Consider the following 55,644-nt stretch of genomic DNA (forward strand, 5'->3'; position numbering starts at 1 on the left):
AAGGGTGCCAATCTTGGCTCATCAATTTTCTGACAAATATTTCTCAAATAAACTTCGAGTAATTTCTACCATCAATCAATGAAAATAATTTCGATCGATCAACCAGTAAAAATCCACACAAGTTGTTCTTCATAATCTCTTAATGATCTTCTTACTGATTCGTCACCAGCAAGCTAGGTCGGCTATATTACGCTTTCTTTTCAGAAAGTCAACCAGTAAATCAGATTATTTTTAAACTTATCAAATAAAACCCAACCCAATCAAACTCAACTAAGTTACTGTTTTATCAGAAGTTTTAATCTTCATCACCGCCGATGGATGTGCATTCTACAGGATTCCCAACCCAATACAACCCTTATTTTTAAATAATTCAGCAAAATCATCACGATTGTTTATTTATTCTACAAAAATCGCGCTTTTCTTCATTTCTTGAGCATTAAAGGGACTGAATTGGATAAATGACTTAATCTTTTTTCAGTTTTATTCTGTTCTTGAAAGCGTAAAGGCCGGCAATCTATGTATTCACAATAACCCCCTTCCCCATTTTCGGTTTCTTCATTTATTTTCACTTGATAACTAAAACTTCCTACATAGCCCGCTGCCAGGCCAAATTTAAAATCTCCACGACTTTGACCTTGTACCCAGATACAAGTACCGTCTGCATTTTCATAACACCATTCAAATTCGCGCGGCAAATACATACTTTGCCGATTGGGTGTCGTGACACACGGATAAACACGATGAACTTTAAAATAAACTTTTCGATCGAACATTTGGGTCCGCATGTTTTTTAAATCACGGAGATATATCCGCGACTGAACAATACGATTAAAACCATCCCGAATCTGCGCCAACAACAGTTGCCTGTTTTCACTGAGATTAATAATTTGATAAGTCAGGAAGGCCAAAGGTAGATAAGGAAAGTTAAAACTCCGCGCGTATTCAAAGCTTCCAAGACCATCGATCGTATACTGCTGCGCTTTATAGTTCACCGTTCCCTGACAATGACACAACAAAGACCAGTGATCTGCCAAGGAAAAACGCATTTGGGTAAAATGAGAAATCAGTTGAGTGGTCTGAATATTTAAATCAAAACTGAGTTCCGAGTCAGAACGCTGCAAACGAAAATTTGGAAAACTTCCACTCAATTGCTCCCGATCCAGAAACTGAAACAGACCCGATTTAAAATGACAGTCCTGCTTGACCGAATAATGATGCAATTGCCCCACCATATGCGGACTCGAACTGCAAATCACGGTGGCGGTATCTAAGGCTGTGGTTTCGATTGCACTGGGGTTTGCCAGCATGGGCGCATTGGGTTGCCCGATAATACTCAGAAAGTTTAAATAATAGAGCGGTGCCGGAAGTCCGGGGATCATTAATCCTTGATGAATAATTTTATATTTTGAGGTAGGGCCATGATAGGCGGGATAGCGCGAAACAGTAGGAGTCTGATTCAGCTGTTTCGAACGATCTAAAAAATCTTGAAGAAACCGCATCTCAGACTCCTTATATTTTTATAATGTACTCGATCTTTTTGCCATAAAGGTGGTTACAAAACCAGACAAGGCATAGAGAATAGAAATGACCAGAATGCCAACAGGAATATTATAAGTCATCGCTGCAAAGACGAATACGGCAATTGGTAGGACAAAAAATGGAACCCGTTTACGTTCTACAGTTTTGAATGAATAATATTTGATATTGGAAATCATCAACAAGCCCACCGCAATAATGACCACTGCATTAATGACCTGAAGAGAAGGTTCACGAATATCAAAGATTTCTGGAAAATCCAGACCGACCCAGACCAACGACACAATCATGATGGCAGCCAGAGGACTGGCCACACCGATAAAATAACGTTTGTCGACTACGCCAATCTGTACATTGAAACGTGCCAGACGGAACGCAGCACACGCGGTATAAACAAAACAGGCTGCCAGACCAATACGGCCCAAATCACTCAAGCCCCAGCTATACATCAAAATAGCGGGAGCCACACCAAAAGCCAGCATGTCAGAAAGAGAATCGAACTGTTCGCCGAATGGACTTTGTGCACCAATGGCACGTGCCACACGTCCATCCAACCCATCTAGTAATGCCGCAATAAAGATTGCGTAAATGGCTTGCTGAAAATCACCATTCATACTGGCAATAATCGAGTAGAAACCTGACAACAACGCGGCCGTTGTAATCAGGTTCGGCCATAGATAGATGCCTCGACGCTTAACTTTTTGCCCTTCCTGAGTATGCTCCTCTTCTTCCACCTCAAAGGTGATACCATCAAAAGGCACTTCAGTTGAAGAGTCGCGTTCCGGTTTGCTTATATTTGTCATTCTTGTCGATCCTAGCTATGACCTGATCTTTGAAAAAATTACTCGCCCACTAACCAACGAACTGCAGCGTGACCACCATTTTCACTCATGCGAAGATGCGGGAATAACCACTGTAATGCTTCATCAGCATCTTCAGAAAATTTCCAAGGTGGGTTAATCACCAGCAAACCACAACCGTTCAAACCTACTGGAGTATCATCCGGCCATACACAGACTTCACAAACCAGTTGACGGCGGATACCGGTCTTGAACATTTTCTTCTCGAAGCGTTCAATCATGGCACGGTCTTTAATTGGATACCAAACGGCGAATACACCTGTCGGCCATTTCTTATACGCGGCAACCAGCAGTTCGACCAACTGCGGGAAATCTTTACGCTCCAGCTCATACGGCGGATCGATCATCACCAGACCACGTTTTTCTTTCGGTGGAATAACCGCTAACAGACCTTCGTATGCATCACGTTCATGCAAACCCGCACGCTTGTCAAAAATATTATGACGAAGTTGCTGGAATACATCGCGCTGCATTTCAAAAATGGTCGCTTTATCAATCTCACGCATGCCTTCTAAAGCAAACCACGGTGAACCCGGGTAAGCACCCTTACCAAAGTTTTCACGCATGTTTTCAACAATTTTCAAATATTGCTGTACGCCTTCGGGCGCATTACGCTTGATCGAATCATCCAGCTTAATAAGACGATGAATACCGTTTAAAAACTCACCTGATTTTTGCGCTTCGGCAGTCGATAAATCATATTTACCTGCACCACCATGTGTATCTACATAGCGATAAGGTTTGTCTTTTGCATTCAGTCGAGTCAACAACTGAAGCAATAAAACGTGCTTCATGACATCGGCAAAGTTGCCTGCGTGGTAAGAGTGACGGTAATTCATGTTTCAATTATTCCTAAGATCAATTGCTATTTTAACATGAAAAACTATTTCGTTCAGAAACGATTATTGCACTAAAATAGCGGACCTTTTTTTACCACACTATCGAGAATTGAAAAAATGGAAGCAGTTATCATCCCAGGGGATTGGAATGTTGATCAAATCTTAGATGATTTAGATCAACATGGCTTTAGTATTGTTGACGATGCTTACTCTAGCGAATATCAACATGCAGTGAGTCAAGAATGCTTAAGCCACTTAAACGAATTTCGTAATGCAGCCATTCAAAATGGTGTCGTTAACAACATCCGTAGTGATCATATTCTTTGGTTACAACCTGAATTTCAAATTTCCCACCGACACATTCAAACCCTTCAACAATTTTCTCAAATTTTAAACCGCGCGTTTTATTTAGGCATCAAAGATGTCGAAGCGCATTTCGCTTGCTATCACGCGGGTGAGTTCTATGCCCTGCACCGTGACAACCCCCAAAGTAAAAATGGCCGGATGATTTCCAGTGTGTATTATTTACATGACCAATGGCAGAAGGACTGGGGCGGTGAACTGCGCCTGCAGGATAAAGAGGGCCAGTGGCATATTATCCAGCCAAAACCAAACCGAATGGCGCTGTTCCAGAGCGATTTATTACATGAAGTTTTAATCTCTAAACAGCAACGTCTATCTATTACCGCCTGGCTAAGAAGTGATACCTCACTGCTCTAAGACGCGCTGCCGCTTTAAATTTTAATTTTTAACCTCATATAGCCATTATTGAGAAATGAGGATTGCGTTGATGCGATTAACAACCAAACAGATTATTCAACGTCTGGGTGAAACTGACCAATTGTATTTAAAAGGCAATACGCCGGAATTAACGCTTGAACGCGCTGATCTTCGTTTACAGCTGGTGACTTTAAGTGAACTGCGTCAGGAACAGCGACATTTCCTGCAAGAAGCTGTAGTGTTGCTGGAACAAGGACGGGTAGAATTTGAAGAAATGCCGCTGCGCATGTATATCAACCTATCTTTGCATCTGGCCAAGGCCTATATGATGTTCTTTGAATTGACCAAAGAGCACCATTTCGCCCTGATTACCCAGCAAATTCTAAAACCAATGGCGAGTTATGAACATGGCGATATTTATTTCTTCCTGGCCTATGCCAGCGCCAGTAAAAATGAGCCGGCCCTGACCCGTCACTGGTTAGGTAAATACACTATGACTGCCGAATTTGAGCTGGAATTATTACAGCAGCATCATGCATTTAATGATTATCGTCAGCACGAATGGTTTAACAAAATATTAAAAAGTAAAATGCATTAAGCCAAAGAACAAAAACGCCTCAGATGAGGCGTTTTTTAATGCAAGTTATATCGTCTTATTCTAGATATCAGAAAAGCTCAGGAAAAATGATTAGGCAGGTTGGCGTCTATAGGCGTCCATGTGCAGTTGCTGATTCAGTTCATCGACCCAAATTGCCCAATCATCATCTTGTACCAAATGACTGATCAACAATGAACGTTGAGCTTTATTCCAAAACGGCGCATCGTGCAAGGACAACCCTGCTGGCAGTTGATGGGTGCGTACATACAATTCAATAGCCGCAGGACTATTGGCGAGACCGAGCTGAGAAAACAAGAGCTCTAAGGATGGTTGGTTCTTTGCGAGCATCGCGCCCTCCTTATATCAGATAAATTGTAATTATTTATAGATCTAACTTATAAGATAAGACAAAAAAAACCTAGTCCTTTGACTAGGTTTGTTGTTTCTTTTTGTATGAATGCATTTAAACGCTTTGTTTGTCGCTTTCCACATGTAAAAGCTGATTTAACTTGTCAATAATGACAATCCATTCATCATCTTGGTGCCAATGTTCACGCAGGAAGGCACTTTGTCCCTCACTCCAGAATTCGGCATCTGGCAATGCGACTTCAGATGGCAATTGATGGGTATGGGTAAATTGATTAATTGAGGCTTCATCAGAAGGCAAACCCAATTGTTCAAATAATAATTCTAAAGTTAACTGTTGTTCCGTAAGCATAAATAGACTCCATCGTAGCGTTAAATTATGAGCGTGTTGAGATTCGAATTCTTAGGTTGATTTATGGCTGGGTATGTCACAGGAACCTGAACCCTCTGCCTCAATATGTAATTGTTCATTTAACACATCGACAAAAATGGCCCAGTCATCATCTTTCTTCCAGTGACTGATCAGAAAGTCATGCTGTGATTTACTCCAAAAAGGAGCTTTATGCAGTGGCACATCCATACCAATTTGATGCGTACTAATAAACTCATCAATGGCTTCCGGACTCGAATCCAGACCCAATTGTTCAAAGAAAAGTTCGAAGGTAGCGCGTTGCTCTAACATCTGAACCTCCATCTTTTTATCTATAATCTTGTTTCTACCTTAGATGGCTCATAGCGAAAACTCAGTTGTCTCTCCTTCACAGCTTGTTATTTTTTGTTGATTAAAGTGAGTGATATAAAAAAAGCACCCCAAATGGAGTGCTTTTTCAACTTAATCTGAAAAGATCAAATTATTTAAGCATGTCAGCAATTGCTGCGCGCTCTTCTTCAAGTTCATTCAACGTGAAGTTGATACGCTCTTGACTGAATTCGTCGATTTCTAGACCTTGAACGATTTTGTATTCACCGTTTTCAGTCGTTACAGGGAAACCGAACATTACGCCTTCAGGAATACCGTAAGAACCGTCAGAAGGAATACCCATAGTTACCCATTCGCCGTTTGTACCAAGAGCCCAATCGCGCATATGGTCGATTGCAGCGTTAGCAGCAGAAGCAGCAGAAGACAAACCACGTGCTTCGATAATCGCAGCACCACGTTTACCAACAGTCGGAAGGAATGTATTTGCATTCCATTCTTGGTCGTTAATCATGTCTTTAACGCTTTCGCCGTTAATTGTTGCAAAACGGTAGTCGGCATACATGGTTGGAGAGTGGTTACCCCAAACTGTAAGATTTTTGATGTCTTTAACCGCTTTACCAGTTTTAGCAGCAATTTGAGATGCAGCACGGTTGTGGTCAAGACGTAACATTGCAGTGAAGTTTTTCGCTGGAAGATCTGGAGCAGATTTCATTGCGATGTAAGCATTCGTGTTTGCAGGGTTACCAACAACTAGAACTTTAACGTCACGGCTTGCAACTTCGTTCAATGCTTGACCTTGACCGATGAAGATTTCACCGTTCACTTTAAGCAGGTCAGCACGTTCCATACCTGGACCACGTGGACGTGAACCAACTAATAACGCATAGTCAGCATCTTTAAATGCAACTTTAGGATCATCAGTACCGATCATGTCTTCTAGTAATGGGAATGCACAATCTTGAAGCTCCATCATTACGCCTTTAAGCGCTTGTTGAGCTTTCTCAAAAGGAACTTCGAGCAATTGCAAAATCACTGGTTGATCTTTACCTAGCATTTCGCCGCTTGCGATACGGAATAATAGGCTGTAACCAATTTGACCTGCAGCGCCAGTAACGGCAACACGAACTGCTTGCTTCATCTAATTATCTCCAATTGAGGATATTCAATGCGATTAAATAGTTAGTATTTAATCTAATAATCGTAAACGCGAAAGATTGTACTCCAATCCTTTGCCAGATGCATATAAAAGAGGACGGATTTCACCTAAAGTCTGATAGGAAATATAAATTAAATCGGCAAAAAAGCTCAGTATGTTCCTTTTATTGTGACAGTTTTTGGGCATGTATTAATAATGTTGGCAGGACAGGATTTGTAATTGCCATTGGGGCGATAACAGACCTTGATCGAGGTAAGCACGCTAGCTGACTGAGTCTGCTGGCAGTTGAATCGCAAGGCATTGCCCGGTAATTGCGGATTAATTTTCAGGAATTTGGCTCGCAATGTATCGACAGAAATCGTGATATTTTCCTGTTCCGTCAGTTCCGCAGGCACTTTGAGACGATCTGCATAATTGATAATCGTCCGGAAATACTGACTGGCATTCATCGGCACGCAGCCACCGATATTGCGCCATAAAATTGTCCGGGTATTGTCATCCGGCATGATCCTGGCCACTACCTTGGACTGCAGTGGTGACAGTTTCGCAGAGCTATTGGTCGTACAATTTTGTGATGTGGTCTGAGGATATAAGCCGGAGATATTCAGCGAATAACCTTCCAGACATTTTCGTTTCTTGGCATATTCAGGGTACAGGCTACATAGGGCCGGGACCATTTGTACATCCATGACATAGTCTGTCGGCGCAGCAAACGCTGCCGGACTGCTGGCCAAAAATACAAGCGTAACCGATCCAGCCCAGACTCGACGATCCTTCATTATTTTCATGAATAAATCACCATCCCCCAATAATTTTAATTTTATTGTGTATTACGTAATGGTATCAGTTGCATGCGTTTACCCACTGACTGTGCCCCCTGTCCTAACAAGATACCGTAATGCGTGGCATTGGTCATGACATGTTTCACATAATCTCGGGTTTCAAGTAAAGGAATACTTTCAGTATATTGATCTGCGGCAATCCCCTGAAATTCTGGCTGCCAGCGGCGGGCACGGTTTGGGCCAGCATTATAACCTGCCGTTGCCAGCACCGGACTATCGCTGAGCTGACGCTGAATCGTAGATAAATAGAATGTTCCGTAGCGAATATTGGTATTCATATCGGTAAGTGCCGCCGGGTTATAAGCTTCACCCATTTGACGTGCCACTAGCTTGGCCGTATCCGGCATAATCTGCATCAGACCACCCGCACCGACATGTGAACGTGCCACAGTATTGAAACGGCTTTCTTGACGCATCAAACCGTAGGCCCAAGCCGGATCTATGCCCGCATTACGACTATGGCTGACCACGTAATTCTGATGTGGCATTGGAAAACGATAATTGTAGTTATGTTTGTTCGCGGTACGGTCGGCAGCATAAATGGCGCGATCATGCCAGCCCATGTCCATGGCACGCTTTGCCGCAGCCAGCAACAGGTCATCATCTTTCTTTAGATAAGCCTGACGCACTGCCCAGTTCCATTCACGGTTAATGTAGTTCTCCGGTGCGCTGATATTACGTAGCGTGAAAGCACGGCGGAAATGAATATCCTGTTCCAAACGTTGCAGGGCCTGATTGGATGGCTGCGCTGGATTTGGTGTACTCGCAGTCACCTGCCCCAGCTTGTCGCGTGCCAAAAGATTGTGATAGTCATCTCCGGTCGCCAGCTTACGATAAATACTTTCTGCTGCCTGTTTGGAAGCACGGTCAGCACGTTGTTCGCTGGCACGTGCCAGCCAGTATTGCCAGCGATCTTCCTGCTTCTGGTTGACGCTCATGTTGTCAATCGCACGGATCAGGCTTTCCCATGCACTAAAACGAATTGCCTGACGCGCATAAATCTCGGCTTCTTCCGGGCTAAATGGCAGACCATAGCTGGCATCTAGCGCATTTAACACTTCACGGTTGAAGTTGTTTTTCATCACTGTGGTACCACCGATATAACCGACAGCACGATATAAGGCGCGTTGTACCTGTACTGGTGTACCTTCCGCGGTCCGCTTGACGATAGACAAAGCTGAGTCCAAATCGCTATCGGCCAGACGTCCCAGCGCATAAATCAGATAGGCATGCTCTGCCGCAGTACTTTTAGGCGCAGACCACAAATAATTAGTGGGATTGGCCTGAATCGAATTCAGTTGTGCCAGAGACAGATTTAGACCAATGCCTTGCGCTGTCGCAATGGCCTGACCTGACTGTCCGGCACGAAGTTGTCCCCAGAGTCGCTGCTGACGGTCTTCTGAGGTCATGAGTGGACTGGATAGCATCATCCGGCCTAAACCAGTACAAGAATCAGGCTGGCTATTGGTAGTTAACCAGACTTCTTTAAACTCGGCATAGACCAGTTCATCGCCAGCTTTGGCGCGCACTTGTGCCACTGCACAGGCTTCGGCAGGATCAGCATTGGTTACATAAGGCAATACCGGTTGAGCAGTACTAAAGTCTGCCATTTTTACCTTTTCTTCGACATAGTCTGCTGCCAGCTTTTCAGCCATGGCGGATTGAGGGTAACGCTGGGCAAAACTGATAATCTGACTAACAGGCTGCATGGCAAGATTCTGGTTTAAAATCCAGTATTCCGGATAATAGCCCAAGGCATCATTCTGCATAGACAGACGATATTGCTGTAACAGTTCAGTATTACCTGCATTGGCTGCACGCAAGGCATCATTAAATTGTTCTTCTGCTGCCTGTGTACTCGCTGAACAGATACATGCCACACTTAAAGTAATTAATTTATAGTATTTATACATAGTTTTAGTGTGTTTCAACATCCCTTTGCCTTCTATCATCGATTTTATGCTTTGCCCATGTTGCATATCATAAGAGCTAGTTTGAAGATTATAACCAACTCTATTGTTCAGTTATGTAACCTTATGATTAAGCAATATTAATCTACAGACAATTTTTGCCCATAAATCAATATTTTTCCACAGTTAATTTGGGCTATAAGTTTAAGCGACTTTCCTGCTAAAATATGCGCCTTTCCAAGATTTCAGTCTGTGAATTGAATTTTTATTCACCTGTTTGATGCATCAATCAGGCTGTTCGTTCACTCTTTCAACGTATTACCTTGTAGGAGCCTACATGACGGTTCAAACCTTCATTCCGAATGGTGCCCCAGCTGCCTCAGAAAACACTGTTACCCAGCCAGCGCACACCCCTGTTAGCGATGCTTCAGTCAAGAAACTGTACATCGAAACACAAGGGTGTCAGATGAATGAGTACGACAGTCACCGTATGGCAGACCTGTTAGGCGATTCTCATGGCTATGTGCTGACCACCGATCCTAAAGATGCCGATATTCTACTGATGAATACCTGCTCGATCCGTGAAAAAGCCCAAGAGAAAGTATTCTCCGAGCTAGGCCGCTGGCGTAAGCTTAAAGATAAAAATCCTGATCTGATTATTGGTGTCGGTGGCTGTGTGGCATCTCAGGAAGGCGACAACATCCAGAAACGTGCCAATTATGTCGATATGATTTTTGGTCCACAAACCCTGCACCGTTTGCCGCAAATGCTGGATCAGCATTTTGAGCAGATCGAAAAGCCGAAAAAAGAAAAAATCAAACTGGTGGATATTTCCTTCCCGGACATCGAGAAATTCGACTTTTTACCTGAACCGCGTGTTGAAGGTTATAAAGCTTTTGTCTCGATCATGGAAGGCTGTTCTAAATACTGTTCTTTTTGTGTGGTGCCGTATACGCGTGGTGAAGAAGTATCTCGTCCACTGGATGATGTGCTCGCTGAAATTGCGGGTCTGGCAGAAAAAGGCGTGCGTGAAATTTCACTTTTGGGTCAGAACGTAAACGGTTATCGTGGTGAAACTTTTGAAGGCAATATCTGTACCTTTGCCGATCTGTTACGTTTGGTTGCAGATATTCCGGGCATTGGCCGTATTCGTTATACCACCTCGCATCCACTGGAATTTAATGACGACCTGATACAATGCTATCGTGACCTGCCACAAATGGTTTCACATCTGCATCTGCCGGTACAAAGCGGTTCCAATGATGTGTTGCAAGCGATGAAGCGTAACCACACCATCGATGTCTATATCGAAAAGATTAAAAAGTTACGTGCAGTTCGCCCTGACATGCACCTATCTTCAGACTTTATCATTGGTTTCCCGGGTGAAACAGATGAAAACTTTGAAGAGACTTATCAGTTTATTCAGGATCTGGATTTTGACCATTCTTATAGTTTTATCTATTCAAAACGCCCGGGTACGCCTGCGGCAGAACTGGAAGATACGATTTCTGAAGATGTCAAAAAAGAACGTCTGGCCAAAGTTCAGCAATGGATTAAGCGTTCAAGCATTGACAAGACGGATGCCATGCTCGGGACCATCCAGCGTGTACTGATCGAAAAAGTTTCTGATAAAGATCCGAATATTCTGGTCGGTACGGCGGACAATACCCGTTATGTCAACTTTATTGGTGACCCTGCCTGGGTAGGCCGCTTTGCCGAGATTGAAATTACCGAAATTAAAACTTTGAATTTAGTTTACGGTGAGCTCTTGAATCTTGAGCCTGACGTGGCGTAATGTAGAGCATATAACGCACACTTCATAAGGAACACTCTTGACTGCAGCGATTCGACGTACAGTAGCTTTTCCTGGAATTTCGATGGACCGTATACAAGCCATGTTAGGTGCCTATAACGGCCATTTGAAGCAAATTGAACAACGTTTAGACGTCAAAATCTCCCATCGTGGAGAAAGTTTTATTATTGATGGTGGAATCGATGCCGTTGAGAGAGCCGAAATGCTCTTGCAACGTCTTCATGAAGAATCTGAACATAGTCAGCAGATTAGTGCAGATACTTTACATCTGATGATTCAGGGCAGCCAGACTGACCGTGAACTTCAGCAAGATCTGGACGATCAGGAACATACGGGGCTGGACAATGTCTGGCTGCAAACTCGTAAGGGCCGGATCAATCCGCGTGGTGCCAACCAGAAACGTTATGTACAGCGCATTCTGCAAAGTGATATTTCTTTTGGTATTGGCCCTGCGGGTACAGGTAAAACCTACCTCGCCGTTGCGGCTGCCGTGGACATGCTGGAGCGTAATGAAATTCAGCGGATCTTGCTGGTTCGTCCTGCGGTTGAAGCCGGTGAAAAACTTGGTTTCTTGCCGGGGGATTTAACCCAGAAAATCGATCCGTACTTACGTCCCTTGTATGACGCGCTGTATGAAATGCTCGGCTTTGAAAAAGTGGCCAAACTGATCGAACGCCAGGTGATTGAAGTCGCTCCGCTTGCTTATATGCGTGGCCGTACCCTGAATCATTCTTTCGTGATTCTAGATGAAGCGCAGAACACCACCCCAGAACAGATGAAGATGTTCCTGACCCGTTTAGGTTTTGGCTCACGTGCCGTGATTACGGGCGACGTAACTCAGGTGGATTTACCGCGTGGTCAGCAATCCGGCCTGTCACATGCCTTGCGTGTGATTGATAAAATTCCTGAAATTCATATCACTCGTTTCCATTCGCGTGATGTAGTACGTCATCAACTTGTACAGAAAATTGTTGAAGCCTACGAAGGCTGGGACAGTGAACAGCAGCGTTTAAGTGCTGAAGCACGTGCCGAACGTAAAGCACGTCAGGATGCCTTGATCGCTGAAAATGATGCTGCGGCAGACGCACAGCATTAAGCTTTAAACTTAAGGATTTGTGTTGAAACTTAGTCTTTCCTTACAACAGGACTTTCAGTCACCTGAACTGGTACTGAAACGAGCCTATATTAAAAAAGTTGTAGAAACCACTTTACGTCATATCGGCACTCAAAGTGATTGCGAAATTGGAATTGCCTGTGTTGATAATGACGAAAGTCATAAACTGAATTTGGAATATCGAGGCAAAGACAAACCGACCAATGTCCTGTCTTTCCCAAGTGAACTTCCAGATGAAATGGCGCAGTTTCTGGATGCATTTCCCATTGGTGATCTGGTGATCTGTATTCCTGTAGTACTGGCGGAAGCGCTGGAACAGCAAAAAGTACCATTAACGCATTTCACCCATATGCTGGTACATGGCACTTTACACCTAATGGGCTATGACCATGAAACCTCGGATGAAGATGCTGAAGAAATGGAAGGCATTGAAATCGAGATTCTGGCCAAGCTGGGTTTTGAAAATCCTTATCTAGAACAGAACTAAAATTTCTTCATAAAAAAGCGGGCTAAGGCCTGCTTTTTTTATTGTTTACCCTCACCCCAACCCTCTCCCATAAGGAGAGGGAGTTTTAATACCTATAGCTCAATGATAGTTCTCTCTCCCGTTGGGAGGGAGTTAAAGGGAGGGTTTACAAATGAATAAAATGGTCTAACGCACCTCAAATTCTGCTTCTGCCGGATCAAATCGCCAGGTACGAATCACCCGCAGTTCGGAAATTTCTTTCATTTTACTGTCGAAAGCACCAAATGGTGCTGCCTTACGCACGGAAGCTTTGGCTGCTTCGTCCAGCATGGCATGTCCTGAACTGTCAATCAGTCGAATGGCACGAATTCCGCCATTCTGGTTCAGGATCACCATCAGCCGCACTTCCCCTGCTAGATTCTGTTGTTTTGCTGCTTCCGGATAATAACGGTTACCATAAAATTCCACTTTTTCACGGAACTTTTCCAGATATGCGGCCGAAACATCCTGCTTGGACTGAATACCATCCACAGTCTTAATTTTTTGCTGACGACTGAAATTTTGCTGACGCTGTAAATATTGCGCTTCCAGACTGGCGACCATGGCCGCTTTGGCCTGAAACTGGCTCTGTAATTGCTCCTGCATTTTTTTACGCTGATTTTCTTCCGCCTGCTTTTGCCAACTCAAGGTGGTCATCAGGACTTTTTCTTCAAAACTGAGTTCCTGTTGCTGTTGCAGCATATCTAGACTTTCTTGCAGTTCTTCACCTGCATGTTGCTCCATTAACGGCGATGGCATATCACTCGACATGCGATGAGCTTCTCTAAACTGGCCGGAACCCTGCTGGTCCGTTTGGGCCAGAAAATCAGCATGCTCAATTTTTTCATCAGTCTGGCGCAAGCTGACCGCGATTTCTTTGGTACTGGTATCCCGATCTTGCGGCATACCAAATTCCAGTGTCAGCACGATCAAATGCAGAATGCCTGCGGCAAGCAACGCACTGCTAAACACTGGATCTTTCCACCAAGTTCTGACCAGAGGCATGAGTATCATCGTTTTTTCACATTCGCCTAAACTCAATAATGAGTTCAGCTCCCCAAAAAAGTATTTGAAAGATTAAAAATAAACGGATTCGTCATTTATCTTTTTAAAATGCCAAATCCATCAAATCTTCAACGTTACATAACTAAAACTATAAAAATGGTGCTATTTATTTTGCTAAACTTCAAGCATGAACGCTTGTATTTTTCATACAATTCGACAAGATACATCCCGAGTCAAAAATAAAGTTGCCAGGACGCTTCAGTATGCAAACGCTAATTTCCAATATTTCCAACCGAATCCGCCAAGTGTATCAGAGGGCGGAAGGATTTATTGAAGATGAGCGTGAATTTCCCCTATCGCAAGTATTCCTGAATGCAACTTTTCAGCGCTTTGTCACAGACAATGTCGATGCCTTGAAAGACTTACACGCAGATTTACATGAAGACTGGCTGCGTCTCTACGCAACCCTGGATTATAAAGGCCTGATTGTCACTTTATCGGTTGATTTGAAACTGGTACAGATGGAATTGAATAAAACCACCCAGTTGATCGTTTTCGAGCAAATTAGTGATACCCAGCTGATTGAAGCCAAATATCCAAATATGCTGTATAAACTTGGCGTGCGTTTCGGCTTGTTCTTCTATCAACGTGTCTTCAATAAAGATCCGTTGGGAATGATTCTGGAAAAACTGGGGGTAATTAAAGTCATCGATGACTTGCTCTATCTGGATTTAAATCGCTGGTTAGGCAAAAGCCGATCGGTCATTGATACCTTGGGCAAAGTTCACGTGAATCATGCAGTGCTACGGGAAGCCGAACTGGTGGTGATTGGCAATGTCAATCTGGCCGCCCTGTTTAGAAAACTTTCCCAAGATCAGGAAGAGAACTGGGATGAAGACAAGATGGATGACAACCGGGTCACCCCTATCAAACAGAAAGATCCTTCTTAAATCATGTCAAACGTAGTTTTTGAACAAAAGTTCCATAAAACTACATGAAATATACATTTTTGGCAGAAATATCCCTTCAACTTCCATATTTTGCCCAAATAATAAAGGGTGCAATAAATGATATTTTTTGCCCGTTTAACCAATATAGGAAAATAACTGATGGCGAAGACTGTATTCAAAACTTTAGTGATGACCACGGGTCTGAGCAGCGCGATACTGTTCACTGGTATTTCTAGCCAGGCTTTTGCCATGACTCCTTTTCAGGCCAGTTATCAATTTAGCTATAATGGCAAGAACATGGGTTCTGCAACACGGACTCTAAGTAAATCTGGCAATAACTGGACTTATGTCTTTGCTGCAAAAGCTGGAGGGATTGCCTCTGCAACCGAAACCAGCCGCTTTACTTTTAATAATGGCAAGATCGGCTCAAGCAGTTTCAGTCGCAGTAGTAAAGTATTGGTGCATAACAACACTATGAGTATTAATTTCAATCCTTCCAGCAAAACTATCAGTACCAAGAAAGATGATGAAAAACGTTCTTTTGCCTGGAGAGCAGATGTTCTGGATGAGTTGAATGCGGAATTGCAGATCCGTGAAGATTTAAAAAATTCAGGCCTGAAAGCAAATTACTACATCGCTGATGCTAAAGAAGTTGAAGGCCGCAAGTTTGTCAAACAGGGTTCAGAGACTATAAGTACCAAATACGGATCTTTTAATACCATTAAAGTGGTGATGAAACATAGCAAACCAGGTCGTGAAACCATTTTCTGGCTGGCACCAAAACTTGACTATCTTCCAGTCAAAGTTTCGCATGTCGACAAGAAAACCTCCTATGGTTTACTGTTAACTGACTATAAAGGTGCAAGCAACTAAGTTTTTGGCGAATTTCACTTGATTTTTTCCGGGTGCTTTTTACAATACGCTTTTGCTTGAAAAAGCACCTGCTCTTGAGGATTCTCCCGTGCATGCACTAGAACAGAAAATCTTGGCTGAAGGCATCGTCCTCTCTGAAGAAGTTTTGAAAGTAGACTCTTTCTTAAACCATCAGATTGATCCAGTCATGATGCAACTGATTGGTCAAGAATTTGCGCGTCTGTTTAAGGATGCTGGTATTACCAAAATTATTACGATTGAAGCATCAGGTATTGCACCTGCCGTAATGGCCGGCCTAGAGCTTGGCGTACCGGTGATCTTTGCACGTAAATACCAGTCTCTGACCCTGAAAGATGATTTATATCGTTCTAAAGTCTTTTCATTTACCAAACAAACTGAAAGCACGATCGCGATTTCAAATAAACACATCAGCTCAACCGACAAGGTTTTAGTGATCGATGATTTCTTGGCTAATGGTCAAGCAGCTTTAGGTCTTGCAGACCTGATTCATCAGGCAAATGCAGAAGTAGTCGGTATTGGCATTGTGATTGAAAAATCATTCCAGCCAGGTCGTGATCTGCTGCTTGAAAAAGGCTACCGTGTGGAATCACTGGCACGTGTGAAGTCTTTAGCAAATGGCACAGTTGAATTTGTTCGCGACTAAGCTCGCCAATGAATTTCAAAAGAGCGCTGATGCGCTCTTTTTTTATTGCGTTTTTCTGATGATATAAATTTAAAATATCCAAAACTCGGCTATAGCTCAGCCTAAATTCTTATTTATTCTTCCAGATTTGATCCTAGATAAATGACTTAATCTTAAGCTCCAGACTACTCAATTTCTGAAATAGAGAGTGTCAAACAATAAGTACTTTTTTATCCGATGAATAAACAACAATTTATGTGGATGTTATTATAAAATAAAGAGGCCTAACTATCTGCCAATAGTTAGACCTGTGTTCACCTCGAAAAAAGAGTTTATTTAACAGTCACAGTGATACTACCGCTATTCACAGCACCGATAGCGGTAGTTGTGATGCTGTTGTTAATAGCAGTTTGAGTTCCTTCTGAAATAGCACTGACAGATGCATCAATAGCACCCGCATTATAGGCAATATTCGCTACACTATAATTGCTTAAAGTTTCATTGATTTCCTCACTATAGTCAGTACTCAGTGTCGAACTTATAACTTCCGAGATATCTGAACTATCCGAAACCTCTGATAGCTCCTCTAGAGTTTCAGAATTATTAGTTGCACTGGTTACTGCACTGTAGTCGTAGTTATCCGTGGCATCTGATATGTCTGATACCACCTTATTGTAGCTACCCTGCTCAATACTGATACTACCTGTATTCGCGGCACCAATCGCAGTAGTTTCAATTGTACCTTCAATTGAACTAATGGCCTCTGGTGCTTCTCTTGTAGCTTCTGCAATTGCTTCTAAATCAACGCTTGCATCAACATCACCTGTATTCACTGCAAGATTCAAAGCAGAACCATTTTCAACCTGCTGAGAAATAGAATCCAAGGTAGCTTGCAAGCCTGTATCTAGGGTGACGTCAGTAGGTGTTTCATCTCCTTGGGCATATGCCATACCTGCGCTAGACAGAAAGGCGACGGATAAAGCGATTGTTTTGATCGTGTTTTTCATCGTTGTTCTTCCTACTTTTGTTTTGAAGTACCTCTCGCTAAGTACTCCTTCTTATAATGGGAGCGAGCCCATTTTTAAATATTTTTAATCACGCTGGGTGCTAGACCAGTAATTTTCGACCACCTCAGGATTGGCCTCCCATAGCGTTGTGGTTTTTTCATCTTCTTGTTCTTTATCAGCCTTTTCTTGAGTATCTTTTTCTTCATTCTTTTCATTTGAAGAAGGTGGATGCTGCTTCTTGCTAATATATTTAATCAAGTCCTGTTTGCTCATTTCAGGCTCTGCTTCAGGGTTTTGAATCACCTCGGACTCTTTCTGTTTTGGCGGTTTCGTATCTTTGCTCGGTGAGTTGGTTGACTTATTTTTTTCATTAGATGAGTCTGCCTGGCTTGAGACTGACTCCTGAACAACACTGCTTGAAGCTGTACTATTTTGTCGCTGGTTTTTCTTGTATTTATGCAGAGCGACAGAACTTCGGGTTAAGTTCAATTGACCAAACTCTGGCGGTATCTGCGCACGGCAACTTTCAAATACGGCGGGTGGGACAACCTGACTCAGCAATTCAAAAGTGGCCAGATTCAACATTTGCCGCAAGGCAAAGTTAGTTGCCTCTCGTTCTCCTTTTCCAATCTGAATATTTAAGAGTGTACGACCAGCGAATCTGCCTGCACTTAAGCCATAATCCTGTGCAGCAATTTGCTTCTGCAATGAAACATTGCCCACGACTTTACTGCTGCGGGTATCAGTCAAAGATAAATCCAGACCGACCATAATCCGGGTTTGACTATAATTCGGACCGACACCAGCGATCTGCATGTCAAAACCACCACCCGGAATAAAATCCAGACTGTTAATACTGCCTGTCACATAATAATCAGAAGCCTGGATTTGTCTTGGATCACGAATGCCCCACTTGGCTTCGCTTTCGATAATCCGGGGATCACGCCGGTTCATTAAGCTTACCCCTGCCTGAAACAAGGCAGATTGCACCATATCTCCCGCACCTTGGGTCACCATTTTTCCGCTACCACCATTGGTAACTACATCCTTACCGGTTTGATCCAGAATTGCCCCCACGGAGAAACTCACATCACTACGTAATTGTCCTTTTAGGCAGGATAAAGCCATATCAAAAGGGGTAAAAATATCGGTAATTGGGGGGCCTTGTACCAGGCTAACTGGCTTCTTGTTTGAGGGCGCTAAACCCGTGCAGCCTGTTAAAAAAGAGCTGAAAAGGACAGTGGCACTCACGAAAGATATATTTCTTCTGGTCAAGGAGAAATTCAGCATTGTGATTCTCCTGGTCTGTTACTCAAATTAAGACAGCGCTGAGGATTTTGGTTGGTATTTGAATTGACTGGGGCTTCATTCAGCAATTCACTCGTAATATCGATATTGTTGTCTGTACCCTCTACATTGATATTGTTGGTCGGGGTATTTACCGTGCCGATGGAAGTGGTTGAGGTGCTATGAACGGTGGTTTTACCTAATCCGGAATAATAGTCTGACTCCTTGAGTTCGATCAGATTAGCTTGAACTAGATTCTCATTGGAACGGGCACTGGATGATTTCCAACGCTGAGTCCACTCATCAGAAGTGGCATAAGCGTTACTCAGAAAACATAAACATAATAAACCCAGATTGATAACTAATATTCTCATAATCTTAATATCCTCTGATTTAAGATATTTATTTAATTTTTCATTTAAGTAAGATTAAATTTATCTAAAAAATATTAAATCACATAAAATTATAAAATGTAAAACTAATCCCTATTCACATATTTTTTTGTTTCATTTAAAAATATAAAGTATTGTTTTTAATTAATAAATAGACTTCTTGCGTTAGTCAAATTTTAAGCAGTCGAAAGCTATATTTTATGAGGTTTTAGCCAATTCAAAAATTAGATAAAACTATACTTTCGCAAGAGGTCTAATATTTGTTTATTATTTTTGATTTGTAAGAAATCATTATATAAATTTTTTTTGAATATAAGTTTTATATAAAAAACTTGATTAAGATAATATAATTTTTATATTAGTAATAATCAAAAATTTATCTAATAAAGATTAGAATTATCATGCTTTTTATATTTTAAAAGTCGTAAATTTTTATTTTATTGGAACTTCTATTTAATAATAATAAATGTCACACATTATTTAAAATATAATTAATCAATCACAATGAAAGTTACTTATAAAGAAACGCCAATATTCAGGTGCATTTTGGCTGAAAACTTAAATAGACCCGATAAGAACTTGTTTGCATATTTTTCGATATTCCTTCCTTTTTCATCTCGAATCTAGAAATAGTCTGTTCAAGACGCAATATTTAGAATTTTAGAATAATGAAAGAAGAACATTTCTGATGATCTTGAGATTTGCCATTTTCTTAAGACTGTTTGAGAATTGCTTTAATCAACAGAGAAGGCATATATTTACAGCTGAAATACAATGTTTTAGCGTGAACTCAACTAGAATCAAGTCAATATGCAATGCCCCTGATTCGAGCATTCAGAGCTTATACTGTGTTGTTGTATGTTATGAATAAGTGCTGATCAGGGCACAAATCCTATTCCCGATAAACCTAAAACAAGCACATCTCAATCCTTGATGGAACAATCTATGCAATGTCCTAAATGTGGCTCAGCTGATATCGAACAGCGCGATCATGAACAGAATTTAAAGAAAATTGGCGGCATTCTCATGAGTTCAGCGGGTGCAACTGCAGGGACTGTAGGTGGCGCTGCTTCGGGTGCATCCATTGGCGCTGCGATTGGTACGGTAGCCGGACCTTTAGGTGTGATTGTCGGCGGAACCGTAGGCACTTTTGTCGGTGCAATCAGTGTCGGAATTACCGGCGGTGTGGTCGGTAATTTTCTGGGGAAAAAAGCTGGGGTTTCTGTCGACCGTAATCTGTTTCAGGATTATCAATGTCTGAAATGCAAATACAGATTTAGTCAAAAAGATCAAAAAGATCAAAAAGATCAAAAAGATCAAAAAGATCAAAAAGAAGCCTAATAAAATTCAGGAAATGAAGTTCATCCTTCATTTCCTGTGAGTGTTTTTCAGACTCGATTGAGTTTCAGTACCACTTCACCTAAACGCTTGCCTTGTACTTCACACAGAATTTTTTCATCCTGACTCAAGCCCTGATCATGCCGTGGGCCGCTAACATGACTAGCACCATAAGGTGTACCACCAGTTTTGGTATTCGAGAGTGCCGGTGTTGCATTGCTGAGCCCCATAATCATCATGCCATGATGAAACAACGGCGGCAGCATGGTCAGCAAAGTACTTTCCTGTCCGCCATGCATGGAACCTGATGCCGTAAACACGCAAGCCGGTTTACCGTGTAGCGCTCCATTCAGCCACAGACTCGTGGTCTGATCCCAAAAATATTTCATTTCAGAAGCCATGTTGCCAAAACGGGTCGGTGAACCAAGCGCCAAACCGGCACACTGCGCCAGATCGTCTAGAGTACAGTAAATATCCCCTTCTGCCGGAATACTGGGTTCAGCGACTTTTACCACGCTGGATATATTTGGAACTGTCCTGATTTTTACTGCCACGCCTGCCGCTTCAATTCCATTGGCAATCAAATGCGCCATTTCTTTGGTTGAGCCATATTTGCTGTAATATAAAACAAGGACATAAGGTTGCATCATGGTTCTTATTCATTACTTAAAAAAATAAAACTATACGATACTTTGCAAGTTTTTTGGTTAAGCTGATGATGAAAATTCATGATGATTAAAAAAATTGAGATTGGATGCAGATGATTGTTAAGTATTTAAAGAAATTACCTTTCTATGAAAAACACTGGTTTCAATTTGTTTTATTTGTACTTCGACGCTTTGAAGCAGACCGCTGTCGCGAACAGGCAGGTTCCCTGACCTATACCACCCTGTTTGCGGTGGTGCCTATGCTGACGGTTTTTCTGGTAATTATCTCTTCCATTAAAGCGCTGGAACCTGCGCGGCAGCAATTGCAACAACTGATCTATAGTAATTTTTTACCCAAAACTACAATTGCCTTTGATAAGGCCCTGAATGCCTTTACCGATAAATCCAGCAATCTCACCATCATTGGTATTCTGTTCTTGTTTGTGACGACAGTATTGATGCTCAGCAGTATCGAAACGGTGTTTAACCGCATTTGGCGCGTGACTGAAACGCGGGGCGGAATTATGGGCTTTATGCGTTACTGGACCATCATTTCGCTCGGGCCGATTTTACTCGGCAGTGCATTTGTGATTTCTTCGACCGTGGCATCCATGAGCATTCTCAGCAATAACTTTGCCGGTTATGAGCTTGATGGCGCTTTTGTCCTCTGGGCGATTTCCTTTTCTTTGACTGTACTCGGATTTTTCATTTTGAACTGGACCATCCCGAATCGCAGTGTACCGCTTAAATCTGCCTTTATTGCCGGTCTATTTAGTGCCGTGGTGTTTGAGCTGCTGAAAAATCTGTTTGGCTATATCATGTCAAACTTTACCAGCTATGAGATCGTCTATGGTGCCTTCGCCGCCGTGCCGATTTTCCTGCTCTGGATTTATCTGTCGTGGATTATTGTGTTACTGGGGGTTGAAATCAGCTATGCCCTGACGGCGTTTGAATCTGGGCAGGACAATAAACGCCATCCCATCGTCATGCTGCTGGATCTGTTAGAATTATTTTATAAAAAGCAGAAAACTGGTGAAAGCATCAGTGAAGCCCAAGCACTTGAGGTCTTAGGCCGGGATGAAATTGGACGCTGGCCGAGCTATGTCGCCATGTTTGAAAAGCAGAATTTGATCAAACGTACCGATGAAAATGAATATGTGCTGGTTCGTGATCTGGATCAGGTCAGCTTCTGGAATTTTTATCTGCAATTACCCTATCCACTGCCACGCAAAAACCATCTCACCAATGCCCAGACTGATGACATCTGGATGCAAAATTTCTCACCTAGATTACAGGAAACCGATCAATATCTGGAAGAAAAACTCAATTTTCCATTGTCCGAACTGTTCCGACATAAATAAAAAAATCCTCTCGCTTGAGAGGATTTTTTTTAACTGATAGCGGTAGATTTCCAGCAGACTATAGCGCCTGCAGTCACCAAACCCGTCCCGATCCAAAAACTGAGTTCGGGTCTGACATCCAGAATCAGCATTGACATGACCGAAGAAAGAATCGGCATAAAATAGGTGGCTAAAATCAGCACCTTGATATTGCCGAACTGCATACTCTGATTCCAGTTACTATAGGCGATGCCAATCAGACTACCCACCACTGCAATTCCCAGCCATAGCTTGAATGTAGGCATGATAAAAGGTTCGTTTAATCCTAAATGTAAGAACCATAAGCTAATTACAGCGACCAAAAAGAAAATCGGTACACCATTTTGTCCGCGGCCATAGGTCCTAGTTAGAACGCAGTAGCAAGGCCATAACAAAGCGCCGAGAAAGGCAAAGCCATAGGCCCAAGGATTTTCAGCTAAAGCCTGCATAAACTTCGGCAGATTAGTGATTTCTGGATTGACCACCAGCATCAGTCCCATCACAGCGAGCAGAAAGCCTGGAATCACCCAGAGGCGAGCCTGCAACTGTCGGGCAAAAATCGAAAAAACAATCATCAAGGGTGGCCACAGATAATTGATCATGGCAATCAGCATCACCTGTTCACGATTATCCGACCATGCCACAGCAACCAGAAATAGAATCTCATAAGCCACAAATAAAGCGCCACAACCGAGCAGATAACGCTTGGACATTTGCATGATTTTTGGAAAGCCGGTGAACGCAAAAATCGCCAGACTGCTAAAACTATAAATTAAAGCAATCCCCTGCACTGCACTGGTGGATTCAGTAATCAGTTTCACTACGGCGACCAGACTGGCCCAGATCAGAATAGAAGACAGACCAATCCAGGTCGCTAAATTTACAGACCAGATTTTCATGCTTGCTCTTGAATGCTTTTATTGATATTCGGTTTTTTCAGCCATCCCTGCAAACTCACTAGAATCACACCCAGCATGACCATACAGGTGCCGATAATAAAATTGATTTCGATATGTTCATCCAGAATCAGTACGCCGAACAGCATGCCGAATACAGGGGTCAAAAAGGAAAATACCCCTAGACGCGATGCCAGATAATGCTTCAGCATCCAGAACCAGATCAGATAACTGGCAAAGGAAATCAGCACGGTATGAAAAACCAGACTGGAAATAGACAACACCGTCCATTGAATGGCTGCTTGTCCAGTCAGAACAGCCAGAGGCAATAACAGCATTCCACCTATCAATAATTGATAGAACAAAGTCTGGGTTGCAGGTGCTTCAGCCAGCCGGCTCAGACGTACACTGACTGTGGTGGCTGCCCAGAATACGCCGCCAAGCAAAGCCAGAAAATCTCCCCACAAGGCATCAGTTTGTAAAGTTGATTCTGTCTGTGGACGTAACAGAAAGCTGACTACAATTCCGCTAAAGGCAAGAAATATTCCGCCCCATTGCACAGAAGACAAACGCTCTGCCGGCAATTTCCAGTGTAAACCCAAAGCCACAAAAATCGGCGCGGTATAAAGTAAAACAATCGTATGCGAGGCTGAGGTATAACGCAGTGCCTCACCAATCAGATAGAATTCGGTTGCAAACAACACACCGACTAGTAATCCTGCAGGTAAATAGCGTGCATTCCAGAGTTGACGGCGCACGCTCTGCTGAATCAGGGGATAAACCATCAGCGCAGACAAGGCTGAACGCAAGGCAATTTGCATCAGGGCTGAAATATCATTCGCGGCCCACTTCAGTACCACCTGTTGTAAACCCCACAACATACACAATACAAACATGATGGCAGATGCTTTGGCATCTAATGCCTGACGCTGGCTCACATACGGTCCTGTTGCTCATTTGGAAGGTACACTATAAAAGTGTCAGAAATAAAAGATATACTTCAAAACAGACAAATGATGGTGTTATTCAGGCAATTTCGGTGATGCATAAAAAAATCCAAGCAGATTCAGCTTCGCTCAAGCAACTTCCGACCCATGATCTGATTAAAGCACCTCTGTGGATCAGTTTCAGGGAAGATCCTGCGCAATCTGTTTATCCGCTACATGGCCATGCCTGGGGAGAATTTGTCTATGCTTTTCATGGCGTGATGGAAGTGAATATTAATCATATAAATTATGTGACGCCTTCACCTCACGGCATCTGGCTCCCACCGAATTTAGAGCATCGTGGTCTGAACCGTACCGCAGTTTCTCATGGCACTCTGTATGTGCATGAATCACTTTGTAGCCAACTGCCCACTCAACCGGGCATCCTGCTCAGCGCCCCCTTGGTCACTGCTTTATTTACCCACCTGAAACAACTACATCAGCAAGATCATCCGGGATTCGAGAATTCAGCTGAATATCAGCGTCTGCTACAGGTGCTGCTTGATCAGCTCCAGCAAGCCCAACTGGTCAGCAGTTATCTACCGCATTCAGAACATGCATTGCTGAAACAGATTTTAGATTATTTACATCAGCATCCGGCAGATCAGAGCTCGCTGCAGCAACTGGCCGAACGCGTCAATTTAACCGAGCGGACATTAGCGCGATATAGCCAGAAAGAACTGGGAATGTCACTGCATGAATGGCGGCAACGCCTGAAAGTGATGCAGGCCATGTCTTTATTAAATGCAGCGCATAGTGTCGAGAGCATTGCCTTTGATCTGGGCTATGCCAATGCCTCAGCATTTATCAGCATGTTTAAACGCTGGATGGGAAGCACCCCAGATCAGTTTCGCAAGCGTTATACTGTTAATGATTAAAATTATGCATATGAAAAAGGAGCCAATAGGCCACTGCTGTCCTATAGTTTGCTTTAAATAAAAAAACCTGAGTCCTAACAGTTAAAATATGAGTGCAAACAAACACTTTAACGACTAGGATTCAGGTTTTGTCACATCAGAATACCGTATTTCATGAGCTAATTAAACCTGTTGTGCGACAGGATTTTGAACAACTTGCTAAAGTACACCATGTTGGACAGAAATTTAGAGCGGCTTCCCGGTGGGATCAGTTTATTGCCATATTGATGTCTCAATTCTCTTGTAGGCAAAGTCTGAGAGATATTCAATCCAATTTGGAGTGCCAACAGGAAAAGCTAAGTCATCTCGGAGCAAAGTCTACTCCCCGAAGCACGCTGGCACGAATCAATGAGCAGCAGCCTGCTGCCTTGTATCAACAGCTATTTTACAAGTTGCTTAAATACTATGAACACTCAAAAGTAGCTCATAAATTTCGCTTTAAGAATCCCTTGTATTCCTTGGATGCCAGTCATATTGACCTGTCGCTTTCCTTATGTGAATGGGCCAAAGTTCATGACTCAAAAGCCAGCATGAAACTCAGCATAGGATTGAATCACAGCAATGATATTCCTGAGTTTGTTGCAGTTGAAAATGGCAAAGAAAATGACATGGTACAAGGCCGAGAATTCCAGTTTCCCGCTGGCAGCATTGTGGTCTTTGATAAAGGCTATGTCGATTATCAATGGTATGCGAATCTAAGCGCTCAAAACGTTAGCTTTGTGACACGTTTTAGACCTAAATCGGTGTATCAGGTGATCCAGCAACATCCCGTGCTTGAATCCAAAGGCATTCTAAAAGATGAAACCATTCAGCTAAATAGCGCACATGCCCTAAAAAGAAAAGCCCCCGTATTAAGAAGAATTGAATATAGAGATCAGCAAAGTGGCAAGCACTTTAGCTTTCTCAGCAATAACTTTCATTTAGCCGCCTCCACCATTGCGGCGATTTATAAAGATCGTTGGAAAGTTGAGCTGTTCTTTAAGGCGATTAAGCAGAATCTCAAATTAAAAGCGTTTCTAGGCCGCAGCAGGAACGCAATTCAGACACAAATCTGGATTGCGATGATCGCCTATTTATTGGTGAGTTTCGCTCAACATTTAGGAAAAACAGGTTGGACAGTTCAACGTTTACTCAGAATAATTCAAGTGAATTTGTTTGAAAGAAGAACTTTAAAAGCTTTATTTTCACCCGATAAAATACCCATAAAACAAGAGGAAGCTCAAATGAGCTTCCTCTTGTGAAAAATTGTGGGACAGCAATGGCCAATAGGCTCCTTTGATTCAAAATCCTGGTTATTTCACAAAAGTCGTCCAGACATAATCTTGAGCCTGCCCTTTGAGGGTCATTTTCAGTTGATCGCCTGAATGTAATGCCGCAACGCCTGCCGGTGTACCGGTCATCACCACATCCCCTTCTTCCAAAGTAAAGACCTGACTGATGTCAGCCAGCAAGGTCGCAATATCAAATATCAATAAAGCGGTATCACCTTTTTGACGTAGCTCATCATTGACTTGCAGTGTATAATGCACATCTTTCCAGTCAGTGACTACATCGGCGACAGGCACCCAATCCGACAACAAACAAGAACCATCAAAGGCTTTGGCACGTTCCCAAGACTGGCCTTTTTTCTTGAGATCATCCTGTAAATCACGCAAAGTTAAGTCCAGACCTAAAGTCACCGCACCCACAGCTTCAAGTGATTTCACAGGATCGCTTTCTTTGCTTAAAGTCCGGTCAATGCGCAAGCTGAGTTCACATTCATAATGACAATTGCCCCATTCCGGATTCCACTCAATGCCTGCTTCAAGCGAACTTAAGGCACTCGGTGGCTTGATAAACAATACCGGACGATCAGGGATCGCATTGCCGAGTTCTTTGGCATGATCGGCATAACTGCGACCCACGCAAACGATTTTGGATGGACGTGTGCTCATGATCAAAACTTCCCTTTTATAGATATCTGAATTATTTTTTAAATGTATGCTCGAACATACTCTGTTCAGTGCCGTCCTTAAATGCACGCTTCGGCACAATAACCACGGTACGGTTTTTTAATTCCAGCATATAAGTGAGTTTACCGACAGCAAAATTCTGCACTTCGCTATATGGCACCAACTTACTACGATCATTATTAAAAATTTCCGCATAGTCCTGATACAAATCAATACCCTGTTCGCTTTTACCAAACTGATATTTAACAAACTGACGTTTAAACATCATCGGCAGGAACCAGTAACGCATAATACCTTGCAGGAGCAGAAAGAATGCGCCCAAAGCCACGTAATAACGTCCGACGCCATCAAAACCCATCGAGAAACCCCAGATGATGATCCCGATACTGACCAGAGGCGTCAGAAAACGTGAAATCTGCTTTTTACCAAACGTCGCCAGGGCAAAACCATCCTGAGATTCTTCTAAAGTCAGAAAATAACGGGTCGATAAAGTCGGTGCTGACTCAGTCATAGCATCACATCAAAAATAAAATCTTGCCCAATACTATAGCAAAATATCTACAGCGCTTATGGCCTGTCGCATCAATTACATAACTTTGCTTTGGAAATACGTACATTTGGTTTTAAATAAACAACAATTAAAACAAAAAATAAGCAACAGGATGTTGAATGAAAGGATTAAAGCAATGCATGCTCATCGGTGTTTGTTTGGCAGTTTCTGCTCCAGCACTGGCCAAGATTATTCCCTGGAATGCCGAACTACCGAGCAGTCTGAGTGCTTATCAGGGAAATGCCCAGCAACTGGCAGAATTAACCGGCGAGCGGATTCTGATTTATGCACATCCAACCAGTAAAACCCAGCTTCCCACCTTAAATAGTAATGCAGCCAGCAAGACACAGTTTTATAGTGCGGCTGTGGTATTACCGGTAGCTGAAGCTCAGGTTGAAAAATTGCTACGCCATTATCCGAATTATGTGGGTCTATTTCCGACCTTAAAGTCAGCCAAAGTGCTGGAGCAGCAGGGTTCGATTCAGCAGGTTAGATATCAGGTTCATATCCCGACCCCGATTCCGGTGTTGAACTTTAAAGAAACTGTAGTGATGCAGCATCATCTGGGTGAAAACAGCATCAATACTTTAATTATCGATGCGCCAATTCCCTATGGTGCGGGAAACTTGGAATGGTTTGCACTGGGTCCGCATAAAACGCTGGTGACTGTCACCCAATGGGGCGACCTGAATCAGCCTAAAGGCTTTTTATTCAGTAAAATCCTGAATGCGCTGCCTGAAGCCAAACTCGGCATTCCGCCGAGTACCAATGCATTTCTGCTGGAAGCACTACAACAACGCTTTAAAACCGAGCATACAGCAGCACTAGCAACTCCGATTCCGCAACTGAGATTGAACCCTCAACAGCTACAAAAAATTGCCCAGATCAGCCAAAAATCAGGGCAACCGGTCAGTTTCATTTTGCCGAACTATCTGATCAAAGAAGGAAAATTCTCAGAAAATTTAAGATTTAGCAGCACCTATCAATATTTTCCGAATCCGGTCGAAAAATTGCGGCCGTGGTTAGCAGCTGAAGCAACCCAGCAGCTTTTCCCCCGGCAGATCAAGAAAGTCGAACTGAATCCGGTCAATGCCCAGAATATAGATGCCAACTATAAGGTGTCGGTCGGTTTAGGAGTGATTCAGATTCCATTTAACTTCAAGATGCGTTTTTACCAGCCTGATTCCCTGCAAAACCAGTTTAATGCTAATGGTGGCGACTTGAAGTTTGTGAAAGGTGGCATGCGCTTATTGCCGCAGTCACAAGGTACCTTATTTCAAATTACCAGCAGCATGAAGATTCACGATCAGGCGCCATTCTTATTAAGAGCCATGCGCAGCATGCCCTATCACGATGTTTTACCTGCGGTAGGTGGCAATACCGTTTATGCACTGAAAGTGCAGCAGAAATTAAGATGAGCAGGAAGCAGAGAGTTATTGGTTTTTTATATGAAAAATAGTTAAAAATCACAGACGTAAAAAAACCGCATCACTGTGCGGTTTTTTTCAGAATTCTTATCAAGATTGGTGCGCTCAGAGAGATTCGAACTCCCGACCCCTTAGTTCGTAGCCAAGTGCTCTATCCAGCTGAGCTATGAGCGCGACGTCTTGATGGGGTGCATTATACGAGCTTTTTTAGTCTTGTTAAGTGTTTTTTAATAAAATCACAACTGAATGTACAGTAATTAAACGATGTATCAGAATTTATAGTTTTCTGCTGAAAACTTCTGCGGATTTAGAGCTAAAAGCACTTAATTAATTCAACCAGAAAGCTGGATTTTCCGAAAAATTCCAGCACCACACAATGGGTCAGCCTTAAGTATTCTCAACCAGGTATTCAGCCAGAATAGAATTCAAATATAAAACGACCGTCATCACCCTTGTATGCTTTATCACTCGCCTATTGTTCCAGTCTTTACTGCTCCTACCCTTTGATAATGCGTAAACACAATACCATTTGAGCTGGCCAGGTGATCTATCAATTGAAAAGCGGCAGGTATTGACTCATGGCTAAACAGGCGTTTGCCAACACCCAGAATGATTGGAAAAGTCAGCAGACGAAGTTCGTCCACAAGTTCATATTTGAAAAGCGCCTGTACCACTGTAGCACTGCCATAAACTCGAATATCCCCCTCTCCTGATGCTTTAAGCTTGATGATCTCATCAATGCTTTTCAAAAAAAGGGTATTTTGCCAGTCGGAATGTTCCAGACTGGTAGAAAGAACATATTTATTGACGTCATTGATTCCCGGCCAGTCTTCAGTATGTGTGGGCCAGTAAGATTCAAAAATCTGAAAAGTATTTTTCCCCAAAAGAATATCGGAGGGCTGCATCCATGTTTGCATGATGGCATCAAATGCCGGATCAGGTTCCGCGTTAAAATACGGCGCCACCCAGCCACCATATTGAAAACCACCAGATATATCTTCTTTGGGGCCGCCGGGCGCCTGCATCACGCCATCTAGGGTCAAAAATTCCTGGACAATGATTTTTCTCATCACGACTGCCTTTATTTTTATTCACTCGCCTGAGACTTATTTTTAGCACGTGATGTCTGGTGTTTCTGTAAATTTTAGGCACAAAAAAACCGCAAAATGTGCGGTTAATTGTTCAAGTTGGTGCGCTCAGAGAGATTCGAACTCCCGACCCCTTAGTTCGTAGCCAAGTGCTCTATCCAGCTGAGCTATGAGCGCGTAACTTGTGTGCCTAGGTTGGCGATACGTTTTTCTGCTTAACTTACTTGGTGCGCTCAGAGAGATTCGAACTCCCGACCCCTTAGTTCGTAGCCAAGTGCTCTATCCAGCTGAGCTATGAGCGCGCGACGTAAGTAAGCGTGGCGGTGAGAGAGGGATTCGAACCCTCGATACAGTTACCCGTATGCGTCCTTAGCAGGGACGTGGTTTCAGCCACTCACCCATCTCACCGTAACGTGCGGCCATAATACAAATTTCGGCATGGCACTGCAAGCGCAGCATCAAAAAAAAGTGCATATTTTTGCTCGTTTAAATACTTTTTAAGCAATTCCTCGATTTTTCGTGCATTTTGATGGCAAAAAAACTGCATAAATTTCCAGTTATCGAAAATTAACAGAAAATTGAAAACTTAAATGGATTATTGCAATCATTTACGTGCAGTCTGCGCACACATGTTTTATGCTAAACCTATCTCCTAAGATAAATTTAAAGACATGATGAAAAACTGGGTCGATCCTGAAGCAAAAGCTGAAGCCGAACGTTATGACAACCCTATCCCTAGCCGCACGCTCATTTTAGAAACCATCGAAAAGAACAATGCCCAGTCCCATGCAGACCTGGTCGAACATTTTGAAATTGCAGATCAAAAAAGTATTGATGCCCTAAGCCATCGTTTAATTGCGATGGTGCGTGACGGGCAACTGATGAAAGACGGCTACAAGTTTCAGATTGCCGTCGAGCAACCTGAATCCGAAGCGACGGTTTATATCAATTCCCGGGGGATGGGAACTGCCAACATTTCCGGCCAGGACGACTTATTATTGGCTGAGCGTGAACTGCGCCTGGTCTTTAATGGTGACCGCGTTAAAGTGCGTCAGACTTCGGTAGACCGTAAAGGTAAGGCCTGGGGCTACATTACGGAAGTTGTGCAGCATCGTGTCAAACAGATCATTGGTAAAGTGTCAGAGTATGATGGTGAATACTTTATCCAGCCAGCCAACCCGAATGCACATCAGCCAATTACCCTTGAAAAAGAACTGATTGAACATGCCCAAGTCAATCTGGGTGACTCGATTCGTGTGGCGATTGATACCTATCCGACCCGTGAAGAATTCGCGACTGGGCATATTGTGCAGTCCATGGCAGACAAGGCCGATACTGAAATCATCATTCCACAAACCATTTTAGAATATGGTTTGCCTTATGAATTCCCGGAAGAAGTGGTTAAAGAAGCCGAGAGCTTTAAAGAACCAACGGCCAAAGACCATGAAGGTCGTGTGGATCTGCGTGATTTAGCCTTAGTTACTATTGACGGTGAAGATGCACGTGACTTTGATGATGCCGTTTATGCCGAAAAACGTCCGGGTGGTGGCTATCGTGTGGTCGTGGCCATTGCCGATGTCAGCCATTATGTGCGTCCAGGCAAACCGCTGGATGATGAAGCGCAGGAACGCGGGACGTCAGTCTACTTCCCGCACTTTGTTTTACCGATGCTGCCTGAAGCATTGTCGAATGGCCTGTGTTCGTTAAATCCGAATGTTGACCGCCTATGTATGGTCTGTGATTTAAAACTGTCACGTGCTGGCCGTGTTACCGGTTTTGAGTTCTATCCATCTGTTATGCATTCCAAGGCACGTTTGACCTATGATCAGGTCGCACAGTATCTGGAAGGTGACAGTCAAGCCATTACCGAAGACCGTGAAGTTCGCAAGTCGATCAACACCCTGTTCCAGCTTTATCAAGTTCTTAAAAGTTTACGTGCTGAACGCCATGCCATGGAATTTGAAACCGTCGAAACTTACATGACCTTCGACGAACTGGGCGGAATTAAAGAAATTTTGCCGCGTAGCCGTAATGATGCGCATAAGCTGATTGAAGAATGTATGTTGCTGGCCAACGTGGCAGCCGCAGAATATGCATTGAAAAATGAAATGCCAATGTTGTACCGCGTGCATGAGCCACCTGAGTTCTCACGTATCCAGAAAGTCCGTGACTTCGTCAAGCTGCTGGGTTTGAATTTCCCGGAACAGCCGACTCAGAAAGATTATCAGGCGGTGATTGAAGCGACCAAAGAACGGATTGATGCACCAAGTATTCATGCGGTGTTATTACGCTCCATGATGCAGGCTTACTATGGTGCGAGTAATGCAGGCCATTATGGTCTGGCTTATGAAGCCTATACACATTTCACTTCACCAATTCGCCGTTATCCGGATCTGTTATTGCATCGTGCAATCAAAGCACATTTAAATAACAAGCCATCTCCACTTTCAGGTGGTGCTTTAGATGAAGCTGGTGACCATTTCTCTGCCACAGAACGTCGTGCAGATGAAGCATCACGCTCGGTAACGACCTGGTTGAAATGCCATTATATGCAGCAGCATCTGGGTGAAGAATTTGTCGGCATTATTAGTGCAACGGCAGAATTTGGCCTGTTTGTCACGCTAAAAGACCTGTATGTCGATGGTATGGTGCATGTCAGCCAGCTAGGCGATGACTTCTTTGTCTTTGATCAAAGCAGCCAGAATCTGATCGGCCAGAACCGTGGTCAGGTCTTTGGTCTGGGTGATGAAGTCAAAATCAAGGTTGCCGGTGTCAATCTGGAAGAACGCAAGATCGACTTTGAACTGGTGCAACAACTCAGTCATGCCGGCCGTGCAGTTCGTGCCCGTGCACCGCGCGTGAGCGAGAAAAAACCAGTATCACGTCCAGCAGCAACCGAAGAAGTGTTCGGCAACAATGAACGTGAATCTAAACCCAACCTGAGCACCGATGGAGAACAGCCCATACGACGCAAAAAAGGAAAAGGAAAACCCAGCTCTTACAGTAAAAAGTCTGCTAAACCATCTGCAGGAAAGTCTGAAGCAAAGGTTAAAGATAAAGTAAAGAAAAAGGCCAAGGTCAAAAAGAAAAAGTCGAATGCAAAAGCCAAGACTGAATAATTTTTGACGGTTTAAAAAGAGTGCTACGGCGCTCTTTTTTATTCAATACGAACAGAAGATAATAATTTAGAATAAATTTTATCTACATCTGCTATATGATTCTTGATTTTCTCTTCACAAACATTTTGGTCTAATTTTTCATCTATTTGCTCGATTTTTGCATCAATAATCTTGTTATAAATATCTGTAAATTTTTTAGAAATTAAAATAAATTCTGATTTATCAGAAAGGTTCTCAATAAGAACTAAAATTGCATATACTTGATAGTATGATTCTTTCATTTCATTAAAATCAGATTTTTTCCATTCAGGTTTATGAGATAAATCTAAAGTTTTAGTTGTCCACCCAACTAATTGTTTGTAAGCAAAAATAATTTCATCTCTTTCAACTTTTCTATTTTCTTGTTCTTTCCATTTATCTAATAAAATGTAACCTGCATAACCAATAAATAAGGTAGCTGACCAACTCATCATCGTGGCAAATGCTCCTTTATCTAGATCATTATCATAATAAGATATTGGGACAACAAAATCGAAGATAAACCAATATTACAATATACCAAGTAAGATAAAAGCGACTGCTGCACTAAATAAAAATGTTACTTCTGTTTTTCTTTGCATAATAATTTTTCTCTATTTTCAAATTATAAAGCAAATATTAGTTTCAAAACTTGATTTACTCAATTAAAAGCCCTACATCTAGATTTAACATTGAAAATTAATTTGGCAGACCGACATGACTTTAGAAAAGGCAACTTTGCCTGTTCCACAATTTGATCAGATTACGCTGGCTGAGCTAAAACAAAAAATTGAAAGCTGTATCGCTGAAGGGCAAAAGTTCCTGAATGACCTCACCGAAACGCCTACTACAGTACAGGAGCAGCTGACTACGTTGGAACATGTCGACACGCTTGAAAACAATATGAGTGAGTCTTGGGGCATCTTGTCACATTTAAATGCCGTGATGAACAATGCCGAAACCCGTGATGTCTACCAAGCACTTTTACCGGGTCTTAGCGAATATTATACGCAACTGGGTCAACATACGGCGCTGTATCAGACCTATCAGCATATTTATGATGCGTCGATTTATAGTGAACTGCCGGCAGCGCAGCAAAGCGCCATTAAACTGGCCTTACGTGACTTTAAATTATCTGGGGTGGCGTTAGAGGGTGAAGCGAAAAAACGTTATGCGGAAATTTCGGCACGTCTGTCCCAATTATCTTCCGACTTCTCCAACCATGTACTGGATGCGACTCAGGCCTATTTCAGACCGCTAAATGAAGAGGAGTTAGCGGGTCTATCTACCAGTAATATTGAGCTGTTAAAACAATATGGTCAGCAACGTGAGCTGGATCAACCGGTGGCTACGCTGGATTTCCCGTCTTATCTGGCGATCATGACCCATTCAGAAAATCGCCCTCTGCGTGAAGAACTCTATAAAGCTTATACCACACGTGCGTCAGATCAGGCTGAACAGAGCGAGTTTGACAATACTGCACTGATCGAAGAAATTCTCAGTTTGCGTCTGGAAATGGCAAAACTGCTTGGCTTTAATAATTATGCGGAATTGTCCTTAGCCAGCAAAATGGCACCAAGTGTAGAGGCCGTAGACGAATTCTTGCGTGATCTGGCAGAGCATGCCCGCGCGCCAGCAGAGAAAGAAATTGCAGAACTGAAAGCGATTGCTGCTGAAGATGGCATCCGTGATCTGCAACCGTGGGACAGTGGCTATTATTCTGAAAAGCTGAAAATGCAGCAATTTAATTTGTCACAGGAAGTGCTTAAACCTTACTTCCCTGCACCAAAAATCCTGCAAGGCCTGTTCAGTATTGTGAATCGTCTGTATGGCATTCAAGTCATTGAACGTGAAGCGCCTGTCTGGCATCCAGATGCACGTTATTTTGAACTGGAAGATCAGGGTCAGGTCATTGGCGGTTTCTATTTTGATCTGTATGCACGTCAAGGCAAACGTGGCGGTGCATGGATGAGCGGTTTCCGTTCCCGTATGCAGACCAGTGATGGCTTGCAAAAACCGATTTGTTATATGGTCGGTAACTTTACCCCACCCGTCGGCAATCGCCCTGCACTCTTGACCCATGATGAAGTCATCACCTTGTTCCATGAATTTGGTCATGGCCTGCATCATATGCTGACAGAAGTGGACAATATTGCGGTAGCAGGTACCCATGGCGTGGCTTGGGATGCGGTCGAACTGCCAAGCCAGTTTATGGAATTCTGGGCCTGGGATCAGGAAAGTCTGGATCTGCTCAGCGAGCACATTGAAACTCAAGAATCCTTGCCGGCAGAGTTGCTGAAAGCCCTGCTCGATGCACGTTTCTTCCAGTCTGGCATGCAAACCCTGCGTCAGCTTGAATTTGCCCTGTTTGACCTGAGTATTCACCGAGCCAATCCGGCTTTAAATGCAACACAGGTTCAGGCGACGCTGAATGACATCCGTGAAAAGTATGCGGTCCTACCGACCACCGACTATAACCGTTTCCAGCACAGCTTCAGTCACATTTTTGCCGGTGGTTATGCAGCAGGATATTATTCCTATAAATGGGCCGAAGTTTTGGCCAGTGATGCCTTCGACCGCTTTGAAGATGAAGGTATTTTTAATACCACTACCGGAAAGCAGTTTCGGGAAAATATCCTCGCAGTTGGCGGAAAAGACACAGCACTTGACGCATTTATCAATTTCCGCGGACGCGAGCCAAAAATAGATGCGTTGCTGCGTCATCAAGGTTGGACGAACCCCTCTAAAAACGCTTAAACTAGCTTTTTAAGTTGATCACAAGGTGAGTATGATGACCATTAAACGTCGTTTCATTGCAGGCGCAAAATGTCCAAAATGTCAGGCGTTAGATCGCGTCGTCATGCTGACCTCTGGTGAAGATGAATGGATCGAATGTATTGAATGTGGTTATGAAGAAAATCGTCCCACACATGTTGATCAACCAGAAACACCAGCTGTTCCAGATGAAGTTGGCGTGATTCAGTTTAAACCTCGTTCAGTAAAATAAAAATCAAGGTTCAAGCTATGTCAGTAGAACAAAGAAATAACCCCAAACTTTTAATGGGGATTATGGGGGCTTTAGTTACTGTCGTTGCATTGGTATTGCTATATCAGTGGTTGAATGCCTTTTCCGGTGAAGCGGAACGCATACATCAGGAAGATATCGCGGCTGTTCCGGCAGCAAAACCTGCGGCGAAAACTGAAGAAGATACGGCGGCAGCGAAAGCACCTGAGACGATCGAAGCTAAAGCACTGGTATCAAATCAGCTGTTAGATGCACCAGTGCCGGAGAATGCCAGTTTGGCCAAAGAAGAAGTGGCTAAATTAGATGACATCCAAGTTCAGCTCAATGAACAAAAAGCCACACTGGATGCGCAGCATAGCGATGCCGACCAGTTGATCCAACTGAAAGAGGAACAGATCAAGTTACTTGAAGCACAACTTGCTCAAAGCCAGTAAATCTCGACAGCATTTCAGCTAGAATATCGTCAGATCTTCTAGCTCAGTTGTTTCCATGTCTGCCCCAGCCGCTCCGCATCTGCTTAAAGCCATTCTGTTACTGACCTGCTCTGCTTTTCTCTTTTCAGTCATGGGCGTCTGTATCCGTTATGCCTCAACAACAGTTGATAATGCTACCGTGGTCTTCTTTCGCAATTTTGTTGGGCTGTTTATTTTCCTGCCTTTCATTTTCAATAAAGGCATTGGTTTTTTCAAAACTGAAAAACTATGGATGCACACTTGGCGCGCAGTGGTCGGCCTGACTGCCATGTACGGCTTTTTCTATGCCATTGCTCATTTAAAACTCTCCAATGCCATGGTCTTCACCTACTCTTCCCCGATTTTTATTCCTTTGATTGCCTGGCTATTTCTCAAGGAAAAAATCACCACAAGCATGTTAGCCGCAGCTCTGATTGGTTTCATCGGCGTACTCTGTGTCGCCAAACCAGATTCGGGTCTAATTAACCTGATGTCGGTCATTGGTTTGAGTGCGAGCTTTCTGGCGGCGATGGCCTTTGTCACGGTTCGGGCACTGACTAAAACTGAGTCTCCGGAAAAAATCGTGTTTTATTTCTGCTTTATTGGCACCCTGATTTCAGTGATTCCGATGTTCTGGCTATGGCGACCTTATACCCTGACAGAACTCAGCTACCTGATCACTGCCGGTATTCTGGCCAATTTCAGCCAACTGTTCATGTCAAATGCCTACAAGCTGGCTCCGGCAGGACAAATTGGACCGGTCAACTATGTGGCGATTTTCTTTGCCGGCATGTGGGGCTTTCTGTTCTGGCATGAGGTTCCAGACCTTTATAGCCTGATTGGGCTGGGACTGATTTTCTGTGCGATTCTACTGTGTAGCCCGATTCTACAAAAGCGCCTGAATTCATCCAAGATTTGATCAAGATTCGAAATCAAAGCAATAAAAAAGCACCCGTAGGTGCTTTTTTATTGCTTTTTTCTTATTGATACCAGCCGAACAGTTTAAAGATATAAGGCACATAGGCAATGATCAGCATCGCAGGCAGCAATACTATCACTGGTAAAATCCAGCGTTCATAACGATAGTAAAAAGACAGATGGCGAACTTCCGCATCCGCTTCAGCCACCTCAGCATCGCCAATCGACTGTCTGGCCAGCAGATGATTCAGCGCAACCGGTGGCGTCACATAACCCAGCTCAAAACCAATCAGGGTAATCATCCAGAAATGAACTGGATGAATGCCATATTGGTAAGCCACTGGAGCCACGGTTGCCGAAATCAGAATCACCGCGCCAAATGGATCCATGATCATCCCGACAAAAATCATCAAGCCGACAATCAGTGAAATCACCAAAATAGTACTACTGATATCGGTCGGGAAGGCTTCCATAATTTCAATACGTTCCAGCAAGCCACCGACACTCACCGAGAGTGCCATCAGAATGACCAAGGCACCAATATGGCCCACGGTCTCACTGGTCGAAATATGCATGGACTTCCAGAAACCGACTTGACGTAAAATTTCGGTCGCCTTTGAGCGCTGCACAGCATGATCAACCACCAGTTCTTTGCCTGATTGTTCGCTATGTTCAGCTTCACGATATTCTGCATTGGCCGCAGCACCGGCTGTTGCCAGTTCAGGTGTCGATCTTGAGTTTAAAGTTGCGGTCAAAGTTTCATCCCAATGCCCCACTGCCGGCAACGGCGCAGGTTCATGACGCAACTTGTCGAACAAGACAATCATCAGCAGAATGACTGGCATCATCACCGGTGCGGTAAATTCATTCAGGTCAGTCGACAAGGCATATTTATAGAATAACCAGATCAGAATGAAAATCACGATATATGGAATAATCGCAATGAAGGCGCGACCGGATTGAGGAGCAGCCACAATAGGTGCAGCAATCCGGAATTTGTTTTCTGCAAAGAACAGGGAAATTACCAGGAATAAAGTCGAACTGAGCAGGAAGACATAAATCCCGTAGTGATAGAGTAAGTCGGTGGTCACTTCTTTATTCAGTGATGCCACAACGACAATCAGCAAGCAAGGACGTAAAACCACGCCCAGTGAACCAGACATTGCAGTGGCGGCCAATGCAAACTGACGGCGTCCGCCCGCATTCCAGACTTCCTTGTAAATAATCGCACCTGCGGCAATTACGAAAATCCCTGATGCTCCGGTATAGGCGGTCGGTAATGCAGCTGCCAGCAAGATTAACCAGGTCAGGGTTTCAGGGGCCAGATTCCATGGACGCAGAATATTCAGGAACATGTCCACGACACGGGTCTGTTTCAGCAACATACCGGCCCAGATAAACAAGGCCAGATTTAGGAAAATACTGGAAAACTCTACCAATTGACCGAGGTAAATCCCCTGCCCCATTGGATAGTCCATAAAAAAGGTGAAATTTATTCCGGTAGTAATGGCCATATAGGCATACAGCGGCACACTCAAAAAGGCCAGACCAAAACTGCCACCTTCGCGCGTTGGTTTTGGCTGTTTGATCACCTGATACAGGCTGATCAAGGTGAGTGTGCTGAACAGAATCATCCACAACCAGTAGATGTACTTCATCTCCCCCATCGGCACGCCCGAGTTCAATACGGACTGATATTGGCTATAGGATGAAAATGCCAGGAAAGCATTAGCGACCAGCATGGCGACCGAATAAACTTTAAAGTCGATACGCGTGCTCGGGCTACGTAAGCCAATATGATGGGTTTTTAGAGTGGCACTGATCGCAGCAAAGACCACCATGATGACCAGAAGCAAAGCCCGGTTTTCCGTACCAAACTTGAAGATTCCAAAAAAAGAGGTTTCAAACGTCCGATAAGCCCGAATACTTGGATGAGCTTGCACATGTTGAATGGCTTTATCATAAAACAGGTAGGATTCTTCACAGACCTGCTGTGCCTGTAACACCGCAGCACGGACATCCGCTTCCGAACGCACCCCGAAGAAGTCGGCATATTCATCGGCTGCATCGGCTTTTATCTGCTGCTGAACGCGTTGATCAACATTAATATTGCGTTCACATTGTGGACGCGTCGGCTCAGCCCTTAAAAATGAATATTGCATTCCTGTTGCCGGATCGCCGTAAATACGCTCCCCCATACGCAGCAACTGACCGTGAATCATTTCCCCGGTGCCAATAATCAAAGTGAGCAAAAGTAAAACCAGCACGACGAAGGTCGAGATCCACTCTGTCCATATATAACGCAACAGACCTAATCCTGATCTGTTTTGATGATTATTTTGCATGTGTATTCCTATTTTTATTTTAGCGGCCTGATGCTTGGTCTAGGACGCTGATCTTCCCTTCTGCCTAGAAAATTCCTTTTCAAAGGTCAGGATCTTTATTCTATGTTTTGACTTTGCATGAAAATTGGCACAATAAAAATGACAATTTATATTTTCTTTTTGTATTTTCTGCCAAGTAAATTATTTATCTCTGCACTTTAATTATCCCGAAAATAATTGCTCACAATATAGATCAGCGCCAGAATCACGCCCCAAATCACCCCAAGTAAATGTGCCTCAACCAAAACCGGACTACCGATCAGCTGCGCCGTTCCGACATTGCCAATGGTGTTTTCCCAGACCAGTTTGGCAAAAATCAAAAATAATACCAGCGCCGCAAAGCCGCGTTCCCGCTTATACAGCAAATGTACACAGGCTACGGCGACATAGGCACCATGCAGCACGCCCGACAGGCCAGCATAGGCTTCAATATTGGGTAAGAAAAAATAAAAGCTTAAACTGATCAACGGTGGCAAGATCAGCAAAATGGCACAGAAATGCCAGACGGTAGCGCGTGGAAAAATGAAAGGTAAACAGATAAAGGCGAGAATGTTTAGAAAGTAATGAATCCAGCTCACATGTACCCAGTGCGCTGTCCAGAGTCGCCAGAATTCACCCAGCAGACTCTCTTGCCAGTAGATAAAATGATCCTGAAAAATTTGCAGACATGCAGAGAGAGAGACAAAAGCCGCTAGAAAAATAATTTTTCGTCGAAAATGTTGATCTAGCATCGGCCTGTTGTCCTCCCTGACCATCTAATTTGACTTCATCCCTGAAGCTTCATGCATAGTATCTGCATTACAGATCCGCACTGAACAGATCATCGAGCTCGGAAGAACTGTCGGATTCATCCCAGAAACGTTGCATGCCATCATCGCCACTACGTATACCAGTATTTTCTGTCCAGTAACGATCTGATATGCCACTGACCATAATCGCGGCCATGCTGTCAATCAGCTTGAATTGCGGATTTACCGGTTTTTCCTCCGTACGGGCCTGAGCAAAGGTTTTCAAGGCATCCCGAACTTTGGCATCATCGCCACTGGCCTGAGCCGCTACGGCATACAAGGCATGAGATAAACGTACACCTTTTTGCTCACCAATTTGTGTAGATTGTTTTAATGTTTGGTAAGGGTCAGGCTTGCCTTCCCCTGCGCCTGGCAACAAAGTCCAGATCACCGCACGGGTGGCATTCGGCGCACCCCAGAATTTCGCGTTATCCAGACACACCATGCCACGCTCGACCACGGCAGCAATATCTTTCGGTACATGCACTGCACCACCCGAGTTAATATCATTGGTCATGGCCTGCAAGCCGCTGAGCATACCCAACAGATAAACCGTTTGCTCGATATCACTGTTCATGCGTGGACATTCTTCACCCAGGGCTTTTTGGTATTTCTTTTCATAACGGCTCTGGAACAGTTGATAACCGGTATATTGACGCTGTGCTGCCAGTGCCGCCCAGCGCTTCTGCTCGATTCGGGCATCTTGAGCTTCTGCCACCTGATTGGTTTTTGAAGCACGTAAATAGCGTAACTCGGCTTCCAGCGCTTTTTGCTCGGCACAAATACCGGCAGCCGAATACATCAGCACGGCCACCCGTGTTGGATCCGCCCCCATTTCTTTGGTCGCCATAATGGCCGGCGTTAAAGAATTCCCTGAATTACACACCATTTCAGCATCATCCATCGCTAAAATCGGCGGTACAATATGGTTTTCGGTGAAACCCAGTGCAACATTGGCACCGGTTTTAATGACCTGAGAACACCCCGTCAAAACTGTTGTTGTTATTGCAATGGTCGCCATACCTTGGCATATTTTACGGACGTCTGACATTTTCCTGTCCTCTATAATTGTGATTATGTCCATCTTTCTGCTAAAGATATCAGAAGCATTTTGTGAATAAAAGAGTATTTACTCTAATTTAGACGAGACACTTTGCCATTAAATGGCCGCGCTGCAATTGACTGTATTTAGGAGAATCCCAAATTTTGGGCAAAAAAAAGTAGCATTGCGACGGTTCAGCACATGCTACTTATTAACTGTACAAGCAGAAAAATAATAAACCCTGCTTGATTAAGATGAAAATTTATCCTTCAACACTGTCCCGAGTCGTCCGATCACCAGCGTTAAAACAATCGCTACGATCAGAAACATCCATACTGGAAATTCCATTAAGGTCTCCCGTAGTTGCTGTTGGTGAGTTAAATGTACAGGCTAAAAATAAAACATAGGGAATAAATTGTCAGACAATTCCTCTAAGTTATGGATTAACCGTAATTTTTGTCTGACAATAAAAATAGGAAGTTGATCTAAATATTCGTTTTATGTGCATTTTAATTAAATTATTAAAATGCGCTTGTCTTACAACTAAATTAATTTAGTCAATAATTTTAAGGATTTCCATTGTTTGAGTGGCAATTGATCGCACCAGATCAGCAAAGGTCGCGCCTTAGCGTGTTGAAAATACACCACGATATATGCCTGATGATCAATCACGTGACTAATACAAACCCGACGAGTAGGCCGTGCTTTGGCAGTCAATGACCATTCACGTCCATCCAGATATTCAAACTGCTCAATCTGTGGTGTCTTGCGGTAAAACAGCTGATAAATCACCAAGCCTATGACAGCGCACACTGCCCAAAGTGCAATCGGTAATAACTGATACAATAGATACATCAGCAGTGCAAAAATAAAAAGCTGAAACGCCAATGCACAGAGACTGCGTTTCAGCTTGAAGCAACGATTATCCATGAACGTAAAATTTAAGCTTCTTGATAAAATCTTTCAGTTCAGGACGCGGTGGCTCAGACACTTCCATAAACCAGTCCAGTAAATCCGGGTCTTCCTGCTCAACCAGCTCTGCAAACATCTGTTTTTCGAAAGGCTCAGCACTCAGGTAATGGTTTTTTACGTAGGGATCAAAATATACATCCAGTTCTTTTAGACCACGACGCGCACGATAAATCACTTTGCGCTCTTCTAAGCTGATGTCATCAGTCATCGAATTTCCCCAACTCGTTATAAACCCGAATAGTTTACCTGAAGCGCTGGCTGAATTTCGAGGGATTTCATAGAAATGACCAAAAGCATCAGCAGATTTAAGTCATTTGAACATTCCGCTCATTGCTGCTGATCTTGGCATGGCCTAAGTTAAACCAAACAGATCAAAATAAGGAATAACAAGATGCAATCTGCAGCCATTCGCCCACTTGCTCCGATGCTGCCGCGCCAACTCTTTAATACCGAACATGATGCTTTTCGCGAGACGGTACGTAAATTTTATGAGAAAGAAGTCATTCCACATACCGAGCGTTATGAAAGTCAGCAACATGTGGATCGAGAGCTATGGAATAAATCCGGTGGGCTTGGATTGCTCTGCGCTACCATGCCTGAGGAATATGGCGGCTCTGGCGTAGACCGGCTGTATAGCATGATTTTGATTGAGGAACAGGCCTATGCCGGAGATTCAGCGACCGGATTTTCATTGCATTCGGATATTGTTGCCAATTATCTGCTGAACTTTGGTAATGAAGCTCAAAAACAGCAATGGCTACCCAAAATGGCGTCTGGAGAAGTCGTCACCGCGATCGCCATGACCGAACCGGGAACTGGCTCTGACCTGCAAGCAGTGCGTACATCGGCAATACTGGATGGCGATGACTATTTGATTAATGGTTCCAAGATTTTTATTACCAATGGCTATCTCTGTGATATGGCCATCGTGGTTTGTAAAACTGGCAATAATGATAAAGGTTCAGCCAATCTGTCATTGATTATGGTCGAAGCCGACCGTCCCGGATTTAGCAAAGGCAAGCCGCTGAATAAAATTGGCATGAAAGGACAGGATACCTGTGAACTGTTCTTTGACAATGTTCGGGTTCCGAAAGAAAACCTGCTCGGTCTGGAAGGCATGGGCTTTATGATGCTGATGAAAGAGCTGGCTTGGGAACGCCTGATTGTGGCAATTATCTGTCAGGCAGGCGCTGAAGCTGCTTTCGCACATACAGTGAAATATACTAAGGAACGTCAGGCATTTGGCAAGAGCATCAGCCATTTTCAAAATACCCGTTTTAAACTGGCAGAACTACGTACCGAGATCGATGTCTGCCGCACTTATCTGGATCGCTGTATGCAGCTGCAACTCAATCACGAACTAGGCGTAGATGCCGCTGCTGCGGCCAAATACAAGATTTCAGAAATGTACAGCAAAGTCGTTGATGAATGTCTGCAATTGCATGGCGGCTATGGTTATATGCTGGAATATCCGATTGCCCGTGCCTATATCGACAACCGTGCCAATCGGATTTATGCGGGTACCAATGAAATCATGAAAGAACTCATCGCCCGTTCACTTTAAAATGGATTCATAAAAAAGGAGTCTCTTAGGACTCCTTTTTCTGTATGCAAAAATATAACTTTAAGAAACCAGACGCGGTTTATGCTTTAAAACATTGCTGTTTTTTCTAAATTTCAGCACGCCATCTTCAAACGAAGCCTGTTTGAGCTCCTTACGGTCTGCGAGATAATTATTGCTGACTTTCCACGGTGCATGTTTGCCCTGCTTTGGCATCACGTCTGCAGCACGGGCAATATAACCCGAACTGAGACTGCCCATGACGGTATCCTGGAGCAATTCACTCTGATCTCCCTGAGCAATCACCTGCGCATAACCTTGCTGATCCATATAATTCAACAGACGGCAAATATACTCAGCTGCAATGTCGACTTTAAGCGTCCAGGAGGCATTAATATAGCCAATAATCAGCGCCATATTCGGTATATCACTGACCATGATGCCTCTATACAGCATATGCTGTGAGGTATCGATAGGCTGACCATCCATCGTCGCCAGAATCCTGCCGAGAATTTGGATATTCAGGCCAGTGGCAGAGACGATAATATCAGCATCCAGATGTTGACCGGATTTCAGCTGAATTCCCGTTTCGGTAAAGATTTCTATCTGATCCGTTGCAACCGATGCCTGCCCTTCACGTAAAATTTTAAACAGATCCCCATCCGGCACCACACACAGACGCTGATCCCAAGGTTCATAATTCGGGGTAAAGTGCTTCATGTCTACTTTACCTTTCAGCTGGAATTGCACCGATTTAAGCAAAAGTGATTTTAATAATTTTGGCTGTTTCTGTGCCAAAGCATAAATCCCGCGCTGCATGACGATATTACGCGCACGTGTCAGCTTGTAGGCGACCTCCTCAGGCAGATATTTACGCATTTTTGAATAAATAAAATCGACCGAAGGCACAGAGGCAATATAAGTCGGTGAACGCTGCAACATGGTCACATGACCTGCTCCACCTTTGACCATCGCAGGAACCAAGGTAATCGCGGTCGCACCACTACCAATAATGACCACCTTTTTGCCTTTATAGTTTAAATTTTCCGGCCAATGTTGCGGATGAATAAACTCACCTTTGAATGCAGTTTGATTTGGAAACTCCGGCTGAAAACCCTGATCATAATTATAATAACCGGTACAACCCAGTATAAAGTTGGCGATCCAGATCTGCTTCTTACCGTGTGCATCCTCGATCTCTACTGACCATTTGCAGGTTGTAGAATCATAATTGGCACTTAAGACCCGATGCTGAAAATGGATTTTCGGCTGTAGCTTAAACTCATCCACCACTTCAGTCAGATAATTTTTGATGGATGCGCCATCGGCAAGCACGCTTTCTTTCTTCCAGGGTTTGAAATTAAAACCAAAAGTCGACATATCCGAATCAGAACGGATTCCCGGATATTTAAACAGGTCCCAAGTTCCACCAATACTTTCGCGGCGTTCAATAATCTCAAAAGAGCGTTGCGGACAATGTTTAGAAAGATGCGCTGCCAGACCAATCCCCGAGATCCCCGCACCCACGATTAAAATATCTACCTGCTTTTCCATCTTGTTCTTTTACCTAAGCGATGCTATCTGTTTTTATTAAATCACAAAACTGACAATACACAATGTCAAGTTCATTAAAAAGCCACTATTTTTTTATCTTTTGAGGCCAGATCAGTTATCTGAAACTCAATCACTTTAAATTAAAATATACAGGCATTAAAAAAGGCCGGTTTATTCAACCGACCTTTTCGAACAACTTGCGTTATTCTTCACGAAATTAGTTAACTTCGCGATCTACTAGCTCAACGTAAGCCATCGGTGCAGCATCACCTGCACGGAAGCCCGCTTTAAGAACACGTAGATAACCGCCGTTACGCTCTTTGTAACGAGGGCCAAGAACGGTAAATAATTTACCAACAGTTGCTGCTGAACGAGTACGAGCAAACGCCAAACGACGGTTTGCTACTGTATCGTTTTTAGCTAAAGTGATTAAAGGCTCAGCTACACGACGTAACTCTTTTGCTTTAGGCACAGTTGTTTTGATCAACTCGTGCTCGAACAAAGAGTTAGCCATGTTTTGGAACATCGCTTTACGATGACTGCTTGTACGGCCTAATTTCACACCACTATTACGATGACGCATGGTGATAGTCCTACTTAATTAACGGCTACGATAGGCGAAACGATCGTCCATACGGAGACTAGCCGGTGGCCAGTTCTCTAAACGCATGCCGAGTTGTAAGCCTTTAGAAGCCAGAACATCTTTGATCTCAGTAAGCGATTTTTTACCCAAGTTAGGAGTTTTAAGCAACTCAACTTCGGTACGCTGTACAAGATCACCAATGTAGTAAATGTTTTCTGCTTTCAAACAGTTAGCAGAACGAACAGTTAGCTCTAGATCATCTACTGGGCGAAGCAAGATTGGGTCAACTTCTTCACGAGGCTCTTGAGCAACAGGTGCTTGATCTTTCTGAAGGTCAACGAAGATCGCAATTTGTTGCTGCAAAATAGTTGCAGCTTTGCGGATCGCTTCTTCAGGATCTACAGTACCGTTAGTTTCAAGATCAATGATCAGTTTATCAAGGTCAGTACGTTGTTCTACACGCGCGTTTTCCACGGTGTATGAAACACGTTTGATTGGGCTATAAGACGCATCTAACTGCAAGCGACCCACTGGGCGAGTTTCGCCTTCAGGGAAGCGTGAATCAGAAGTCTCGTAGCCACGACCTTGAGCCACTTTCAGACGCATTTTCAATGAGCCTGAGGCACTTAAAGTACCGATCAAATGTTCAGGGTTAACCACTTCAACATTATGAGGTAAACGAAGGTCAGCCGCAGTTACGTCGCCTGCACCTTGTTTCTCTAATGTTAAATAAGCTTCATTTTGATCGAACAGCTTAATCGACAATCCTTTTAGGTTCAGCAAGAGCTCGACGATGTCCTGCTGCAAGCCTTCCAAAGTACTGTACTCGTGCTCGACCCCTTCAATCTCAACTTCTACCACAGCTGCGCCAGGTAGAGAAGAAAGAAGGATGCGACGTAAAGCATTACCAAGAGTATGACCAAAGCCACGCTCTAATGGTTCTAGAATAACTTTTGCCGAGGTCCCGCTTGCCGCTTCGACCTTGATCGCTTGCGGAGTTAGAAACTCATTTGCAGTACGCGTCATATTGCTTCCTCAAGGATTATTTAGAATACAATTCTACAATCAAGCTTTCGTTGATTTCAGCAGGTAAATCAGAACGATCCGGTGCAGCTTTGAACGTACCTTCTAATTTAGAATGGTCAATTTCCATCCAAGAAGGCATGCCACGTTGAGTAGCTAATTCAATTGCGTTTTTGATACGTAATTGTTGCTTAGCGCCTTCGTGAACTGCGATCACATCACCCGCTTTAACTTGGATAGACGCAATGTTAACACGACGGCCATTCAAAGTGATGCTACGGTGAGATACTAACTGACGAGCTTCTGCACGAGTAGAACCGAAACCCATACGATAAACAACGTTATCAAGACGGCTTTCAAGTAGCTTCAACAGGTTTTCACCAGTTGCGCCTTTAACACGAGCAGCTTCTTTATAGTAGTTACTAAATTGACGCTCTAAAACACCGTACATGCGACGTACTTTTTGTTTTTCACGTAATTGTAGTGAGTACTCAGATTGTTTACCACCACGAGCCCCGCCGTGTTGGCCAGGAACTTTCGCATGTTTTTTTGTCTTAACATCAAACGGTTTAACGCCTGATTTAAGTTGCAGGTCTGTCCCTTCGCGACGAGAGAGTTTGCATTTTGGACCAATATAACGAGCCATGAATGTTTCTCCTTACACGCGACGTTTTTTAGGTGGACGGCAACCGTTGTGCGGGATTGGCGTCACATCGGTAATGCTGTTAATTTTATAACCCACTGCACCTAAAGCACGAACCGCAGATTCACGACCAGGACCAGGACCTTTTACAAGGACGTCCAAGTTTTTCAAACCGTAGTCTAAAGCAGCTTTACCAGCAACTTCAGCAGCTACCTGAGCAGCGAACGGAGTTGATTTACGTGATCCACGGAAGCCTTGTCCACCTGAAGTGGCCCAAGCCAGTGCATTACCTTGACGATCGGTAATAGTCACAATGGTGTTATTAAAAGAAGCGTGAATGTGTGCGACACCTTCAGAGACGGTACGAGTGACCTTCTTGCGTGCGCGAGTATCTTTAGCCATCTTTTAGCTTCCAGAAATCTTATTTCTTAATAGGTTTGCGCGGACCTTTACGGGTACGAGCGTTAGTTTTGGTGCGTTGACCGCGGACAGGCAAGCTGCGACGATGACGAAGACCGCGGTAGCAGCCTAGATCCATTAAACGTTTAATGTTCATGGAAATTTCGCGACGTAAATCACCTTCGGTCGGAACCTTAGCAACTTCTGCACGAATCGCATCAAGCTGAGCGTCATCTAATTCACGGATCTTAGTAGTTGGAGCAATACCAGCAGCAGCTAAGATAGCTTTTGAAGTATGGCGACCAATACCAAAGATATACGTTAGAGAGATAACAGCGTGCTTGTTATCCGGAATGTTTACACCGGCAATACGAGCCATTCAATTTTCTCCAAAAAGGCAGTAGATAATCAACCGCCCCACAAAAATCTTGAGGGGCGGATAATAACCTAATTCGCCTACAGAAATCAACAGGTCTTAATCAGATTAACCTTGACGCTGCTTATGACGAGGTTCTGCGCTACAAATTACGCGGATAACCCCATTACGACGGATAACTTTACAGCTACCACAAATTTTCTTAACAGAAGCTTGTACTTTCATGATGAAACCTCAAGTGCGCTTATCCCTTAGGATGAGCAGTCGTTTTTCTCATTAACGTTTGATTATCGTATTGGTGCGAAGTGAGGTGTGATTGCAGCTGAGCCATAAAGTCCATCACTACTACCACAACAATCAGCAAAGAGGTACCACCCAAATAGAATGGAATACCAAATGAACTTTGCAATACCATCGGCATCAAACAAATGACTGCGATATAAATCGCGCCAATAAACGTCAAACGATTGAGAATATGATCTAAGTAACGAGCAGTTTGCTCACCTGGACGTATACCAGGCACGTAAGCTCCGCTGCGTTTCAAGTTCTCTGACACTTCTTTAGGACTAAATACCAGTGCTGTATAGAAGTAACAGAAAAAGATAATTAACGCACCAAAGAGCACCAAATACAACGGCTGACCAGGCGACAACACCAATGCTACATCTTGCAGGCTACGCTTAATAAATCCAGCATTTGGATCTGCACTACCCACCCACTGACCTAAGCTCGCAGGGAACAAAAGCAATGAGCTGGCAAAAATTGCCGGAATCACACCCGCCATATTAATTTTTAATGGCAAATGTGTCTGCTGTGCAGTAAATACACGACGACCTTGTTGTTTTTGAGCATAGTTTACCGGAATACGACGTTGCGCTTTCTCGATAAACACGATCGCTGCCAAAACACCCAGAGATAACAAACCAAAAATTACCAAGCCAATCAGGCTGGTCTGGCCATTATCTACAGATGAGAAAGATTGCATAATCAGATTAGGCAATCCGGCAACAATACCCGCGAAGATGATCATGGAAATACCATTCCCCACCCCACGCTCGGTAATCTGTTCACCCAACCACATCAAGAACATGGTCCCCGCAACCAATGAGGTTACTGCAGGAACATAAAAAGCCAAACCAGTATTCAGGGTAATCCCCTGACTGATCAGGCCTGCACACATACCTACCGCCTGTACCAGCGCTAAGAATAATGTGCCTTGTCGTGTGTATTGATTAATTTTACGTTTGCCTTGCTCGCCTTCTTTCTTTAAAGCTTCCAGCGAAGGAACCACAGTTGACATCAACTGCACGATAATCGATGCAGAGATGTATGGCATGATCCCGAGAGCAAGAATAGACATTCGTTCTAATGCCCCACCAGAGAACATGTTAAACAAACCAAGGATGGTACCTTGGTTTGCATTAAACAAGTTTTCTAACGCAGCATTATTGATGCCTGGTACTGGAATATGCGCTCCTAGTCGAAACACCAACAACGCACCAATGAGAAACATCATTCGACGAATAATTTCACGGTATTTCACATGAAATGGTTGGCCTTTCATCATGTTGACATGACCTGAAGAACTAGGAGTCATAGACACTGGGGATTACTCCTCGACTTTGCCGCCAGCAGCTTCAACAGCAGCTTTAGCGCCTTTAGTCAATGCAACACCTTGAACAGTGAATGCACGAGTAATTTCACCAGAAAGTACGATACGAGCACGGATCATGTCTTTACGTACAACGTTCGCAGCTTTTAAAGTTTCAAGAGACACGATGTCGCCTTCAACTTTAGCAAGCTCAGATAAACGTACTTCAGCAGTTTTCAAAGCCAATTGGCTAGTGAAGCCGAATTTAGGCAAACGACGATAAAGTGCTGTTTGACCGCCTTCGAAACCTGGACGAGTACCACCGCTCTTACGTGAGTTTTGACCTTTGACACCACGGCCACCGGTCTTACCAACGCCAGAACCGATACCACGGCCTAAACGAAGGTTGTCACGTTTAGCACCTTCTGCAGGTGCAATTGTATTTAAACGCAGAGTCATGGCTTATTCCTCTACACTAACCATATAGTAGACTTGGTTGATCATACCACGGTTAGAAGGTGTGTCTAACACTTCTACAGTATGACCAATACGACGCAGACCTAAACCTTGCAGGCTAAGCTTGTGATTTTTCAAGCGGTGCGATGCAGATTTAGTCTGGGTAACTTTAATCGTTTTCATGATTGATTACCCTTGAATTTGTTCTACTGAAAGACCACGTTTCGCAGCAACCTTTTCAGGAGTAGTCATATCACGCAAACCATTGAAAGTTGCGTTTACTACGTTAGCAGCGTTAGTAGAACCACGGCATTTAGTCAACACGTTACGTACGCCTACAGCTTCTAGAACTGCACGCATAGCGCCACCAGCAATTACACCTGTACCTTCAGAGGCAGGCTGCATGAATACGCGGCTAGCGCCGTGACGTGCATGAATTGGGTGCTGTAACGTACCATCAACAAGGTCAACAGTAATCATATTGCGACGAGCAGCTTCAAGTGCTTTAGAGATAGCAGCTGGAACTTCACGTGCTTTACCACGACCAAAACCTACGCGACCATTACCATCACCCACAACAGTTAATGCTGTGAAAGAGAAGATACGACCACCCTTAACAACTTTGGCTACACGATCAACGGCAACCAGCTTTTCAACAAGACCTTCGTTTTGTTCAACTTTAGCCATGATTAGAACTCCAAGCCGTTTTCACGAGCAGCATCAGCCAAGGCTTTGATACGACCATGATATTTAAAACCAGAACGGTCAAATGCAACTTTAGTAACACCAGCTGCTTTAGCGCGTTCTGCGATTAAAGCACCTACTTTTTGAGCTGCTTCAACGTTACCAGTTGTACCCGCACGTAGAGTAGCGTCTAAAGTAGAAGCTTGCGCTAATACTTTGCCACCATCTGCAGAGATAACTTGAGCATAGATGTGACGCGGAGTGCGGTTTACACACAAACGAGTCGCACCCAATGCACGGATGTGCAAGCGTGTGCTTTTCGCACGACGCAAACGGGATTGTTTCTTTTCGTTCATAAGAACCTCGCGCCTTATTTCTTCTTAGCTTCTTTACGAAGTACAACTTCGTCAGAATAACGAACACCTTTGCCTTTATATGGCTCTGGTGGACGGTAACCACGGATATCTGCAGCAACCTGTCCTAAAGCTGCTTTATCAGCAGATTTAAGAATGATTTCAGTTGCAGTTGGAGTTTCAGCAGTTACACCTGCAGGAAGTGCATAATCGATCGGATGAGAGAAACCAAGGTTAAGATGAACAACGTCACCTTTAACCGCAGCTTTATAACCAACACCGATAAGCTGTAACTTACGTTCGAAACCTTCGCTAACACCTTTTACAAGGTTGTTAAGCACAGCGCGAGCAGTACCAGCTTGCATCCAAGCGTCTTTCGACTCTTGTACTGGAGCAATAGCTAGAATACCGTCTTCCTGTTTAAGCTCGACCAGCGCATGCAGGTTGAAAGACAATGTACCTTTAGTGCCTTTCACTTCGACCTGCCGGCCGTTCTGAGTAACTGTTACACCGTTAGGTACAGTTACTGGGGCTTTAGCCACACGAGACATGAGGAATCACCTATTAAGAAACAAAAGCAATAACTTCACCACCAACGCCTGCAGCACGTGCAGCGCGATCAGTCATGATGCCTTTGCTTGTAGAAACAATTGCAATACCTAAACCTTGCTTAACGCTAGGAAGTGCATCTTTACCGCGATACTGACGTAGACCTGGACGGCTTACGCGCTTCACAGTTTCGATAACTGGTTTGCCTTCGAAATACTTTAAAGTCAAAGTAAGAGTTGGTTTGCCTTCAGCATCCGCAACTTCTACGTTTGAAATATAACCTTCTTGTTGAAGTAAGTTAGCAATTGCTACTTTCAACTTAGAATTAGGCATAGAAACAGTTTGTTTCTTTGCCATTTGTGCGTTACGAACACGTGTTAGCATGTCGGCAACGGTATCTTGCATACTCATCTATAGTGCTCCTTACCAGCTTGCCTTAACAACGCCAGGTACATCACCTTGCATTACTGTTTCACGTAATTTGTTACGGCTTAAACCGAACTTACGGAAGTAACCATGAGGACGACCAGTTAAACCACAACGGTTACGTAGACGTACTGGAGATGCATTACGTGGTAATGCTTGTAATTTCATCATCGCTTCGAAACGTTCTTCGTCTGATGCATTTACGTTTGCAATAACAGCTTTTAATTCAGCACGTTTTACAGCGTATTTAGCAACAGTAGCTTCGCGTTTCAATTCGCGATTAATCATACCTTTCTTAGCCATATCGACCTCTTATTTGAACGGGAAGCCGAATGCACGCATAAGCGCACGGCCTTCGTCATCGGTGCGAGCAGTCGTAGTAATGGTAATATCCATACCACGAATACGATCAATCTTGTCAAAATCGATTTCAGGGAACATGATTTGTTCCTTAAGACCCATTGAGTAGTTACCACGACCGTCGAATGATTTCGCAGAGAAACCACGGAAGTCACGGATACGAGGGATCGCAATCGAGATCAAACGGTCCAAGAATTCGTACATACGTTCGCCGCGTAAAGTAACTTTACAACCGATCGGCCAACCATCACGGATTTTAAAACCAGCGATTGATTTACGAGCTAACGTAAGTACTGGTTTTTGACCAGCGATAGCTTGCATATCTGAAAGAGCACCATCAAGGAGTTTTTTGTCAGCAGCAGCTGCGCCAACACCCATGTTGATCGTGATTTTAGTGATGCGAGGAATCTCCATCACATTCTTAACGCCCAATACTTCTTGTAATTGAGCTTTAAGTTCGTCGTTGTAACGTGTTTTAAGTCTGGCCATGGCCTATATCAACCTATTACTTCGCTACCGCCACTGATTCACCATTTGATTTGAATACGCGAGTTTTCACGCCATCAATCACTTGGTAACCAACACGGTCAGCCTTTTGGGTTGTAGCATTAAAAACTGCCACGTTTGAAATATGAAGCGAAGCTTCCTGAGTTACAACGCTACCTTCAGCGCCTGTAGCACGGTTTGGCTTCTGATGCTTCTTCACCAAGTTAAGGCCTTCAACCTTAACACGGTCATTAGAAACAGACAGAACAGTACCCTGTTTGCCTTTTTCTTTACCTGCGATCACAATTACTTGATCGCCTTTTTTAATCTTAGCCATGATCGCCTCTTATAGAACTTCAGGAGCCAATGAAATAATTTTCATGAACTGTTCAGTACGAAGTTCACGAGTCACTGGTCCGAAAATACGAGTTGCAATCGGCGCTTTGTTGTTGTTCAAAATAACAGCAGCGTTATCGTCGAAACGAATCACTGAACCGTCTGCACGACGGATACCGAATTTTGTACGAACCACAACCGCATTCATCACGTCACCTTTTTTAACACGTGCGCGTGGAATTGCTTCTTTTACAGTAACTTTAATAATGTCGCCAACAGAAGCATAACGACGATGCGAGCCACCAAGTACTTTAATACATTGTACGCGGCGTGCACCACTGTTGTCTGCTACGTCGAGCATAGTTTCGGTCTGAATCATTGCCCTACTCCAAAACCGAGCAACACCGGTCGAAATTTCGAAAGGCTCAAAGAGTACTCGAAATTGACCGATGATGCAACAAGAACGTTAATTACTCAGCAGCTGCTTCAACAACTTCAACTAAAGTCCAAGACTTAGTTTTAGAAATTGGGCGGCTTTCTTTAATGGTTACAACATCACCAGCTTTCGCTGTGTTGTTCTCATCATGAGCATGTAATTTTGTTGAACGGCGGATTAATTTGCCATACAACGGGTGTTGAACTTGGCGTTCAATAAGAACAACGATAGATTTATCCATCTTGTCGCTTACAACTTTGCCAGTTAACGTGCGGACTGTTTTATCACTCATTGTCCGTTCCCCTGTTTTTCGGTAAGGAGGGTCTTAATACGAGCAATAGTCTGACGAGTAAGTGCAACTTCATGCGATTTACCCAATTGACCAGTTGCTTTCGCCATACGAAGACGGAATTGGTTAAGCTGTTGCTCATCAAGCAAAGCTGTCAACTCTTCTACCGACTTTTCACGTAGATCTTTAGTTTTCATTACATTACCGTCCGAGTCACGATAGCGGTTTTAAACGGAAGCTTAGCTGCTGCAAGCGTAAACGCTTCGCGAGCCAATTCTTCGTTAACACCATCAATTTCGTACAAGACTTTACCTGGTTTGATTTGGCAAACCCAATATTCCACAGAACCTTTACCTTTACCCATACGCACTTCAAGAGGCTTAGAAGTAATCGGCTTGTCCGGGAATACACGGATAAAGATCTTACCACCACGCTTAATACGACGGCTAATTGTACGACGCGCTGCTTCAATTTGACGCGCAGTCATTTGACCACGTTCAACTGATTTAAGTGCAATAGTACCGA

Annotated in this window: 65 protein-coding genes and 4 tRNA genes (1 of these 69 only partly in view); 19 read left to right on the top strand and 50 right to left on the bottom strand. The window is 43.6% G+C overall.

Annotation, left to right across the window (positions count from 1 at the left end; genetic code table 11):
• Positions 1–422: 422 nt before the first annotated feature.
• Genes BFN00_RS06875 through BFN00_RS06885 form a run of 3 tightly spaced genes read right to left on the bottom strand, consistent with a single transcriptional unit; the run spans position 423 to position 3,235 of the window.
• Positions 423–1,499 carry a DUF6670 family protein gene (locus BFN00_RS06875; RefSeq protein WP_071850826.1) on the bottom strand — a complete coding sequence of 359 codons (1,077 nt, stop codon included), beginning with the start codon at positions 1,497–1,499 and terminating at the stop codon, positions 423–425.
• Positions 1,500–1,517: 18 nt separating this feature from the next.
• On the bottom strand, positions 1,518–2,339 hold the full coding sequence (gene pssA / locus BFN00_RS06880; RefSeq protein ID WP_005108642.1) for a CDP-diacylglycerol--serine O-phosphatidyltransferase: 822 nt from the start codon (positions 2,337–2,339) through the stop codon (positions 1,518–1,520).
• Between the two features lie 38 nt (positions 2,340–2,377).
• The gene (locus tag BFN00_RS06885; protein WP_004281423.1) at positions 2,378–3,235 is read right to left on the bottom strand and encodes a 23S rRNA (adenine(2030)-N(6))-methyltransferase RlmJ; all 858 of its coding nucleotides are present in this window, start codon (positions 3,233–3,235) and stop codon (positions 2,378–2,380) included.
• 117 nt (positions 3,236–3,352) lie between these two features.
• Between BFN00_RS06885 and BFN00_RS06890 the strand changes: the two genes are divergently transcribed.
• Both BFN00_RS06890 and BFN00_RS06895 read left to right on the top strand, forming a co-directional pair.
• Complete coding sequence (locus BFN00_RS06890) at positions 3,353–3,955, top strand: 2OG-Fe(II) oxygenase (protein ID WP_005108640.1); 603 nt, start codon at positions 3,353–3,355, stop codon at positions 3,953–3,955.
• 70 nt (positions 3,956–4,025) lie between these two features.
• A complete protein-coding gene (locus BFN00_RS06895) occupies positions 4,026–4,553 on the top strand; it encodes a hypothetical protein (protein WP_004732201.1) in 528 nt (175 codons plus the stop codon).
• A gap of 90 nt (positions 4,554–4,643) precedes the next feature.
• On the opposite strand, the gene BFN00_RS06900 is transcribed toward BFN00_RS06895, so the two are convergent.
• The 6 genes from BFN00_RS06900 to BFN00_RS06925 form a co-directional block, all read right to left on the bottom strand.
• Positions 4,644–4,901, bottom strand: coding sequence for a DUF2789 family protein (locus tag BFN00_RS06900; protein WP_004645106.1), 258 nt, complete (start codon positions 4,899–4,901; stop codon positions 4,644–4,646).
• A gap of 115 nt (positions 4,902–5,016) precedes the next feature.
• Entirely contained in the window at positions 5,017–5,271 is a 255-nt protein-coding gene (locus BFN00_RS06905; RefSeq protein ID WP_004645105.1) for a DUF2789 family protein, read from the bottom strand.
• A gap of 51 nt (positions 5,272–5,322) precedes the next feature.
• Positions 5,323–5,601, bottom strand: a complete 279-nt coding sequence (locus tag BFN00_RS06910) for a DUF2789 family protein (RefSeq protein WP_004645104.1) — start codon at positions 5,599–5,601, stop codon at positions 5,323–5,325.
• 169 nt (positions 5,602–5,770) lie between these two features.
• The gene (locus BFN00_RS06915; protein WP_004645103.1) at positions 5,771–6,757 is read right to left on the bottom strand and encodes a malate dehydrogenase; all 987 of its coding nucleotides are present in this window, start codon (positions 6,755–6,757) and stop codon (positions 5,771–5,773) included.
• Between the two features lie 167 nt (positions 6,758–6,924).
• The gene (locus tag BFN00_RS06920) at positions 6,925–7,563 is read right to left on the bottom strand and encodes a ribonuclease T2 family protein (RefSeq protein WP_071850828.1); all 639 of its coding nucleotides are present in this window, start codon (positions 7,561–7,563) and stop codon (positions 6,925–6,927) included.
• Positions 7,564–7,595: 32 nt separating this feature from the next.
• Positions 7,596–9,530 carry a lytic transglycosylase domain-containing protein gene (locus BFN00_RS06925; RefSeq protein WP_171260774.1) on the bottom strand — a complete coding sequence of 645 codons (1,935 nt, stop codon included), beginning with the start codon at positions 9,528–9,530 and terminating at the stop codon, positions 7,596–7,598.
• Positions 9,531–9,864: 334 nt separating this feature from the next.
• Here BFN00_RS06925 and miaB point away from each other — a divergent pair, with 334 nt between their 5' ends.
• The 3 genes from miaB to ybeY are packed head-to-tail and all read left to right on the top strand — an operon-like array spanning position 9,865 to position 12,941.
• Positions 9,865–11,322: a tRNA (N6-isopentenyl adenosine(37)-C2)-methylthiotransferase MiaB gene (gene miaB, locus BFN00_RS06930; protein ID WP_071850832.1), complete on the top strand. Its 1,458-nt coding sequence runs from the start codon at positions 9,865–9,867 to the stop codon at positions 11,320–11,322.
• Between the two features lie 37 nt (positions 11,323–11,359).
• Positions 11,360–12,436 (top strand): PhoH family protein, encoded by a 1,077-nt coding sequence (locus BFN00_RS06935; RefSeq protein WP_004732214.1) that lies wholly within the window; start codon positions 11,360–11,362, stop codon positions 12,434–12,436.
• Between the two features lie 22 nt (positions 12,437–12,458).
• Positions 12,459–12,941, top strand: a complete 483-nt coding sequence (gene ybeY, locus BFN00_RS06940) for an rRNA maturation RNase YbeY (protein ID WP_071850834.1) — start codon at positions 12,459–12,461, stop codon at positions 12,939–12,941.
• 165 nt (positions 12,942–13,106) lie between these two features.
• Here the strand turns inward: ybeY and BFN00_RS06945 are convergent, their stop codons facing one another.
• Positions 13,107–13,964, bottom strand: coding sequence for an energy transducer TonB (locus BFN00_RS06945; RefSeq protein ID WP_171260775.1), 858 nt, complete (start codon positions 13,962–13,964; stop codon positions 13,107–13,109).
• 263 nt (positions 13,965–14,227) lie between these two features.
• Here BFN00_RS06945 and BFN00_RS06950 point away from each other — a divergent pair, with 263 nt between their 5' ends.
• The 3 genes from BFN00_RS06950 (at position 14,228) to BFN00_RS06960 (ending at position 16,451) form a co-directional block, all read left to right on the top strand.
• Positions 14,228–14,914 carry a hypothetical protein gene (locus BFN00_RS06950; RefSeq protein WP_071850837.1) on the top strand — a complete coding sequence of 229 codons (687 nt, stop codon included), beginning with the start codon at positions 14,228–14,230 and terminating at the stop codon, positions 14,912–14,914.
• Between the two features lie 159 nt (positions 14,915–15,073).
• Complete coding sequence (locus BFN00_RS06955) at positions 15,074–15,787, top strand: DUF3108 domain-containing protein (protein WP_071850839.1); 714 nt, start codon at positions 15,074–15,076, stop codon at positions 15,785–15,787.
• An 88-nt stretch (positions 15,788–15,875) separates the two neighbouring features.
• Entirely contained in the window at positions 15,876–16,451 is a 576-nt protein-coding gene (locus tag BFN00_RS06960) for a xanthine phosphoribosyltransferase (protein ID WP_005094083.1), read from the top strand.
• 311 nt (positions 16,452–16,762) lie between these two features.
• Here the strand turns inward: BFN00_RS06960 and BFN00_RS06965 are convergent, their stop codons facing one another.
• The 3 genes from BFN00_RS06965 to BFN00_RS06975 form a co-directional block, all read right to left on the bottom strand.
• A complete protein-coding gene (locus BFN00_RS06965; RefSeq protein ID WP_071850840.1) occupies positions 16,763–17,437 on the bottom strand; it encodes a hypothetical protein in 675 nt (224 codons plus the stop codon).
• Between the two features lie 84 nt (positions 17,438–17,521).
• Positions 17,522–18,727, bottom strand: coding sequence for a CsgG/HfaB family protein (locus BFN00_RS06970; RefSeq protein WP_071850842.1), 1,206 nt, complete (start codon positions 18,725–18,727; stop codon positions 17,522–17,524).
• Positions 18,721–19,098 (bottom strand): hypothetical protein, encoded by a 378-nt coding sequence (locus tag BFN00_RS06975; RefSeq protein ID WP_071850845.1) that lies wholly within the window; start codon positions 19,096–19,098, stop codon positions 18,721–18,723. The genes BFN00_RS06970 and BFN00_RS06975 overlap by 7 nt, the downstream gene beginning before the upstream one ends.
• A gap of 951 nt (positions 19,099–20,049) precedes the next feature.
• Here BFN00_RS06975 and BFN00_RS06980 point away from each other — a divergent pair.
• Complete coding sequence (locus BFN00_RS06980; RefSeq protein ID WP_171054336.1) at positions 20,050–20,457, top strand: hypothetical protein; 408 nt, start codon at positions 20,050–20,052, stop codon at positions 20,455–20,457.
• Positions 20,458–20,504: 47 nt separating this feature from the next.
• Here the strand turns inward: BFN00_RS06980 and wrbA are convergent, their stop codons facing one another.
• Entirely contained in the window at positions 20,505–21,101 is a 597-nt protein-coding gene (wrbA, locus tag BFN00_RS06985) for an NAD(P)H:quinone oxidoreductase (RefSeq protein WP_071850956.1), read from the bottom strand.
• A gap of 113 nt (positions 21,102–21,214) precedes the next feature.
• Between wrbA and BFN00_RS06990 the strand changes: the two genes are divergently transcribed.
• A complete protein-coding gene (locus BFN00_RS06990) occupies positions 21,215–22,462 on the top strand; it encodes a YihY family inner membrane protein (RefSeq protein ID WP_004645086.1) in 1,248 nt (415 codons plus the stop codon).
• 29 nt (positions 22,463–22,491) lie between these two features.
• Here BFN00_RS06990 and yddG read toward each other — a convergent pair whose 3' ends face one another.
• Both yddG and BFN00_RS07000 read right to left on the bottom strand, forming a co-directional pair.
• Positions 22,492–23,379, bottom strand: a complete 888-nt coding sequence (gene yddG / locus BFN00_RS06995) for an aromatic amino acid DMT transporter YddG (RefSeq protein ID WP_004281450.1) — start codon at positions 23,377–23,379, stop codon at positions 22,492–22,494.
• A complete protein-coding gene (locus tag BFN00_RS07000; protein ID WP_005108620.1) occupies positions 23,376–24,314 on the bottom strand; it encodes a DMT family transporter in 939 nt (312 codons plus the stop codon). Before BFN00_RS07000 ends, yddG begins: the two co-directional genes overlap by 4 nt.
• Positions 24,315–24,418: 104 nt before the next feature.
• On the opposite strand from BFN00_RS07000, the gene BFN00_RS07005 reads away from it, so the two are divergent.
• Positions 24,419–25,240, top strand: coding sequence for an AraC family transcriptional regulator (locus BFN00_RS07005; protein WP_071850958.1), 822 nt, complete (start codon positions 24,419–24,421; stop codon positions 25,238–25,240).
• Between the two features lie 128 nt (positions 25,241–25,368).
• Positions 25,369–26,520, top strand: a complete 1,152-nt coding sequence (locus tag BFN00_RS07010) for an IS4-like element ISAbe18 family transposase (RefSeq protein ID WP_071850847.1) — start codon at positions 25,369–25,371, stop codon at positions 26,518–26,520.
• A 51-nt stretch (positions 26,521–26,571) separates the two neighbouring features.
• Here BFN00_RS07010 and BFN00_RS07015 read toward each other — a convergent pair whose 3' ends face one another.
• Entirely contained in the window at positions 26,572–27,213 is a 642-nt protein-coding gene (locus BFN00_RS07015; protein ID WP_071850849.1) for a fumarylacetoacetate hydrolase family protein, read from the bottom strand.
• 31 nt (positions 27,214–27,244) lie between these two features.
• The gene (locus BFN00_RS07020) at positions 27,245–27,742 is read right to left on the bottom strand and encodes a YcxB family protein (RefSeq protein ID WP_004645081.1); all 498 of its coding nucleotides are present in this window, start codon (positions 27,740–27,742) and stop codon (positions 27,245–27,247) included.
• A gap of 158 nt (positions 27,743–27,900) precedes the next feature.
• On the opposite strand from BFN00_RS07020, the gene BFN00_RS07025 reads away from it, so the two are divergent.
• Positions 27,901–29,199, top strand: a complete 1,299-nt coding sequence (locus tag BFN00_RS07025) for a hypothetical protein (protein ID WP_071850851.1) — start codon at positions 27,901–27,903, stop codon at positions 29,197–29,199.
• Positions 29,200–29,305: 106 nt separating this feature from the next.
• Here BFN00_RS07025 and BFN00_RS07030 read toward each other — a convergent pair.
• The 5 genes from BFN00_RS07030 to BFN00_RS07050 all read right to left on the bottom strand — a co-directional run bounded on the left by BFN00_RS07030 (position 29,306) and on the right by BFN00_RS07050 (position 30,704).
• A tRNA-Arg gene (locus BFN00_RS07030) sits at positions 29,306–29,382 on the bottom strand.
• A 290-nt stretch (positions 29,383–29,672) separates the two neighbouring features.
• The gene (locus BFN00_RS07035; protein WP_071850853.1) at positions 29,673–30,278 is read right to left on the bottom strand and encodes a dihydrofolate reductase family protein; all 606 of its coding nucleotides are present in this window, start codon (positions 30,276–30,278) and stop codon (positions 29,673–29,675) included.
• A gap of 118 nt (positions 30,279–30,396) precedes the next feature.
• Positions 30,397–30,473: transfer RNA gene (locus tag BFN00_RS07040), tRNA-Arg, on the bottom strand.
• Positions 30,474–30,521: 48 nt separating this feature from the next.
• Positions 30,522–30,598: transfer RNA gene (locus BFN00_RS07045), tRNA-Arg, on the bottom strand.
• A gap of 16 nt (positions 30,599–30,614) precedes the next feature.
• Positions 30,615–30,704: transfer RNA gene (locus tag BFN00_RS07050), tRNA-Ser, on the bottom strand.
• 263 nt (positions 30,705–30,967) lie between these two features.
• Between BFN00_RS07050 and rnr the strand changes: the two genes are divergently transcribed.
• Entirely contained in the window at positions 30,968–33,415 is a 2,448-nt protein-coding gene (gene rnr / locus BFN00_RS07055) for a ribonuclease R (protein WP_071850855.1), read from the top strand.
• Positions 33,416–33,453: 38 nt separating this feature from the next.
• On the opposite strand, the gene BFN00_RS07060 is transcribed toward rnr, so the two are convergent.
• A complete protein-coding gene (locus BFN00_RS07060) occupies positions 33,454–33,888 on the bottom strand; it encodes a hypothetical protein (protein ID WP_071850857.1) in 435 nt (144 codons plus the stop codon).
• A 247-nt stretch (positions 33,889–34,135) separates the two neighbouring features.
• Here BFN00_RS07060 and BFN00_RS07065 point away from each other — a divergent pair, with 247 nt between their 5' ends.
• The 4 genes from BFN00_RS07065 to BFN00_RS07080 are packed head-to-tail and all read left to right on the top strand — an operon-like array spanning position 34,136 to position 37,829.
• On the top strand, positions 34,136–36,190 hold the full coding sequence (locus BFN00_RS07065; RefSeq protein ID WP_171260776.1) for a M3 family metallopeptidase: 2,055 nt from the start codon (positions 34,136–34,138) through the stop codon (positions 36,188–36,190).
• A 40-nt stretch (positions 36,191–36,230) separates the two neighbouring features.
• Entirely contained in the window at positions 36,231–36,440 is a 210-nt protein-coding gene (locus tag BFN00_RS07070) for a YheV family putative zinc ribbon protein (protein ID WP_171054337.1), read from the top strand.
• Between the two features lie 17 nt (positions 36,441–36,457).
• Positions 36,458–36,892, top strand: coding sequence for a restriction endonuclease subunit S domain-containing protein (locus tag BFN00_RS07075; protein ID WP_071850861.1), 435 nt, complete (start codon positions 36,458–36,460; stop codon positions 36,890–36,892).
• A gap of 55 nt (positions 36,893–36,947) precedes the next feature.
• Positions 36,948–37,829: a DMT family transporter gene (locus tag BFN00_RS07080; protein WP_071850863.1), complete on the top strand. Its 882-nt coding sequence runs from the start codon at positions 36,948–36,950 to the stop codon at positions 37,827–37,829.
• A gap of 61 nt (positions 37,830–37,890) precedes the next feature.
• Here the strand turns inward: BFN00_RS07080 and BFN00_RS07085 are convergent, their stop codons facing one another.
• From BFN00_RS07085 to BFN00_RS07105, 5 genes are all read right to left on the bottom strand, one after another.
• A complete protein-coding gene (locus BFN00_RS07085; protein WP_071850865.1) occupies positions 37,891–40,173 on the bottom strand; it encodes a TRAP transporter large permease subunit in 2,283 nt (760 codons plus the stop codon).
• 197 nt (positions 40,174–40,370) lie between these two features.
• Positions 40,371–40,943 carry a rhombosortase gene (gene rrtA, locus BFN00_RS07090; protein WP_004281478.1) on the bottom strand — a complete coding sequence of 191 codons (573 nt, stop codon included), beginning with the start codon at positions 40,941–40,943 and terminating at the stop codon, positions 40,371–40,373.
• A gap of 67 nt (positions 40,944–41,010) precedes the next feature.
• A complete protein-coding gene (locus BFN00_RS07095; RefSeq protein WP_004281480.1) occupies positions 41,011–42,051 on the bottom strand; it encodes a hypothetical protein in 1,041 nt (346 codons plus the stop codon).
• Positions 42,052–42,585: 534 nt separating this feature from the next.
• The gene (locus BFN00_RS07100) at positions 42,586–42,972 is read right to left on the bottom strand and encodes a hypothetical protein (protein WP_071850867.1); all 387 of its coding nucleotides are present in this window, start codon (positions 42,970–42,972) and stop codon (positions 42,586–42,588) included.
• Positions 42,965–43,222 (bottom strand): FAD assembly factor SdhE, encoded by a 258-nt coding sequence (locus tag BFN00_RS07105; protein WP_005263749.1) that lies wholly within the window; start codon positions 43,220–43,222, stop codon positions 42,965–42,967. Before BFN00_RS07105 ends, BFN00_RS07100 begins: the two co-directional genes overlap by 8 nt.
• 183 nt (positions 43,223–43,405) lie before the next feature.
• On the opposite strand from BFN00_RS07105, the gene BFN00_RS07110 reads away from it, so the two are divergent.
• Positions 43,406–44,578, top strand: a complete 1,173-nt coding sequence (locus tag BFN00_RS07110; RefSeq protein WP_071850869.1) for an acyl-CoA dehydrogenase family protein — start codon at positions 43,406–43,408, stop codon at positions 44,576–44,578.
• Positions 44,579–44,638: 60 nt separating this feature from the next.
• Here BFN00_RS07110 and BFN00_RS07115 read toward each other — a convergent pair whose 3' ends face one another.
• The 21 genes from BFN00_RS07115 to rplP form a co-directional block, all read right to left on the bottom strand.
• Positions 44,639–46,129: a flavin-containing monooxygenase gene (locus tag BFN00_RS07115; protein ID WP_071850871.1), complete on the bottom strand. Its 1,491-nt coding sequence runs from the start codon at positions 46,127–46,129 to the stop codon at positions 44,639–44,641.
• 217 nt (positions 46,130–46,346) lie between these two features.
• The gene (gene rplQ, locus BFN00_RS07120) at positions 46,347–46,712 is read right to left on the bottom strand and encodes a 50S ribosomal protein L17 (protein ID WP_004281488.1); all 366 of its coding nucleotides are present in this window, start codon (positions 46,710–46,712) and stop codon (positions 46,347–46,349) included.
• Between the two features lie 18 nt (positions 46,713–46,730).
• A complete protein-coding gene (locus BFN00_RS07125; RefSeq protein WP_004281489.1) occupies positions 46,731–47,738 on the bottom strand; it encodes a DNA-directed RNA polymerase subunit alpha in 1,008 nt (335 codons plus the stop codon).
• 16 nt (positions 47,739–47,754) lie between these two features.
• Entirely contained in the window at positions 47,755–48,381 is a 627-nt protein-coding gene (gene rpsD / locus BFN00_RS07130) for a 30S ribosomal protein S4 (RefSeq protein WP_004281490.1), read from the bottom strand.
• A gap of 12 nt (positions 48,382–48,393) precedes the next feature.
• On the bottom strand, positions 48,394–48,780 hold the full coding sequence (gene rpsK, locus BFN00_RS07135) for a 30S ribosomal protein S11 (RefSeq protein WP_004281491.1): 387 nt from the start codon (positions 48,778–48,780) through the stop codon (positions 48,394–48,396).
• A gap of 19 nt (positions 48,781–48,799) precedes the next feature.
• A complete protein-coding gene (gene rpsM, locus BFN00_RS07140; RefSeq protein ID WP_004281492.1) occupies positions 48,800–49,156 on the bottom strand; it encodes a 30S ribosomal protein S13 in 357 nt (118 codons plus the stop codon).
• Positions 49,157–49,261: 105 nt separating this feature from the next.
• Positions 49,262–49,378, bottom strand: a complete 117-nt coding sequence (rpmJ, locus tag BFN00_RS07145) for a 50S ribosomal protein L36 (RefSeq protein WP_000867907.1) — start codon at positions 49,376–49,378, stop codon at positions 49,262–49,264.
• Between the two features lie 19 nt (positions 49,379–49,397).
• Entirely contained in the window at positions 49,398–50,717 is a 1,320-nt protein-coding gene (secY, locus tag BFN00_RS07150) for a preprotein translocase subunit SecY (protein ID WP_171057005.1), read from the bottom strand.
• Positions 50,718–50,762: 45 nt separating this feature from the next.
• Positions 50,763–51,203 carry a 50S ribosomal protein L15 gene (gene rplO, locus BFN00_RS07155; protein WP_004281494.1) on the bottom strand — a complete coding sequence of 147 codons (441 nt, stop codon included), beginning with the start codon at positions 51,201–51,203 and terminating at the stop codon, positions 50,763–50,765.
• A 3-nt stretch (positions 51,204–51,206) separates the two neighbouring features.
• On the bottom strand, positions 51,207–51,383 hold the full coding sequence (rpmD, locus tag BFN00_RS07160; RefSeq protein WP_004281495.1) for a 50S ribosomal protein L30: 177 nt from the start codon (positions 51,381–51,383) through the stop codon (positions 51,207–51,209).
• 6 nt (positions 51,384–51,389) lie between these two features.
• Positions 51,390–51,887, bottom strand: coding sequence for a 30S ribosomal protein S5 (gene rpsE, locus BFN00_RS07165; protein WP_004281496.1), 498 nt, complete (start codon positions 51,885–51,887; stop codon positions 51,390–51,392).
• 2 nt (positions 51,888–51,889) lie between these two features.
• Positions 51,890–52,240, bottom strand: a complete 351-nt coding sequence (gene rplR / locus BFN00_RS07170) for a 50S ribosomal protein L18 (RefSeq protein WP_004281497.1) — start codon at positions 52,238–52,240, stop codon at positions 51,890–51,892.
• A gap of 14 nt (positions 52,241–52,254) precedes the next feature.
• The gene (gene rplF / locus BFN00_RS07175; RefSeq protein ID WP_004645059.1) at positions 52,255–52,788 is read right to left on the bottom strand and encodes a 50S ribosomal protein L6; all 534 of its coding nucleotides are present in this window, start codon (positions 52,786–52,788) and stop codon (positions 52,255–52,257) included.
• A 13-nt stretch (positions 52,789–52,801) separates the two neighbouring features.
• The gene (rpsH, locus tag BFN00_RS07180) at positions 52,802–53,197 is read right to left on the bottom strand and encodes a 30S ribosomal protein S8 (protein ID WP_004281499.1); all 396 of its coding nucleotides are present in this window, start codon (positions 53,195–53,197) and stop codon (positions 52,802–52,804) included.
• A gap of 12 nt (positions 53,198–53,209) precedes the next feature.
• Positions 53,210–53,515 (bottom strand): 30S ribosomal protein S14, encoded by a 306-nt coding sequence (gene rpsN / locus BFN00_RS07185; protein ID WP_004645058.1) that lies wholly within the window; start codon positions 53,513–53,515, stop codon positions 53,210–53,212.
• A 9-nt stretch (positions 53,516–53,524) separates the two neighbouring features.
• Entirely contained in the window at positions 53,525–54,061 is a 537-nt protein-coding gene (gene rplE, locus BFN00_RS07190) for a 50S ribosomal protein L5 (RefSeq protein WP_004645057.1), read from the bottom strand.
• 16 nt (positions 54,062–54,077) lie between these two features.
• Positions 54,078–54,395: a 50S ribosomal protein L24 gene (rplX, locus tag BFN00_RS07195; RefSeq protein WP_004281502.1), complete on the bottom strand. Its 318-nt coding sequence runs from the start codon at positions 54,393–54,395 to the stop codon at positions 54,078–54,080.
• 9 nt (positions 54,396–54,404) lie between these two features.
• On the bottom strand, positions 54,405–54,773 hold the full coding sequence (gene rplN, locus BFN00_RS07200) for a 50S ribosomal protein L14 (RefSeq protein WP_004281503.1): 369 nt from the start codon (positions 54,771–54,773) through the stop codon (positions 54,405–54,407).
• Between the two features lie 91 nt (positions 54,774–54,864).
• Positions 54,865–55,122, bottom strand: coding sequence for a 30S ribosomal protein S17 (gene rpsQ / locus BFN00_RS07205; protein WP_004281504.1), 258 nt, complete (start codon positions 55,120–55,122; stop codon positions 54,865–54,867).
• Positions 55,119–55,316 carry a 50S ribosomal protein L29 gene (gene rpmC / locus BFN00_RS07210; protein WP_004281505.1) on the bottom strand — a complete coding sequence of 66 codons (198 nt, stop codon included), beginning with the start codon at positions 55,314–55,316 and terminating at the stop codon, positions 55,119–55,121. The genes rpsQ and rpmC overlap by 4 nt, the downstream gene beginning before the upstream one ends.
• On the bottom strand, positions 55,316–55,644 hold the 3' portion of the coding sequence (gene rplP, locus BFN00_RS07215; protein WP_004281506.1) for a 50S ribosomal protein L16. It continues 85 nt past the right edge of the window; the window shows 329 of its 414 coding nt (coding positions 86–414); the start codon falls outside the window, past its right edge; the stop codon is at positions 55,316–55,318. The genes rpmC and rplP overlap by 1 nt, the downstream gene beginning before the upstream one ends.

Source organism: Acinetobacter sp. AR2-3 (genome assembly GCF_001878775.1).
GTDB classification, from domain to species: Bacteria; Pseudomonadota; Gammaproteobacteria; order Pseudomonadales; family Moraxellaceae; genus Acinetobacter; species Acinetobacter lwoffii_D.

Bases quoted from the DNA above. Each gene is read 5' to 3' on its own strand.
- BFN00_RS06950 (WP_071850837.1), top strand. From the start codon at position 14,228: ATGCAAACGCTAATTTCCAATATTTCCAACCGAATCCGCCAAGTGTAT.
- BFN00_RS06885 (WP_004281423.1), bottom strand. From the start codon at position 3,235: ATGAATTACCGTCACTCTTACCACGCAGGCAACTTTGCCGATGTCATG.
- BFN00_RS07085 (WP_071850865.1), bottom strand. From the start codon at position 40,173: ATGCAAAATAATCATCAAAACAGATCAGGATTAGGTCTGTTGCGTTAT.
- BFN00_RS06900 (WP_004645106.1), bottom strand. From the start codon at position 4,901: ATGCTCGCAAAGAACCAACCATCCTTAGAGCTCTTGTTTTCTCAGCTC.
- BFN00_RS07110 (WP_071850869.1), top strand. From the start codon at position 43,406: ATGCAATCTGCAGCCATTCGCCCACTTGCTCCGATGCTGCCGCGCCAA.
- BFN00_RS06970 (WP_071850842.1), bottom strand. From the start codon at position 18,727: ATGCTGAATTTCTCCTTGACCAGAAGAAATATATCTTTCGTGAGTGCC.
- BFN00_RS07075 (WP_071850861.1), top strand. From the start codon at position 36,458: ATGTCAGTAGAACAAAGAAATAACCCCAAACTTTTAATGGGGATTATG.
- rpsN (WP_004645058.1), bottom strand. From the start codon at position 53,515: ATGGCTAAGAAAGGTATGATTAATCGCGAATTGAAACGCGAAGCTACT.
- BFN00_RS07035 (WP_071850853.1), bottom strand. From the start codon at position 30,278: ATGAGAAAAATCATTGTCCAGGAATTTTTGACCCTAGATGGCGTGATG.
- rpmJ (WP_000867907.1), bottom strand. From the start codon at position 49,378: ATGAAAGTACAAGCTTCTGTTAAGAAAATTTGTGGTAGCTGTAAAGTT.
- pssA (WP_005108642.1), bottom strand. From the start codon at position 2,339: ATGACAAATATAAGCAAACCGGAACGCGACTCTTCAACTGAAGTGCCT.
- rpsE (WP_004281496.1), bottom strand. From the start codon at position 51,887: ATGGCTAAAGTTGAACAAAACGAAGGTCTTGTTGAAAAGCTGGTTGCC.
- rplR (WP_004281497.1), bottom strand. From the start codon at position 52,240: ATGAACGAAAAGAAACAATCCCGTTTGCGTCGTGCGAAAAGCACACGC.
- BFN00_RS07125 (WP_004281489.1), bottom strand. From the start codon at position 47,738: ATGACGCGTACTGCAAATGAGTTTCTAACTCCGCAAGCGATCAAGGTC.
- BFN00_RS06955 (WP_071850839.1), top strand. From the start codon at position 15,074: ATGGCGAAGACTGTATTCAAAACTTTAGTGATGACCACGGGTCTGAGC.
- rpsH (WP_004281499.1), bottom strand. From the start codon at position 53,197: ATGAGTATGCAAGATACCGTTGCCGACATGCTAACACGTGTTCGTAAC.
- BFN00_RS07020 (WP_004645081.1), bottom strand. From the start codon at position 27,742: ATGACTGAGTCAGCACCGACTTTATCGACCCGTTATTTTCTGACTTTA.
- BFN00_RS07015 (WP_071850849.1), bottom strand. From the start codon at position 27,213: ATGAGCACACGTCCATCCAAAATCGTTTGCGTGGGTCGCAGTTATGCC.
- BFN00_RS06910 (WP_004645104.1), bottom strand. From the start codon at position 5,601: ATGTTAGAGCAACGCGCTACCTTCGAACTTTTCTTTGAACAATTGGGT.
- BFN00_RS06990 (WP_004645086.1), top strand. From the start codon at position 21,215: ATGATTGTTAAGTATTTAAAGAAATTACCTTTCTATGAAAAACACTGG.
- rplF (WP_004645059.1), bottom strand. From the start codon at position 52,788: ATGTCTCGTGTGGCTAAAGCCCCAGTAACTGTACCTAACGGTGTAACA.
- BFN00_RS06875 (WP_071850826.1), bottom strand. From the start codon at position 1,499: ATGCGGTTTCTTCAAGATTTTTTAGATCGTTCGAAACAGCTGAATCAG.
- BFN00_RS07105 (WP_005263749.1), bottom strand. From the start codon at position 43,222: ATGACTGATGACATCAGCTTAGAAGAGCGCAAAGTGATTTATCGTGCG.
- BFN00_RS07095 (WP_004281480.1), bottom strand. From the start codon at position 42,051: ATGTCAGACGTCCGTAAAATATGCCAAGGTATGGCGACCATTGCAATA.
- rplO (WP_004281494.1), bottom strand. From the start codon at position 51,203: ATGACTCTGCGTTTAAATACAATTGCACCTGCAGAAGGTGCTAAACGT.
- BFN00_RS07115 (WP_071850871.1), bottom strand. From the start codon at position 46,129: ATGGAAAAGCAGGTAGATATTTTAATCGTGGGTGCGGGGATCTCGGGG.
- rplQ (WP_004281488.1), bottom strand. From the start codon at position 46,712: ATGCGTCATCGTAATAGTGGTGTGAAATTAGGCCGTACAAGCAGTCAT.
- miaB (WP_071850832.1), top strand. From the start codon at position 9,865: ATGACGGTTCAAACCTTCATTCCGAATGGTGCCCCAGCTGCCTCAGAA.
- rrtA (WP_004281478.1), bottom strand. From the start codon at position 40,943: ATGCTAGATCAACATTTTCGACGAAAAATTATTTTTCTAGCGGCTTTT.
- BFN00_RS06920 (WP_071850828.1), bottom strand. From the start codon at position 7,563: ATGAAAATAATGAAGGATCGTCGAGTCTGGGCTGGATCGGTTACGCTT.
- BFN00_RS06895 (WP_004732201.1), top strand. From the start codon at position 4,026: ATGCGATTAACAACCAAACAGATTATTCAACGTCTGGGTGAAACTGAC.
- rplN (WP_004281503.1), bottom strand. From the start codon at position 54,773: ATGATTCAGACCGAAACTATGCTCGACGTAGCAGACAACAGTGGTGCA.
- rpsD (WP_004281490.1), bottom strand. From the start codon at position 48,381: ATGGCTCGTTATATTGGTCCAAAATGCAAACTCTCTCGTCGCGAAGGG.
- rpsM (WP_004281492.1), bottom strand. From the start codon at position 49,156: ATGGCTCGTATTGCCGGTGTAAACATTCCGGATAACAAGCACGCTGTT.
- BFN00_RS06945 (WP_171260775.1), bottom strand. From the start codon at position 13,964: ATGCCTCTGGTCAGAACTTGGTGGAAAGATCCAGTGTTTAGCAGTGCG.
- BFN00_RS06905 (WP_004645105.1), bottom strand. From the start codon at position 5,271: ATGCTTACGGAACAACAGTTAACTTTAGAATTATTATTTGAACAATTG.
- BFN00_RS06925 (WP_171260774.1), bottom strand. From the start codon at position 9,530: ATGTATAAATACTATAAATTAATTACTTTAAGTGTGGCATGTATCTGT.
- BFN00_RS06915 (WP_004645103.1), bottom strand. From the start codon at position 6,757: ATGAAGCAAGCAGTTCGTGTTGCCGTTACTGGCGCTGCAGGTCAAATT.
- BFN00_RS07080 (WP_071850863.1), top strand. From the start codon at position 36,948: ATGTCTGCCCCAGCCGCTCCGCATCTGCTTAAAGCCATTCTGTTACTG.
- BFN00_RS06965 (WP_071850840.1), bottom strand. From the start codon at position 17,437: ATGAAAAACACGATCAAAACAATCGCTTTATCCGTCGCCTTTCTGTCT.
- rplX (WP_004281502.1), bottom strand. From the start codon at position 54,395: ATGGCTAAGATTAAAAAAGGCGATCAAGTAATTGTGATCGCAGGTAAA.
- rpmC (WP_004281505.1), bottom strand. From the start codon at position 55,316: ATGAAAACTAAAGATCTACGTGAAAAGTCGGTAGAAGAGTTGACAGCT.
- BFN00_RS07100 (WP_071850867.1), bottom strand. From the start codon at position 42,972: ATGGATAATCGTTGCTTCAAGCTGAAACGCAGTCTCTGTGCATTGGCG.
- BFN00_RS06980 (WP_171054336.1), top strand. From the start codon at position 20,050: ATGGAACAATCTATGCAATGTCCTAAATGTGGCTCAGCTGATATCGAA.
- BFN00_RS07005 (WP_071850958.1), top strand. From the start codon at position 24,419: ATGCATAAAAAAATCCAAGCAGATTCAGCTTCGCTCAAGCAACTTCCG.
- rpsQ (WP_004281504.1), bottom strand. From the start codon at position 55,122: ATGAGTGATAAAACAGTCCGCACGTTAACTGGCAAAGTTGTAAGCGAC.
- secY (WP_171057005.1), bottom strand. From the start codon at position 50,717: ATGAAAGGCCAACCATTTCATGTGAAATACCGTGAAATTATTCGTCGA.
- BFN00_RS06890 (WP_005108640.1), top strand. From the start codon at position 3,353: ATGGAAGCAGTTATCATCCCAGGGGATTGGAATGTTGATCAAATCTTA.
- BFN00_RS07025 (WP_071850851.1), top strand. From the start codon at position 27,901: ATGAAAGGATTAAAGCAATGCATGCTCATCGGTGTTTGTTTGGCAGTT.
- wrbA (WP_071850956.1), bottom strand. From the start codon at position 21,101: ATGCAACCTTATGTCCTTGTTTTATATTACAGCAAATATGGCTCAACC.
- rpmD (WP_004281495.1), bottom strand. From the start codon at position 51,383: ATGAAAACGATTAAAGTTACCCAGACTAAATCTGCATCGCACCGCTTG.
- BFN00_RS06975 (WP_071850845.1), bottom strand. From the start codon at position 19,098: ATGAGAATATTAGTTATCAATCTGGGTTTATTATGTTTATGTTTTCTG.
- yddG (WP_004281450.1), bottom strand. From the start codon at position 23,379: ATGAAAATCTGGTCTGTAAATTTAGCGACCTGGATTGGTCTGTCTTCT.
- rnr (WP_071850855.1), top strand. From the start codon at position 30,968: ATGATGAAAAACTGGGTCGATCCTGAAGCAAAAGCTGAAGCCGAACGT.
- BFN00_RS07060 (WP_071850857.1), bottom strand. From the start codon at position 33,888: ATGATGAGTTGGTCAGCTACCTTATTTATTGGTTATGCAGGTTACATT.
- rpsK (WP_004281491.1), bottom strand. From the start codon at position 48,780: ATGGCTAAAGATACTCGCGCACGCAAGAAGGTCACTCGTACCGTCTCT.
- rplE (WP_004645057.1), bottom strand. From the start codon at position 54,061: ATGGCCAGACTTAAAACACGTTACAACGACGAACTTAAAGCTCAATTA.